The organism is Pseudoalteromonas sp. S8-8, assembly GCF_000497875.1.
Classification (GTDB): domain Bacteria; phylum Pseudomonadota; class Gammaproteobacteria; order Enterobacterales; family Alteromonadaceae; genus Pseudoalteromonas; species Pseudoalteromonas arctica.
This window is the reverse complement of record NZ_AUTR01000027.1, coordinates 57,672-115,342: the sequence shown is the minus strand read 5'-3', so window position 1 is coordinate 115,342 and position 57,671 is coordinate 57,672. Positions and strand designations below refer to the sequence as shown.

49 protein-coding genes, 1 tRNA gene and 1 pseudogene (1 of these 51 only partly in view) are annotated in these 57,671 nt (G+C 38.6%); 21 read left to right on the top strand and 30 right to left on the bottom strand.

Annotation, left to right across the window (positions count from 1 at the left end; all coding sequences use genetic code 11):
* The 3 genes in view from L659_RS0108775 to L659_RS0108765 are tightly spaced (at most 38 nt apart) and all read right to left on the bottom strand, a layout consistent with a single transcriptional unit that may run on beyond the window.
* On the bottom strand, nt 1–1,061 hold the 5' portion of the coding sequence (locus tag L659_RS0108775) for a sensor histidine kinase (protein ID WP_024590272.1). Its footprint begins 424 nt before the window's first position; the window shows 1,061 of its 1,485 coding nt (coding positions 1–1,061); the start codon lies at nt 1,059–1,061; the stop codon falls past the left edge of the window.
* A 38-nt stretch (nt 1,062–1,099) separates the two neighbouring features.
* The gene (locus tag L659_RS0108770) at nt 1,100–1,309 is read right to left on the bottom strand and encodes a histidine kinase dimerization/phospho-acceptor domain-containing protein (RefSeq protein WP_007581523.1); all 210 of its coding nucleotides are present in this window, start codon (nt 1,307–1,309) and stop codon (nt 1,100–1,102) included.
* 14 nt (nt 1,310–1,323) lie between these two features.
* A complete protein-coding gene (locus L659_RS0108765) occupies nt 1,324–2,664 on the bottom strand; it encodes a sigma-54-dependent transcriptional regulator (protein ID WP_024590271.1) in 1,341 nt (446 codons plus the stop codon).
* Nucleotides 2,665–2,896: 232 nt separating this feature from the next.
* On the opposite strand from L659_RS0108765, the gene L659_RS0108760 reads away from it, so the two are divergent.
* The 3 genes from L659_RS0108760 (at nt 2,897) to L659_RS0108750 (ending at nt 6,482) form a co-directional block, all read left to right on the top strand.
* A complete protein-coding gene (locus tag L659_RS0108760; RefSeq protein WP_024590270.1) occupies nt 2,897–3,412 on the top strand; it encodes an NUDIX hydrolase in 516 nt (171 codons plus the stop codon).
* A 218-nt stretch (nt 3,413–3,630) separates the two neighbouring features.
* Nucleotides 3,631–5,007, top strand: a complete 1,377-nt coding sequence (locus L659_RS0108755) for an NAD-dependent succinate-semialdehyde dehydrogenase (RefSeq protein WP_024590269.1) — start codon at nt 3,631–3,633, stop codon at nt 5,005–5,007.
* Nucleotides 5,008–5,816: 809 nt separating this feature from the next.
* Nucleotides 5,817–6,482, top strand: a complete 666-nt coding sequence (locus L659_RS0108750; RefSeq protein WP_024590268.1) for a hypothetical protein — start codon at nt 5,817–5,819, stop codon at nt 6,480–6,482.
* Between the two features lie 256 nt (nt 6,483–6,738).
* On the opposite strand, the gene L659_RS0108745 is transcribed toward L659_RS0108750, so the two are convergent.
* The 3 genes from L659_RS0108745 to L659_RS0108735 form a co-directional block, all read right to left on the bottom strand.
* On the bottom strand, nt 6,739–7,818 hold the full coding sequence (locus tag L659_RS0108745; protein WP_024590267.1) for an endonuclease/exonuclease/phosphatase family protein: 1,080 nt from the start codon (nt 7,816–7,818) through the stop codon (nt 6,739–6,741).
* 23 nt (nt 7,819–7,841) lie between these two features.
* Nucleotides 7,842–8,204 carry a hypothetical protein gene (locus L659_RS0108740; RefSeq protein ID WP_024590266.1) on the bottom strand — a complete coding sequence of 121 codons (363 nt, stop codon included), beginning with the start codon at nt 8,202–8,204 and terminating at the stop codon, nt 7,842–7,844.
* 76 nt (nt 8,205–8,280) lie between these two features.
* Nucleotides 8,281–8,529 (bottom strand): TIGR03643 family protein, encoded by a 249-nt coding sequence (locus L659_RS0108735; protein WP_007581511.1) that lies wholly within the window; start codon nt 8,527–8,529, stop codon nt 8,281–8,283.
* Between the two features lie 123 nt (nt 8,530–8,652).
* Between L659_RS0108735 and L659_RS0108730 the strand changes: the two genes are divergently transcribed.
* The 3 genes and pseudogenes from L659_RS0108730 (at nt 8,653) to L659_RS01000000122960 (ending at nt 12,168) form a co-directional block, all read left to right on the top strand.
* On the top strand, nt 8,653–9,342 hold the full coding sequence (locus L659_RS0108730; protein WP_024590265.1) for a substrate-binding periplasmic protein: 690 nt from the start codon (nt 8,653–8,655) through the stop codon (nt 9,340–9,342).
* A 29-nt stretch (nt 9,343–9,371) separates the two neighbouring features.
* Entirely contained in the window at nt 9,372–10,028 is a 657-nt protein-coding gene (locus L659_RS0108725; RefSeq protein WP_024590264.1) for a YoaK family protein, read from the top strand.
* Between the two features lie 74 nt (nt 10,029–10,102).
* A pseudogene (locus tag L659_RS01000000122960) lies at nt 10,103–12,168 on the top strand (TonB-dependent receptor).
* A gap of 36 nt (nt 12,169–12,204) precedes the next feature.
* On the opposite strand, the gene L659_RS0108715 reads toward L659_RS01000000122960, so the two are convergent.
* Nucleotides 12,205–12,996 carry an AraC family transcriptional regulator gene (locus tag L659_RS0108715; protein ID WP_024590263.1) on the bottom strand — a complete coding sequence of 264 codons (792 nt, stop codon included), beginning with the start codon at nt 12,994–12,996 and terminating at the stop codon, nt 12,205–12,207.
* Between the two features lie 106 nt (nt 12,997–13,102).
* Between L659_RS0108715 and L659_RS0108710 the strand changes: the two genes are divergently transcribed.
* Nucleotides 13,103–14,299, top strand: a complete 1,197-nt coding sequence (locus tag L659_RS0108710) for an MFS transporter (RefSeq protein WP_024590262.1) — start codon at nt 13,103–13,105, stop codon at nt 14,297–14,299.
* Here L659_RS0108710 and L659_RS0108705 read toward each other — a convergent pair.
* The 5 genes from L659_RS0108705 to L659_RS0108685 all read right to left on the bottom strand — a co-directional run bounded on the left by L659_RS0108705 (nt 14,288) and on the right by L659_RS0108685 (nt 18,563).
* A complete protein-coding gene (locus L659_RS0108705; RefSeq protein ID WP_024590261.1) occupies nt 14,288–14,509 on the bottom strand; it encodes a hypothetical protein in 222 nt (73 codons plus the stop codon). The two genes, L659_RS0108710 and L659_RS0108705, sit on opposite strands and share 12 nt — an antisense overlap.
* 101 nt (nt 14,510–14,610) lie before the next feature.
* Entirely contained in the window at nt 14,611–15,057 is a 447-nt protein-coding gene (locus L659_RS0108700; RefSeq protein WP_024590260.1) for a Rid family detoxifying hydrolase, read from the bottom strand.
* 13 nt (nt 15,058–15,070) lie between these two features.
* Nucleotides 15,071–15,484, bottom strand: a complete 414-nt coding sequence (locus L659_RS0108695; RefSeq protein ID WP_024590259.1) for a GFA family protein — start codon at nt 15,482–15,484, stop codon at nt 15,071–15,073.
* Nucleotides 15,485–15,885: 401 nt separating this feature from the next.
* Nucleotides 15,886–17,172: an amidohydrolase gene (locus L659_RS0108690; protein ID WP_024590258.1), complete on the bottom strand. Its 1,287-nt coding sequence runs from the start codon at nt 17,170–17,172 to the stop codon at nt 15,886–15,888.
* A gap of 401 nt (nt 17,173–17,573) precedes the next feature.
* On the bottom strand, nt 17,574–18,563 hold the full coding sequence (locus L659_RS0108685) for a fatty acid desaturase (RefSeq protein ID WP_024590257.1): 990 nt from the start codon (nt 18,561–18,563) through the stop codon (nt 17,574–17,576).
* 392 nt (nt 18,564–18,955) lie between these two features.
* Between L659_RS0108685 and L659_RS0108680 the strand changes: the two genes are divergently transcribed.
* Nucleotides 18,956–19,040, top strand: a tRNA-Leu gene (locus L659_RS0108680).
* A gap of 218 nt (nt 19,041–19,258) precedes the next feature.
* On the opposite strand, the gene L659_RS0108675 is transcribed toward L659_RS0108680, so the two are convergent.
* From L659_RS0108675 to L659_RS0108660, 4 genes are all read right to left on the bottom strand, one after another.
* Nucleotides 19,259–19,732 carry a VOC family protein gene (locus L659_RS0108675; RefSeq protein WP_024590256.1) on the bottom strand — a complete coding sequence of 158 codons (474 nt, stop codon included), beginning with the start codon at nt 19,730–19,732 and terminating at the stop codon, nt 19,259–19,261.
* 100 nt (nt 19,733–19,832) lie between these two features.
* Nucleotides 19,833–20,303: a GFA family protein gene (locus L659_RS0108670; RefSeq protein ID WP_024590255.1), complete on the bottom strand. Its 471-nt coding sequence runs from the start codon at nt 20,301–20,303 to the stop codon at nt 19,833–19,835.
* 102 nt (nt 20,304–20,405) lie between these two features.
* Nucleotides 20,406–22,472 (bottom strand): catalase, encoded by a 2,067-nt coding sequence (locus L659_RS0108665; RefSeq protein ID WP_024590254.1) that lies wholly within the window; start codon nt 22,470–22,472, stop codon nt 20,406–20,408.
* 247 nt (nt 22,473–22,719) lie between these two features.
* Entirely contained in the window at nt 22,720–23,553 is an 834-nt protein-coding gene (locus L659_RS0108660; RefSeq protein WP_024590253.1) for a mechanosensitive ion channel family protein, read from the bottom strand.
* 370 nt (nt 23,554–23,923) lie between these two features.
* Between L659_RS0108660 and L659_RS0108655 the strand changes: the two genes are divergently transcribed.
* The 6 genes from L659_RS0108655 (at nt 23,924) to L659_RS0108610 (ending at nt 33,234) form a co-directional block, all read left to right on the top strand.
* Nucleotides 23,924–24,310, top strand: a complete 387-nt coding sequence (locus tag L659_RS0108655; protein WP_024590252.1) for a hypothetical protein — start codon at nt 23,924–23,926, stop codon at nt 24,308–24,310.
* A 331-nt stretch (nt 24,311–24,641) separates the two neighbouring features.
* On the top strand, nt 24,642–26,510 hold the full coding sequence (gene gss / locus L659_RS0108650) for a bifunctional glutathionylspermidine amidase/synthase (RefSeq protein ID WP_024590251.1): 1,869 nt from the start codon (nt 24,642–24,644) through the stop codon (nt 26,508–26,510).
* 136 nt (nt 26,511–26,646) lie between these two features.
* Nucleotides 26,647–27,015: a DUF2237 family protein gene (locus L659_RS0108645; protein WP_007581464.1), complete on the top strand. Its 369-nt coding sequence runs from the start codon at nt 26,647–26,649 to the stop codon at nt 27,013–27,015.
* 235 nt (nt 27,016–27,250) lie between these two features.
* Nucleotides 27,251–27,775 (top strand): DNA starvation/stationary phase protection protein Dps, encoded by a 525-nt coding sequence (gene dps, locus L659_RS0108630; protein WP_010553097.1) that lies wholly within the window; start codon nt 27,251–27,253, stop codon nt 27,773–27,775.
* A 624-nt stretch (nt 27,776–28,399) separates the two neighbouring features.
* Entirely contained in the window at nt 28,400–31,339 is a 2,940-nt protein-coding gene (locus tag L659_RS0108615; protein WP_024590250.1) for a TonB-dependent receptor, read from the top strand.
* A 155-nt stretch (nt 31,340–31,494) separates the two neighbouring features.
* Nucleotides 31,495–33,234 (top strand): SulP family inorganic anion transporter, encoded by a 1,740-nt coding sequence (locus L659_RS0108610; RefSeq protein ID WP_024590249.1) that lies wholly within the window; start codon nt 31,495–31,497, stop codon nt 33,232–33,234.
* Nucleotides 33,235–33,287: 53 nt separating this feature from the next.
* On the opposite strand, the gene L659_RS0108605 is transcribed toward L659_RS0108610, so the two are convergent.
* Nucleotides 33,288–33,965 (bottom strand): glutathione S-transferase family protein, encoded by a 678-nt coding sequence (locus tag L659_RS0108605; RefSeq protein ID WP_024590248.1) that lies wholly within the window; start codon nt 33,963–33,965, stop codon nt 33,288–33,290.
* Between the two features lie 487 nt (nt 33,966–34,452).
* Here L659_RS0108605 and L659_RS0108600 point away from each other — a divergent pair, with 487 nt between their 5' ends.
* The 3 genes from L659_RS0108600 to L659_RS0108590 all read left to right on the top strand — a co-directional run bounded on the left by L659_RS0108600 (nt 34,453) and on the right by L659_RS0108590 (nt 39,753).
* Nucleotides 34,453–36,630, top strand: a complete 2,178-nt coding sequence (locus L659_RS0108600) for a GAF domain-containing hybrid sensor histidine kinase/response regulator (protein ID WP_024590247.1) — start codon at nt 34,453–34,455, stop codon at nt 36,628–36,630.
* Between the two features lie 284 nt (nt 36,631–36,914).
* Nucleotides 36,915–38,273, top strand: a complete 1,359-nt coding sequence (locus L659_RS0108595; RefSeq protein ID WP_024590246.1) for a serine hydrolase domain-containing protein — start codon at nt 36,915–36,917, stop codon at nt 38,271–38,273.
* Nucleotides 38,274–38,478: 205 nt separating this feature from the next.
* Nucleotides 38,479–39,753, top strand: a complete 1,275-nt coding sequence (locus L659_RS0108590; RefSeq protein ID WP_024590245.1) for an alpha/beta hydrolase — start codon at nt 38,479–38,481, stop codon at nt 39,751–39,753.
* A gap of 24 nt (nt 39,754–39,777) precedes the next feature.
* On the opposite strand, the gene L659_RS0108585 is transcribed toward L659_RS0108590, so the two are convergent.
* A complete protein-coding gene (locus L659_RS0108585; protein ID WP_024590244.1) occupies nt 39,778–40,599 on the bottom strand; it encodes an AraC family transcriptional regulator in 822 nt (273 codons plus the stop codon).
* 126 nt (nt 40,600–40,725) lie between these two features.
* Between L659_RS0108585 and L659_RS0108580 the strand changes: the two genes are divergently transcribed.
* Entirely contained in the window at nt 40,726–41,196 is a 471-nt protein-coding gene (locus tag L659_RS0108580) for a YHS domain-containing (seleno)protein (protein ID WP_008165251.1), read from the top strand.
* Nucleotides 41,197–41,307: 111 nt separating this feature from the next.
* Here the strand turns inward: L659_RS0108580 and L659_RS0108575 are convergent, their stop codons facing one another.
* From L659_RS0108575 to L659_RS0108545, 7 genes are all read right to left on the bottom strand, one after another.
* A complete protein-coding gene (locus L659_RS0108575; protein ID WP_024590243.1) occupies nt 41,308–41,649 on the bottom strand; it encodes a YajD family HNH nuclease in 342 nt (113 codons plus the stop codon).
* A 37-nt stretch (nt 41,650–41,686) separates the two neighbouring features.
* Nucleotides 41,687–42,622 carry a hypothetical protein gene (locus L659_RS0108570; RefSeq protein ID WP_024590242.1) on the bottom strand — a complete coding sequence of 312 codons (936 nt, stop codon included), beginning with the start codon at nt 42,620–42,622 and terminating at the stop codon, nt 41,687–41,689.
* An 85-nt stretch (nt 42,623–42,707) separates the two neighbouring features.
* Nucleotides 42,708–43,322 carry an acyl carrier protein phosphodiesterase gene (locus tag L659_RS0108565; protein ID WP_024590241.1) on the bottom strand — a complete coding sequence of 205 codons (615 nt, stop codon included), beginning with the start codon at nt 43,320–43,322 and terminating at the stop codon, nt 42,708–42,710.
* A 237-nt stretch (nt 43,323–43,559) separates the two neighbouring features.
* Nucleotides 43,560–43,793 carry a ChaB family protein gene (locus tag L659_RS0108560; protein WP_024590240.1) on the bottom strand — a complete coding sequence of 78 codons (234 nt, stop codon included), beginning with the start codon at nt 43,791–43,793 and terminating at the stop codon, nt 43,560–43,562.
* 16 nt (nt 43,794–43,809) lie between these two features.
* Complete coding sequence (gene sodC, locus L659_RS0108555) at nt 43,810–44,367, bottom strand: superoxide dismutase family protein (RefSeq protein ID WP_024590239.1); 558 nt, start codon at nt 44,365–44,367, stop codon at nt 43,810–43,812.
* Between the two features lie 665 nt (nt 44,368–45,032).
* Complete coding sequence (locus tag L659_RS0108550; RefSeq protein ID WP_024590238.1) at nt 45,033–45,527, bottom strand: hypothetical protein; 495 nt, start codon at nt 45,525–45,527, stop codon at nt 45,033–45,035.
* 227 nt (nt 45,528–45,754) lie between these two features.
* Nucleotides 45,755–46,987 (bottom strand): Vgb family protein, encoded by a 1,233-nt coding sequence (locus L659_RS0108545; RefSeq protein WP_024590237.1) that lies wholly within the window; start codon nt 46,985–46,987, stop codon nt 45,755–45,757.
* 337 nt (nt 46,988–47,324) lie between these two features.
* On the opposite strand from L659_RS0108545, the gene L659_RS0108540 reads away from it, so the two are divergent.
* From L659_RS0108540 to L659_RS0108530, 3 genes are all read left to right on the top strand, one after another.
* Nucleotides 47,325–47,570, top strand: a complete 246-nt coding sequence (locus tag L659_RS0108540) for a DUF4235 domain-containing protein (protein WP_002958040.1) — start codon at nt 47,325–47,327, stop codon at nt 47,568–47,570.
* Between the two features lie 257 nt (nt 47,571–47,827).
* A complete protein-coding gene (locus L659_RS0108535) occupies nt 47,828–48,136 on the top strand; it encodes a hypothetical protein (RefSeq protein ID WP_024590236.1) in 309 nt (102 codons plus the stop codon).
* A gap of 304 nt (nt 48,137–48,440) precedes the next feature.
* The gene (locus L659_RS0108530; RefSeq protein ID WP_024590235.1) at nt 48,441–49,589 is read left to right on the top strand and encodes a hypothetical protein; all 1,149 of its coding nucleotides are present in this window, start codon (nt 48,441–48,443) and stop codon (nt 49,587–49,589) included.
* A 228-nt stretch (nt 49,590–49,817) separates the two neighbouring features.
* On the opposite strand, the gene L659_RS0108525 is transcribed toward L659_RS0108530, so the two are convergent.
* From L659_RS0108525 to gcvP, 5 genes are all read right to left on the bottom strand, one after another.
* Nucleotides 49,818–50,204 carry a hypothetical protein gene (locus tag L659_RS0108525; RefSeq protein ID WP_024590234.1) on the bottom strand — a complete coding sequence of 129 codons (387 nt, stop codon included), beginning with the start codon at nt 50,202–50,204 and terminating at the stop codon, nt 49,818–49,820.
* A 769-nt stretch (nt 50,205–50,973) separates the two neighbouring features.
* Nucleotides 50,974–53,214: an ATP-binding protein gene (locus L659_RS1000000123200; RefSeq protein WP_024590233.1), complete on the bottom strand. Its 2,241-nt coding sequence runs from the start codon at nt 53,212–53,214 to the stop codon at nt 50,974–50,976.
* Nucleotides 53,215–53,402: 188 nt separating this feature from the next.
* Nucleotides 53,403–53,672: a hypothetical protein gene (locus L659_RS0108515; RefSeq protein ID WP_024590232.1), complete on the bottom strand. Its 270-nt coding sequence runs from the start codon at nt 53,670–53,672 to the stop codon at nt 53,403–53,405.
* A 436-nt stretch (nt 53,673–54,108) separates the two neighbouring features.
* On the bottom strand, nt 54,109–54,393 hold the full coding sequence (locus tag L659_RS0108510) for an addiction module antidote protein (protein WP_007579952.1): 285 nt from the start codon (nt 54,391–54,393) through the stop codon (nt 54,109–54,111).
* 335 nt (nt 54,394–54,728) lie between these two features.
* Nucleotides 54,729–57,620, bottom strand: a complete 2,892-nt coding sequence (gene gcvP / locus L659_RS0108505; RefSeq protein ID WP_007579948.1) for an aminomethyl-transferring glycine dehydrogenase — start codon at nt 57,618–57,620, stop codon at nt 54,729–54,731.
* Between the last annotated feature and the right edge of the window lie 51 nt (nt 57,621–57,671).

Below are 57,671 nucleotides of genomic sequence, written 5' to 3'. Positions count from 1 at the left end.
TCAACTTGTGTATTAGACTCACCTATCGCAATTTCTAAATCACTTAATATATCGGTTACTACTTCGTTTAAATTTGTATCATCAAAGTCTTTGCCGCGTGTTGTAATACGCGAGAACTCTAATAGGTCATTAATTAAGTTAGACATGCGTTGCGCTGCATTTTTCATGCGGCCAATGTAATCAATCCCTTTTTCACCCAGCTCATCTTTAAACATGGTTTCGAGGCGGTCACTAAAGGCTTGAATTTTTCTAAGCGGTTCTTGTAAATCATGGCTCGCTACAAAAGCAAATTCTTCAAGCTCTCGGTTACTTCGGCTCAGTTCGTCAGAATACAATGTTAATTCTTGCGTACGCTCAGACACTTTAGTTGCTAAAGTCTCGTTTTGTTTTTCAAGCTCAAAACGATACTTAGCTGCATTTCTTAAATTAAGACGTGTCATTACAAACATACCAATAATAAGTAATAAGCTTGTGATTGCTGTAATAGCAAACGTGATTTTAGCTTCATTTTTAATTTGCGCTAACTTTGAAAAATGGCTCACTTTAAAGAGTAATTCGCGGTCTTGAATTTCATTAACATACTCTCTAATTTGCTTATAAAGCTCCCGACCTTTATGTGTATTTAACACATAGATTGCACGTCGCTCTTTGTCATCCAATGCTAGGTTTACAGTTTGCTTCAGCTCTTTAATTTTGCTATCAACTAGTACTAACAACTGAGCAATACGCTCAGCTTGGCCGTCAATCTCAGAGTGTAGTGACTTAACATGATCTGTTTGAGCTTCAATTTGTCCAATAGCATCATAATAAGGCGTTAAATAGTCAGTCTCTTCTGTTAATAAATAACCGCGCTGACCCGACTCAGCCTGCACTATTGATAAATGCAGTTGCTCAATTGCCGTTGTCAGCATATTAGTGTTGTCTAAACTCTTTTGGGTTTGCGTTATACCTTGAATCGTATTCAATGCTAAAACTGCGTTACCTACAATAATACTTAACACAACAACTATAAAAGCTGCCCAAGTAACATTCGCTTTACCTTGCTGTTTTTGCTTGCTCATTTAGCTTCCCGAATTAGAGTTTGTACAACACTTACTATTTATTGAGAGTCAGTTATTTTTTGTAAACTTTCACTACACTGTTGGCAATTGTTAATAATTTTATCAAGTGCATCTAGCGCTTTTTCTTTTGGCATATCGTTTTCAAGTACCAACTTAATAAGCTCTGCATTCATCGATATACGATTAAGCGGCGCTCTTGCATCGTGTACTAATTTATTTAGTTGCTCTGTTTGGTTATCGGATGTCATGCCCTTCCTCAAATCTATTTATATTCGCCAATACCGCCATATGCATTAAGGCGGTTATAAAGTGTTTTAGTACTAATACCTAGCATTTGTGCAGCAAGCGTTTTATTACCTTGCACCTTGTCAAGCGTTGCATGAATAAGTTCTTTTTCGACTTCTTCAATGGTTTGTCCTGCTGATACTGGCTTTTCGGCAGTTTGATTATTAACGCGCGAAAAAGGCGACTCTAAGTTATCTGGTAGAATAATATCGCTAGTTTGCGGATCGCTCATAATAAATGCACGGTGTATAGCGTGGCGAATTTCGCGCACATTACCCGGCCACTCATAACTTTGTAGCTCTTTAAGCTGCGCGGGTGTCCAACTAAATGCGGTACCGTTTTCATCATTAAGCTGATCTAAAAATGCTTTAGCTAATAAAGGAATATCTTCTTTTCTATCGCGAAGTGGCGGTATATCAATAGGAAAAACAGCCAACCTAAAGTAAATATCTTCACGAATAATATTATTTTGTGCTAAATCAGTAAGCGAACGGTTCGTAGCTGAAATAACACGACAATTGGTTGGTATTTCTCTGTTACCACCTACGCGTGTTACCTTTTTAGTTTCAAGCACTCGCAGTAAATTTGGCTGCATATCAATTGGCATCTCGGTTACTTCATCTAAAAATAAAGTACCGTTATTAGATTGCTCAAACACACCTTCTTTGCGTGCAATTGCGCCTGTAAATGCGCCTTTTTCGTGGCCAAATAATTCACTGCCAATTAACTCTTTTGAAAGCCCACCACAGTTGCTCGCAACTAATGGGCCTTCGCATTGGCTTGCGTTATGAATAGCTTGAGCCACTACTTCTTTACCTGCACCACTTTCCCCCATAAGCATCACGTTAGCATTTGTTTTAGCAACGCGTTCAATCATGTTGTAAAGCTTTTGCATTGGCTCAGATTCACCAATTAACCCACCAAAGTGGCGTACAATACCGCTCGATTTTGCTTTTTTAACTGCTTTTTTAGGGCCATTCAAAACGAGTTCTAAATCTTCACGCTGTAATGGCTTTAATAAATGCCCTACATTTGGCTCACACATTTCAGCTAAAATGCCTTTAACTGAAGGATGACCCGATATAAGTGTAATTTTTGGAGATTGCCCAATCGTTTTTAAATGATCAAGTAAATGCAGGCCGCTACCATCAGGTAACATAAAATCAAGTAGCACATGGTCAAAGGTATTATTTTCAAACCATTGATGTGCTTCTTTTAAACTGGTGGCGGTGCTTATATTGTGGCCGAGGAATTCGACTATGTGGCAAACAACGTCACTAAATTCAACGTCATCGTCTACTAAAAGTATGTCTAACATGATAAATCCCTATGCTTTTTTTCTTATTCTACGCATCCTAAATATTAATTTAAAGGCACGCCTAGAATCTAATTACTTAAATAGCTAATTAATCCAATGCTATTTATTTTACCAACCTAATATTTACGTATGCTTAAAAAAACGATCACAAATTACGAAAAATAATTAAAATCGTTTCTATTTATAGAATGGTAGCAACTGTTATCATTAAAAGCTTAAAAAAGGAGACGAAATGCAGCAATTAAAAACCTTAATTCATTCAGGTATTAATATTGACCACGGTAGTCAGTTTACGCGTTTAACAGCTCGCGCCATTGTTATTAAAAATAATAAAATACTTTTAATGTATACAAGCCGCTATGAAGATTACAGTTTACCTGGTGGTGGAGTAGATGAAGGCGAAAGTATTGAACAAGGCTTAATTCGCGAACTAAGCGAGGAAACCGGTGCACAACAAATAAGTGTAGTTAAAGCTTATGGACTCTATGAAGAGTATCGCCCTTGGTATAAAGAAGACTTTGATATTATTCATATCAAATCGTATTGCTTTGTATGTAATATTGCCGACGAGTTTGGCAAAGCACAGTTAGAGCATTATGAGCAGCAAAATGGCATGACTGCTAAATGGGTTGATATTAACAATGCAATTGCTCATAACGAGCGCACACTTGCTAACAGTGAAAAACAAGGACTCTCCATTTTACGAGAAACCTACCTACTAAAGCGCATTGCTAAAGAACTTCTATAAGTTGAATAAGCATGAGCAGTCAACCTTGTAAATTTTGCATCAATCAGAACTTTTTACTGCTTTGGATAATATATTCATAGTAGTAAAAAGTTATTAGCAGAATAAAAAACCAAAAATAGATACTACATTTCAATAGCTTGAGATTAATTAATACTGTTTTTTTGATATTGGCTTTCGTTTTGCACCCTTATAGATAATTAATTTGTAAGGAGATAGAAATGAGTAACACAGTTAAAACGATTAATCCGGCAACTGAGCAAACCATTGAAACCTACACGCTACTTTCTCAAAAAGAAGCAGAACAGGTAATCGAAAAATCTCACGAAACATATTTAAAATGGCGCTTAACGTCGTTCACTGAACGTGCGAGATATCTTAATAAGTTAGCCTCACTTTTCGAAGAGCAAAAAGAATCTATCGCAAAACTCATGACCGAAGAAATGGGTAAAGTATACGAGCAAGGCTTTCAAGAAGTTGAACTATGTGCAGGAATTTGTCGTTACACAGCCGAACAAGGCCCACAAGTACTTGCTGACGAAGAACGTGATATGGACGGCGGCCGTGCAATTATCAGCTATCAACCAACAGGTGTACTGTTAGGTATTCAACCGTGGAACTTCCCGCTTTATCAGGTAATTCGCTACAGTGCTGCCAACATAATGGCGGGTAACACAACCGTATTAAAACATGCTGGTAACGTATTTGGCATGGCTGAAAAAATTGAAGAGCTATTTAAACAAGCTGGTTTCCCAGAGTACTGTTTCAGCAACTTACTCATCGACGGTAAAACCGCCAGCTCACTCATTGCGCACAAAGCAATTAGCGGCGTAACCTTTACGGGTAGCGATGCCACAGGTAAAAAAGTAGCTGAAGAAGCGGGTAAACACGCTAAAAAGACAGTGTTAGAGCTTGGTAGTAATGACGCTTACTTAGTACTCGATGACGCAGATTTAGAGCTTGCAGTTAAAACCTGTGTAACAGGTCGCATGATCAATAACGGCGAAACGTGTGTTTCAGCTAAACGTTATGTTGTTGTTGAGTCACTTTACGATGACTTTAAAGCACAAATTAAAGAGCAGTTCGAAGCCATGAAAATGGGCGACCCAATGGCAGATGACACAGACTTAGGTCCAATGGCCCGTGAAGATTTACGCGACGGTATTCACGACCAAGTAATGGAATCAGTTAAAGCAGGTGCAAACATAGTAACGGGTGGCGAAATACCATCGCAAACGGGCTATTACTACCCACCTACTCTACTAGATAACCTATCACCTGGCATGCCGGCCTACGACGACGAATTATTTGGCCCTGTCGCTTCGCTTATTAAAGCCAAAGATAACGACGATGCTATGCGCATCGCCAACGATTCTCGCTACGGTTTAGGCGGTGGTATTTTCTCAAAAGACGAGAAAAAAGCCATTGAGCTTGCTAAAAAGTACTTCGACACCGGCATGATCAACATTAACGGCTACGGTTTAGCACAACCTAACCTACCGTTTGGTGGTGTTAAAGGCAGCGGCTACGGCCGAGAACACGGCGGTTTTGGTATGCGCGAATTTGTTAATGTTAAAAGCATTATGATCGCCAGCTAATTTAGCTGCATAAATGAAATAAGTGTTTTAAATACAGATTCTTAATATGTGTTTAAAACACAAAAATTACTAAGCCTAAAAGTGGGTAACCACTTTTAGGCTTTTTTTTATAACTTTTAGAAGATTGCTTTTAGAAAGTAGTTTTCAGGAGGCAGTACTTAGTTTTTAGTAAGAGACAGTACCGAGCTTTTAGTAGGAGATAGTACCGAATTTTGGATATATTCGTAGGTGCGATTTTACATCGCGCTTTTAAGAATTAAATATCCTTCAAAATAAAAAGTTACAAGCTAACCAATGCTACGTCATTAAATTTTAATAATTTAAACTCACTTCACAATTTAGCTTATTAAATAAAAACGTAAGCACGTTGCTTTTATCGTTATTTTAAATTGCGCTTACAAACCTGTTAAGCAATGTATTTAAAGGCATAAACATAGTCAGGACTATTACAGCAAACATCACAAATATGATCCTTAAACAGAGCTAGACCAAGTACGATTAAACCCAGAGCTAGCTATTAATATGTAGAAGCTAATACCTGAAACCTGATAGACAAAAATGAGCGATAACCGGACATTGAGGTTGAATAAATATAATAGTTAATTGATTGGTCAAACTGCTCTTTGCTCGTATATTCATGAAAATGAGCGGCGCGCGCATATTATTGCATTAAACTTTACTTTAAAGTTTTAGAAAACTTAGTGATAGTAATACCTTAGGTTATTTGTTAAAAGTAGATAAATGGGCATTAAGTCGGTAGAAATATGCGCTATGAGCGCACTATTAATTTGTTATAAGTTTGAGGGAATATGACAACAATCAGTGAAATTTTAGTTCGTACAGAACAAACGTTAGAAACGGCAAAGCATGGCTTTGACGACCTAGTTTCATCAAACAAGACTCGACGTTTTACTGGTTTAAGGAACCTTATCGTATTTGGTCGCTCGGTAACTTTTGTGCTTCAAAACTTAAGGTCCGCTGTTGATAAAGAAAGGTTCGATGAATGGTATGAACCTCATCAAGAATTAATGAAGCAAGATGTAGTGATGAAATACTTCGTTAAACTCAGAAACGACCTTGAAAAACAAGGACGCTTACCAGTCTCGACGTCAGCCCATATCCATCATTTTTCTTCCGATATGGCCTCGCAATATAAGCAGCCACCGGGTACTGTTGGATTTTTCATCGGTGATCAGCTTGGTGGTAGTGGTTTTGAGGTTGAGCTTCCAGATGGCAGCAAGGAAAAATATTACGTTGAAATACCAACCAGTGTTGTGGAGGTAACGCAACATTTTAAAGAATTACCAGTGCCAGATGACGATGAACTAAAATCAAAGACTATAGAGCAACTTTCTGAACATTTTCTCAAGTTTTTAGAGGCCCTGCTGGATAACGCCAGAAAAGAGTTTCTTGACCAAGACACTCAAACCGTAAATGGACGCCGGTTGCCACCATACATGAGAGTAGTGAAATAAAACTTATAACAAATTGTTTAAAAGGGATTCTCAAGGCGTGGCATTTTCACCATGCATTGGTTTTAGTGTTTAAGGTTGTATGCGGCGGCTTCGGTATTGCGTTGATATCTCCTTAACAGGATGTTAAGCAATATCCGCTCATGGCACTTATGAGACTGTCAGGTTTGATTAAATATTATTAGTCAAACACCTGACAGTTAAGATCTGAGCTAGTGCAAGTTAATACTTATTGACGAATAGCTAGAACTAGCAGCTATCACTTCTTCTCAAACCTCGGCACCTTTCGCTTGTCAGCCTTATTCATAGCAAGCTCTTGAATTTCTTCTTGCTTGTGCTGCGCTGATTTAGTTTCTAATGATTGCTGATTAGCGTTTTCGTAAGAAAGCTCAGTGAGTAGCGCAAAGTGATCTGAGCCATATTTAGCTAAGCGCTTAATACGTTTTACTTTAAACCCTTCGCTGTGAAATAAGTGATCGAGCGGCCAACGCATAAAAAAGTAGCCTGCATGAAAGGTATTATAAAAACCACGGCCTTTTCGAGGGTCTAAAAAGCCACTTATTTGCATAAACAAACGGGTGCTACGCGACCATGCTACGTCGTTTAAATCACCGGCAACTATGGTGGGCCGTGTAGGGTTTTTAAGTGCTTTAGCCACCATTATTAGCTCTGAGTCGCGCGGACGCGATGAGTCTTCTTCGGTCGGGCTTGGCGGTGCGGGGTGAATAAAGTGCCCTTGCATTTGTAGGCCTTCATCGTTTTCAAACAAAATATGAATTGAGGGAATATCTTCCTCTATAAGCTCACATATTTGTGCATCGAGTATTTTAAACTTGCTGTATAAGTGCATGCCATAACGATTGTCTTTAGGGCATTCTATGTAGTACGGGTAATTTTTTTTAATGACTGATAATTTATTTTCCCACCAGCTATCGCTCTCAAGCGTAATAAGTAGGTCGGGTTGATGCTCATCAACAAGGCTAATTAACTGCTCACTTTTATGGTTCGACATAAGTACATTTGCCGACATAATCCTTATACTATGATCTATATGCTTAGGTGCGCTTTGCACTTCTTTTTTAGCAAGCCACGTATACGGGTAAATCCATTTACCTTGTAAAATCATTATAAGTAATGAGGTTAAGGCTATAAATACGTAACCCATTGCGCTACTTTGCCATAATAAAAACAACGAAGTAACGGCTGCAAAACTGGCAATATAAAATACCTGTAAGCGCACAAAATCGCAGCTACGCACTAAGTAATGCTGGCTGTACGACATAGGTAATAAGGTAACCAGTAAAAAAAAGCCAATAATTATAGCCAGCGCAATGAGCATTTTAATATCCTTATAACGTTAATTTAGCGACTTAAAATTGAAAGTATTTCTCGGGTATCGTGCACCATATGAATAACTGTACGGTCTATTTCAATACTCACTGTACCATTATCTCTAGAGCGTTCAATTACTCTACCTCGTTTGTATAAATCACGATCTAAAAAGTCACCTCGGTGATAGCTTTTACTTAGCCCTGGTGGCGTCCAACCTGCGCGAATTAACTGCTTAGCCTCTTTTTTAGAAAGGTAGTCATTGTCATTATGCTTATGTGAATGATGCTTTTTATGGCCGTGTTTATGACCATGTTTATCTTTATGCGGTTTTGCGTCTGCGCTTATTGAACATAAAGCTAATGCTATTAGTGTTGTGTATGTTAGTGCTCTCATAAATAATCTCTAGCGTAATTAATAGCTAAAGGTTAACAAACACGGCTGAACATCATATGAAACAACTTACACTTATTTAACGCTGTTTATATTGTGTTTTACAATGGCTTCGCATAATAGCGGGATCGCGTAATTTTAAATGTTTTGTTTTACGACCTGCATGGCGCTTACGCCACACTTTAAAACTGCCTTTTGAAACATTGTCTCGCATAAAAACCACCAGCTGCGGATACTTTAATCCGTATAGCTGCTCTATAGCCTCGTAGGGGGTTCTATCTTCCCACGCCATTTCGATAATGCGTGACTGCTGCTCTGCGTTAAACATGGTATATCTCACAAAATTTAACTTATACGCTAGGTAAAAATACTTAGATCAATGCAATTAAGCTCAGTAACTGTATAATTGGCGTTCAAGTTATGTACTTTAAAAGATATCGAATTTATATTTATGCGCGCAATATTTCTGTTTTTAGCTTTAACTTTACCTTCGTTATTACTTGCAGCGCCAAGTAAAACCCTGCGGTGCGTAACAACCCACTACCCGCCTTTTACTATATTTGATGAGAAAAGCGATACGTTCACGGGTTTAGATATTGAATATTTAACGTTTATTGAGCGTAATTTAAATCTTAAAATTGACGTAATTCATCTGCCATGGGCGCGCGTTAAAAAAGAAATGGCGCTGGGTTACTACGACTGCTATTTCTCTTTGGCCAATACAGAGGAACGTGCAAAGTATTTAGATTTTACAAGTGTGCCCTTGCATACTACTAAGTATGGTTTATTTACTTTAAACAAAGATAAGCTACTCACAAACAATTTATCAAATGCCCCAATAGCGATGCTGCGCGGCGTTGCTTTGCCTGAGGTTATTGCTACAAAGTATAACCTTGATGAGAGTAATCTACTTCGCTCACTTTCAACTAAAGACACTTTTGAGCTACTAGAAAAAAAACGTGTTGAATACGCAATAACTAACTATCAAGCGGGTTTGTGGTACTCAAAAGAATATAAAAATATATACGCTAGGCAGTTCAATGAGTTTACGCTTCCTACTTACATTGCTTTTAAGCGTGGCGTAATTGATACAAAATTAGTTGATGAGCAAATAAAACGTTTTAAAGCACAAACTCAATAATTAACACTGCACACGTTAAGAGATAACCAATGTTTACAAAACTACCAAAGTGGGTTGAATATGGCGCGTTTACGCTCGCATTTATAGCGGGCGTAGTAAACGCTGTAGGCTTATTAGGATTTGAGCACCAGGCTATTTCGCATGTATCTGGCTCTGTTACTTTACTTGGTATTAAAGTAATAACTAACCCCAGCACTGCCTTATTGCTACTTTCAATAATTATTAGCTTTATGTTGGGTTCGGCACTGTCGGGATTTTTACTCTCTGGTGGCTCATTAAAACTTGGTCGTCATTACGACACTTTGCTTTTTATTGAAGGATTGCTACTACTTGCGAGTGCTTATTTACTCAAAAACACATTCGTTTACGGCATTGTTTTAACGTCTGCTGCGTGTGGGCTACAAAATGCGCTAGCCACTAATTACAGTGGTGCTGTTATACGTACGACACATTTAACCGGTATTTTTACTGACCTTGGTTTAATGCTAGGTAAAGCTCTTAAAGGTGAGCAATTTGATACTCGTAAAGGGGTTATGTTTTTACTCATTATTGCAGGCTTTTTACTAGGCGGTATAACCGGTTTTGTTTTATTTGAGCATTACTTAGTGCTGGCTTTGGTGTTTCCTGCTGTGGCTTGTTTTGTTTTATCAATTACGTATCGGGTTTATAGGCTACGTACGCTTTAACGCAACAAGTTTAAATGCACATAAAAACCGCATATTATAGAAGCAATGCAATATAGATTACTTTCAAGGAATGTATGAAACCTTATTTTTTGCCGCTGTTATTACCCTTTAGCCACACTGCGTTTGCCGATAATCAAAACAACGATGCAATAGAAACCATAACAACTACGGCATCACGTATTGAAGCGCTATCTACCCCACTCCCTTTATCAATAAGTACACTAACGCAAGCGCAGCTAAATAGCATAGCGCCTACCCATATTGAAGAAGCTCTGCAACGTGTAGCGGGTGCTAATATTCAACGCGGAAATGGCCAAGAGTATTTACCCGCGCTTCGCTCACAAGTGCTTTCGGGCGCAGGCGCTTGTGGTGGCATATTAACCTTAGAAGATGGCATACCACTGAGAGCCGCTGGGTTTTGTAATATAAACGAGCTATTTGAGGCGCACAGCGAAATGGCGCAGCGCATTGAAGTATTAAAAGGCCCTGGCTCTGCACTTTATGGCTCAAATGCTGTGCATGGTGTTATTAATGTAATAACGCCCGACACTACTCAAGGCGGTGGTTTAGTTGGTTTAGATTATGGCTCNGCTCGTACGGTTATACTCGCTACAAATTACGTGCAGGACAAGATTACGGCAACAGCGGTATAGGCATTAACGCAAGTGTTACCGACGATAGCGGTTACCGCGACGACGAAAGCGTAGAACAACAAAAAGTTAATATTCGCCATCGCTATTCAAATAATAATTTATTACTTACCTCAGGCCTTACTTACACAAATCTTGATCAGCAAACGGCTGGATTTATTACAGGCTTTGAAAGCTATAAAAACGAAGACCTCTCGCAAAAAAACTTTGACCCAGACGCATTTAGAAAAGCACGTGCATTTAGAGCATGGAGCAATGCAACATGGCAATTAAATAACGATGATGTGCTCTCTACTACGTTATATTTTCGCGACCAAAGCATGGACTTTTTTAAGCACTTTTTACCCGGCACACCGCTTGAAAAAAACAGTCAAACTGGTTTTGGCATACAATCGCTTTATCAATATAATTTACAACGTAATATAAAAATAAACCTAGGGCTTGACGGCGAATACACGCAAGCCGACTTTACTCAAAGCCAAAACGAGCCCACTCAAGGTTCTGCTTTTTTAGTTGCTACAGTGCCACAAGGTAAGCATTACGATTACGATGTAAACGCCACGCTTTATGCCCCTTTTGCATCGCTTGATTGGCAATTAAATAAATGGTTACTTACCGCAGGTGTGCGCTACGAGCATATGCAGTACGACTACACCAATAATATGCTAGCAGGTAGAACAAAAGACGACGGCACAGAATGCGGCTTTGGTGGTTGCCGATATAGCCGCCCAGCGAGTGCTAAAAATAGTTTTAGTAATCTATCGCCAAAGCTTGGGGTTAGTTATCAGTACAATACAAATAACACGCTTTATGCAAACTTTTCTCGCGGTTACAGAGCGCCACAAGCGGCTGAGCTATACCAATTGCAACGCGAGCAAACCACTGCAAATTTAAGCGCCGAAATAGCCAATAACGCAGAACTAGGTATTAAAGGGATTTACGAAAAACTACGTTATGGCGTGTCGGTTTACGCTATGAGTAAACACAATACGATTTACCGCGATAGCGACTTTTTTACGGTAAATAATGGCAGCTCTCGCCATCGTGGTATTGAGCTTGAGCTTGACTACCAGCTGACTAAGTCGCTTGCGCTTAACTTTGCTGGCACTCACGCAAAGCATACTTACACTAACAACCAAATACTTAACGGTTTAAATATAAACGGCAACGACATAGATACCGCGCCGCGTAATATTGCTAATCTCGATTTAACATGGCAGGCATTAAACAACGCGCAATTTGCTTTGCAGTGGCACCGCGTTGGTAACTACTACACCGACCCAGAAAACTTAAATAAATACCAAGGGCATGATGTTTTAAGCCTACGCGCACAGTGGCAAGTTACTAATAACCTTGAAGTGCTTGCCCGCATTATTAATTTAACTAATGAGGCTTATGCAGAGCGCGCCGATTACACCAGCTTTACCGGCGACAGATACTTCCCTGGCAAACCACGTAACGCCATGCTTTCGGCAACTTACACGTGGTAATGCTTACTTAAAGGCTAAACTTATTTAAGAGCTAAGCTAATTTAACTGATTTAAGTCGCTCATGTATTTCATGGGCGACTTTTTCATTACCTTTTTAAACATAGTAATAAATGCACTCACCGACTCATACCCTAATAACTCCGACACCTGCTGCACACTTTGCTTATCAGAAAGCGCTTTTAAGGCTGTAATTATATGCAATTGCGTACGCCACTTTCCAAATGTCATACCTGTTTCTTTTTTAATTAACCGCGCTAATGTGCGCTCAGTTAATGCAAACTGCTTAGCCCATTGTGGTAGTGTTTTTCGATTGTTTGGCATGTTTATTAACTGATCGCTCATAGTTTGAATTACCTCATTTTTAGATAATACAAAATCGAGTGGTTGTACTGGCATTTCAATAAGTTGATCAAATAATACCTGCGCTAAACGTGCTGTTTTACTATTTAAAGTATAGTGCTGATTATGTGCAGCCAACTCGCACATTAGCTCTTTAACCAACGGCGTAATAGCTAACGTACAGGTATTTAGCGGCATACCGTTTTTACTACTATCAATAAATAAATGACAAAGCTGCGCGTTATCAGACGCCCTATTGCTATGCACCTTTTGTGCTGGGATCCAAATTGCACTGTGCGTGGGCACCATCCACATTTTGGCTGACACTTCACAGGTTACATAACCATGCAGGGCTAAAATTAACTGCCCCTTTGGATGAGTGTGTAGTGGTATTTCGTGACTTGCATGGGCATGCTCTATTTTGGCTATTATGGGCTGCGCCATAGTTTCAAAATTTTTAATGTCGTCCCAGCCAATTGCATCAAACATAGTTTTGTCTGTTTTTAGTTATTTAATGTCATTATCTCTAAATTATAGTTTTTGCTAAGCCTTTATACTAGCGCCCATTAAGTATTAGCTTTAATGGTCTTCCCTTTTGTTAAATAACACACCTAAATCACGCTTTGCTGGCATATTACTTGTGCTTGGCATATTACTTATTGCCGCAAATTTACGCGCCACATTTACAGGTATTGCACCTGTGCTTGAACAAATTATTAATCACTTTGGGCTTAGCGCATCGCAAGCTGGGTTTTTAACAACATTGCCACTCATTGCTTTTGCGGTTGTATCGCCAATGGCCGCAACTCTTGCTAAAAAGCAAGGTTTAGAGCGCACCTTGTTTGTGGCTTTGTTATTTATACTTGCAGGGGTTGCAGCGCGGGTAATAAATACCTCAGCCATGCTTTTTGTGGGCACCGCTATTATTGGTGTGGGTATTGCCATTGCAAACGTATTATTACCAAGTTTAATTAAGCGCGACTTTCCTGCAAAGGTTGCGTTAATGACCTCAGCCTACGTGCTTACTATGGGCGTGGTATCGGGTGGGTTTTCCACTTTGGTATTTCCGCTTAGTCAGTTAAACGGATTAGGATGGCAACTTGCGCTGGGCTCATCAGCTCTTATTACTCTGGCGAGTATTATTATATGGATCTCGCAATTAAGTAAGCACACAAAACCCGCGAGTATTACTCAACACGCTGACACGTCAAAAAGTGTATGGCGTTATTTACTAGCATGGCAAATTACCCTACTGCTGGGCTTAAACTCGTTTTTAAATTATATAATTATTACGTGGTTACCTAGTATATTAATCGAAACCGGCCAAAGTGCTACGCAAGCAGGTGCTTATCATGGGGCTTTTCAAATAGCGACTGCATTACCGGGTTTAATATTAATTCCGTTACTTGCCAAATTAAAAGATCAAAGCGCGCTTAGCTTTATTTTAGCCATGTTGAGTGCACTTAGTGCATTGGGGCTACTTTACATGCCTAACTTTGCTTTTGTTTGGACCCTAATGCTAGGTTTTTGCTCTGGAGCGTGTTTTATATTAGGGCTGTCGTTTATTAGTTTACGAACCGATGATTCGCAACAAGCAGCGTCGCTTTCAGGTATGTCGCAAAGCGTAGGTTATTTGCTCGCGGCTATTGGTCCTATGCTCGCTGGTGCATTACACACAACAACAGGCAGTTGGAGTGCGCCATTATGGCTGTGTGCTATTGCCGGAGTACTGTGTGCATTATGTGGTTTAGGCAGTGGTAAAAACACCACTTTAGCTAAATCAGCTAACTAGCTGCTGTAACCACGAAAATAAACCAGACGAAGTTTTGTTGCTCGTGTGTTTTTGCTCATAGCGTTTATTAGTTGCTTCACGCTGTTCACGGCGCTCTTGCGCTAAATTAGCCTTTGCAGCAAAACGTAAACGCTGTTCTTGAGTAAGCTCATCATTAAAACTAATGGCTGTTTTTTTAAATGCTCGGCTGCTTTTAGGTGAACTACACATAATATTTCCTCTGTTATGTAACTACTCAAATAGACAGCCTTTTTGTATATAAAATTTCAAAAGCAGTATTACTTTTTAGAAGTAATACTGCTGAGTATCAACTAAACAGCACCAATACATTCAACTTCTACCAAAGAATCAAGGGCTAACGCCTTAACTGCAAAGGCACTCCGTGCAGGATACGGCGCACTAAAATACTGAGTATAAATAGCATTAAATGCTTTAAAGTCGTTAATATTGGTAAGCATAACGGTGCACTTTACAATATTGCCCATACTGTAGTTATGTTGCTCTAAAGTGCGTTTAATATTTTCAAGTGTTTGTTTAGCCTCGCCTTCAAAACCGCCTGTAGCCAACTTACCTGTTGCAGGGTTAATCCCTATTTGCCCCGACATATAAAGCGTATTACCGGCTTTTACTATTTGCGAAAATGGCAAGTTAGGATTAGCTTTGCCTGCATTTAAAAAGTCTACATTACTCGAAGCTGCGAATGCACTGCCGGTAATTAATGTGCTTGCTAAAAAAGCGGTTTTTATCAGTGAGCTCATTACCTGGCTTACCTTATTTTTGTGGTGTGGTTTCAAATGAAGGCACTTGATGTAATTCGTTAAGCCAATTAAGCGTCGATTTAGACCAAATTTGTGCTGTTGGCGTAAACTGTTCACGCTGATCAACCGCACCAATACGCAAGCCATATACACGGTCAGCTTTAGCTTCGTTAGTTGCATATAGTGTTGTACCACATGTGCCACAAAAACCTTGCGCACGCTTGTTACCACTTTGAGCTGTTTTAACAAACTCTTTTGGCTCACCTTGGGTAAATACTACCGAGTTTGGCTCTGCAATTATAACGGCTCTAAATGGGCCGCTCGACATACGTTGGCAATCGCTACAATGACAAACAAGTGCATTGTTATTTTGAGACTTTGCCTGGTATTTAATTTCACCACAGTAACAGCTTCCAGTAATTTCCATTATTTAAATCCTTAATGCTTATGAAGATTGAATCGAGATATAAGACCGGCAATATCGATTCATTATTTTTAAAATATAAAAAATTGCTCGCCGGTTCATTTGTATGTTCGGCTAGATGTTTAATTCTTTAGAGTGATTTTCAAAGTTGAACAAGTGCTACAAACATGATCCGATGTTTTAAATAAAACAGCAATACCACGTTAAGCTAATAGCGTAACGTGGTGCGTCTAAATTATTTTTATACCAATTCGCTTAATTAAGTTGTCTATTTTGAGGTAAGAAAACCGTGTCGATAACAAGGCAAAAATTTCGTTATTTAGTTGTTCTATATGAGAAATTTTTAACGAAGTTAACGTGCGGTTTAATCCCTCAAATTGATTATGTATTATTGCGAGTTGGTATTAATGTGCGTTCAAATAATCAATGGCTAATAGACTAAGCGCCTTAGTGCCTACTTTAAACGATGATTCGTCGGCATAAAAATAAGGTGAGTGATTGCTAGACACTGTATTTAAATCTTGCTCACTGGGTGTACCGCCTAAAAATACAAATACACTCGGCACTTCTAATGCGTAAAACGAAAAGTCTTCTGCGCCGGTTATTTTTCCCATTTCCACTACGTTTCCATTACCTGCTGCTTTTTTAAGGCTAGGTAACATTTGCGCAGTAAGCTCAGGGTTATTAATCGTTACCGGATAACCTTCGTGAATGTGTACCTCTGCAGTTGCACCTGACGATTTAGCAATGTGCGTGGCTGTGGTTTTTATTTTTTCAAATATTTGTGCACGATTATCCATATCAAAGTTACGAATTGTACCCACCATTTCTACTTCTTCAGGAATAATATTATTGCGTACGCCTCCCGCTATTTTTCCAAACGAGACAATAGCGGGCTCTTTGGTAATGTTAATTTGGCGACTAACAATATGATTAACGCCAGTTACTATTTGCGCGGCAGCAGCAATAGGGTCAACCCCAGTCCACGGTGCAGAGCCGTGTGCCTGCTTGCCATGTACAATTATTTCAAATCGGTCTGCACTGGCCATTGCAGGGCCACTTCTATAACCAATTTTACCGCTGTGCAAACTAGATGTTATATGTAACCCAAAAGCAGCTTCTGGTTTGTATTGTTTAAATATGCCTTCTTTAAGCATTAGCTCAGCGCCACCCTCTTCCCCCTCTGGTGCGCCTTCTTCTGCAGGCTGAAATACAAACATAATATTACCGTGTAGCTCATCTTTCATGTTTGCAAGCACTTGTGCAGCGCCCATAAGCATGGCCACGTGCGTGTCGTGCCCACAAGCATGCATTATGCCTACATCTACACCACGGTAATTAGTGGTTTTAGTTGATTTAAAATCAACATCGGCTTTTTCAGTAACTGGCAGCGCGTCCATATCTGCACGTAGCATTACTGTTGGACCAGGCTTTGCGCCTTTTAATAACCCCACAACGCCTGTATAAGCAATCCCCGTTTGTACCTCCATACCCAGCGACTTTAAGTGCTTAGCTACGATACCTGCTGTGCGGGTTTCGCGATTTCCAAGCTCAGGGTTTTGATGAAAATCACGTCGCCAATCAATAACCTGTTGCTCTATCTTTTTAACTTGCTGATCAATGTTTGCATTGGCATTGAGCGCACTAAGGGCAGCAAAGCCCAGCGCTATTGAAATTAGTGATTTTTTCATCCTGTTTGTCCTTATTATATTTATTGGTTTTATAATATTGATGAGCACGAGCCCTTATGTATTATTGAGAACATAATTAGTTCGCTCTATAACCACTATTACTGAAGGCTCTACAATAATCAATCCCATTTAAGCTAGATGCCCAACTATAGGGGGCCACTTCACTTTTCACTGGTTTTATCTATTTTTAGTTTGAAGATTTAGCGCTAATTAAGCCTACCATTTTTGTTTTTATTGATTTAAAAATGGCATTGAATAGTCAACCAACGCACGTAAAGTGAGTTTTAATAAGCGCGGTGGTGGATAGAAGAAGTTAACGAGTAATAGGTTTGGTACATAATTGCTATTCAAACTATAAAATAAGAATAGCAATGTAGAACCTCCCCTTATGTTGGGGGTAATTATTTAAATGCGTTAGCATTTTTTATGCTGTCAAAATCGTTAAAGCGCACGTTGTGTTGCGCCATTACTTTAAGTATTTTTTCACTTAGCATTTGACGTAAATAAAACGGCTGATTTGGCACAAAATGGTGGATAGTATGCGTTTTACCAAAGTTAAAACAAAACAAGTGAAACGGCATAAATAAACGGCTCGTTAGTACATGAGTTTGCTCAAGCATGTTATTAACGCCGCCATAGTAATGCATGCTTGAGGTAACAAAATTAAGCGAGCTTGAGCGAATAATATTAGGAACAATGAGCACAACCATTAAAAACTCGAACACATTCATTGTACTTAACAACCAGCTAGGCGAATTTAGTGAAAGTGGTATAAATAAATCAACGATATGAAATAAAATAACGCTATATAAAACAGCAAAATACGCAGTAGTTACCGGAAATCCCGCATTAAAAACACTCGAAAAACTAAAGCCATTAATTTCTTTTCTAAAACGTTTAGTAGAAATAACTAACCCTAATAACCCATCTACAATAACTAGCGCACGTAAAAATGGATTTTTAATACCGTTACCCACCAAGCGTTCTTCTAGGTCTTGTTGTGTGCCTGAGGTTTTGTGATGGTGTAAATGCATTTTACGTCGGTACCATGGGCTAATAGTATTTGGCCGCATTAACCATACTGTTAGCATCATAAAATCATGCATGAACGGCTGATTACTAAAGTATTGTTTATGTATGAGGTCGTGCTCTAACTCATGGGAAATAGACGCTGCAATAGCCGCAAGTACTATACATACCCAAGCAGGTATGATGGCTAAATAATATAAAACACCAACACCAATTAATGCGCTAAGCGATAGCAATAAAATAATTAACCCTAAGGTATTTTGATGTGCAAGTAATGGGTACTTTTGACGAAGTGATGCTTCCTCTGCCTTAATTGCTTTCACAATCGATTGAATGTTCTGTTTGGCACTTAATTGAGTCATATATAATGTCTTAAAAACCTTGTTGTACAAATAATACCTGAATTAAGCGCAACATCGGGATAAAGCAGGAATATTTATTGTAGTACGATTAACTATTACCAATAGTTCAATTGCTTATTTATTCAATCGCATAACAAGTTTAATAGCACTCATAACCCAAAATATTCGCTTTATATATCAGCCCAAAAAGACTTAAAAAATTTACCTGTGGAGTATCCTTGCTATAAACGATTAATTATCAACCAGTTGTTTATGTAAATAAAAGAAAAGGCTTGCCGCCCCCTCTTTTGTTTGTATAATGCGGATACAGAATAAGAGGTATATAAGTATCCTTTTTATTTTAAGTGGTTTTTCTTTATCTTTTTATGCTTAAAAGATTAAAGAAAAATTATGCCAGCGTGATGAAATTGGTAGACATGGGGGATTCAAAATCCCCTTCCGAAAGGAGTGCCGGTTCGAGTCCGGCCGCTGGTACCACTTTTTGAACCTCAGCTAATTATTGGCTGAGGTTTTTTTATGCCTAAAATTTAACTAGTAATTTATACCAATTCGCTTAATTAAGTGAGCTATTTTGAGGTAAGAAAACGGTTTCGATAACAAGATAAAACCTAGTTAAGCTGAAGCAAAAGCTACAAGCCTTCCATTAAAGCCGTCAACGTAATTAGGAAGGTACATAAATCTAATAAGCATGCTAGTTATGCGTCTTGCTCTTGATTTGTTATATCCCCTATTCGAATATTTAACTCTTCGTCACTAACATCTTCTTTGTGTGTACCAATGATCCATATATGACCAAATGGGTCTTGTATCGTGCCGGTCCTATCACCATAAAATTGGTCATGTACGGGTCTTATTAGTGTTGCACCAAGCTCAATTGCTTTTTTAAATACGGTATCAACATCTTCAACATAAAGCATAAGGCTTAGCGCTGTACCACCTAGTTCTTTTGGGCTTTTTAAATGTTCTTCAGAACCAATATCTGAAAGCATAATATGCGAATCACCAATTATTATTTCTGCATGGGCTATTCCACCATCAGGTAAAGGCATCTGCATTACATGTTCAGCACTAAATGCATCACAATAAAAATCTATCGCTTTTTGTGCGTCATTCATAATTAAATATGGTGTAACTGAATGAAACCCTTTTGGTATTGCTGGGACTGCCATAATATTCTCCTTTACTTACGCGGTGATTTTTAATATTTAATTAACTAAATATGCGTTTAATTGCCCCTAAATTTAAGCTTAGCTCATACAAAAAATTGCGTTACTTTTCGAGGCTTAAACGCTTATGCCAAGCAGCGATACTTTCATCAGGATATTCTTCAAATTGCTTGTCACCTTCATTAATGGGTGCATTTACCCAATTTGCTTTACTACCAAGCATTAAATGAGTGCGCTCTGGCGGTATGGGTAACTCACTATCTATTGCACCTGCAAAGGGGTGAACTTGCTCAGGCCAACGTGCATCGTATAACCACAAGTTAGCACTACAATGCTTACAAAAATGACGCTCTGCAGGGCTGATTTTATCGCCTATTTTTGCATGATAAATAGTTATGTGTTCACGCCCTGTAACCTCAAGCGTGCTGTATTGTGCGTTCAAATTAATAACAAACCCGCCGCCCCCTGCGGTTTTACGACATACAGAGCAATAGCATAAATTATAAGGATAAGGGTGTTTTGAGTTGACCGTAAATACCACTTTGCCACAGTGACAAGCGCCATTAAGCTTCATAATATATCCAATTTTATTGTTGGCTTGAACTAATACCTTAACTAGGTGAGCTTAAAAAAACCACAACAATTACATGCTGTGGTTTTTTAATTATTGAGCTTACTAACGTTTCCAATATCTTAAATTACGCAATGTATTTATAAATTTATCGGCTGAATGTGCCTCTAAATCTACCCAACCATCATCTGCTTTGTCATCGAGCCCTGCTGCTTTAAATAATGGCTTAGCCTCACTTGTAAAACCTATGTATTTCATATGTGCATACGCATCACTTACAAAGTCTTTAGCTTCTGCAATAGCTGCTAGTTTTTCAGCTCCCTCTTCAGTGGTGAGTACAAGTACCGCATCGTATAAAACCGATGGACCACCATTAATAACTTGATCAGCTTTAAAGTGCTTACCTTTACTGCATTTAGCACCGCCGACTTGTGGGGCAATAATTTCAAAGTTTGCACCTTCACTTTTAAGTGTATTGGTAACCGATTCAAAAATTTCTGCATTAAAGCCATCACTCACTAAAATACCTAATTTGCGGCCTTTAAATGTATTCGGGGGATTTTTTAAAATACTTAATGCATCAGATACAGGTAAGTCTTTACGTGTTGGCATAGCAGCTTCAGCTGGATCTGGCATTTCTTGCAAGCCAAGTCCTTCGGCAACTTTATTTGCGAGGGTTTCGTCAATATTTAATAAATGCGATACCAAACGCTCTCGTATTGGTACATGCTCGACTTTAGAAAGCTCAAACACGTACGCAGATTGTATATGCGCTTGCTCTACCTCTGTTTGGCTTAAGTAAAACTGACGAGCTTGACTGTAATGATCGCTGAATGTGTCTGAACGATAACGTAGCTTATCCCCACTCATTTGCTCTGATGAACTTTTAAACCCGTGCACAGGGCATTCACGAGGATTATTTTCGCCTGCGCTCCATGAGTTAGGTTCGTAGTTAACACGTCCTTTAGGATTTTGCATCGCCATGTGCCCATCTTGCTGAAAATGCCTCATTGGGCACTTAGGCGCATTTACCGGAATTTGCGTAAAGTTAGGTCCACCAAGGCGTTTTGTTTGAGTATCAAGGTATGAAAAATTACGCCCTTGTAGTAATGGATCTGGGGTGAAATCGAGTCCTGGTACAATGTTTTGTGTACAAAATGCAACTTGCTCTGTTTCTGCAAAAAAGTTGTCGACAACACGGTCAAGCACCATGCGGCCAACAATTTGTACTGGTACTTGTTCCTCTGGTATAAGTTTAGTGGCATCGAATACATCAAATTCAAACTCATCAGCAAATTGCTGATCAAATACTTGTACCCCTAACTCCCACTCAGGGAAGTCGCCGTTGCCAATAGATTCCCACATGTCTCTGCGATGAAAATCAGGGTCCGCGCCGTTTAGCTTAAGTGCTTCGTTCCATACTACTGATTGCATGCCGCCTTTTGGTTTCCAATGAAATTTAACAAATTTCTCATCACCTTTGGCATTAATAAATTTAAATGTATGAACGCCAAAGCCTTCCATAAAGCGTAAAGAGCGCGGAATAGCTCTATCAGACATTGCCCACATAACCATGTGCATTGACTCAGGCGACAAGCTCACAAAGTCCCAAAAGTTATCATGTGCTGTTTGCGCTTGGGGGAAACCACGGTCTGGCTCGGCTTTAGCTGAATGAACTAAGTCAGGAAACTTCATCGCATCTTGAATAAAGAATACCGGTATATTGTTTCCCACTAAATCCCAGTTTCCTTCTTGGGTATAAAATTTTACCGCAAAACCACGTACATCACGTGCTAAATCTGGAGACCCTTTATTACCTGCAACCGTAGAGAAACGAGTAAATACTGGGGTTTTTTCACCTTTTCGCTGAAAAATATCTGCACAGGTTAAATCTTCAAGCGTGTCGTAAGTTTCAAAGTACCCATGTGCCCCGTAACCTCGTGCATGCACTACTCGCTCAGGAATACGCTCGTGGTCAAAATGGAAAAGCTTTTCGCGCAGCACCTGATCTTCCATCAAACCTGGACCGCGTTCGCCTACTTTTAACGAATTCTGATCGTCGCTCACAGGGCAACCTTGCGCTGTGGTCATTGTTGGGTAGCCGTCTGATGCACTTTGGCGCAGCTCGCCGCCATTTCCTTTTTTACCTGCGTATTTAAATGATTCAGCCATGTCTAATCCTTCATTACAATTTAAGTGATTGGGGTAGTTTTTAAAGTTTGCTTAACAGCAAAAGCAACAGAGCTAAATGCAAAATAAAGACCAAACAATAAGAGCAATGAAAGCGCGGGGTACAGATTAAAAGAGGAGTTTTAAGCGTTATTAAAAATAGAAAAACTTACAGAGCCCTGTAAGTTTTTCAAGATCAAAAAAAGGGTACTTTAAAAGTGCCCTTGAGTTTAAATCGGTTTAAATTTAGTTAATCTTTGCTTTCGTTAACTAAAATAACTTTACGATGCGGGAAAGGTATTTCGATGTTGTTTTCATCTAGTGCTTTTTTAATTAACTCTGGCACAGTGTAAAGAATATCGAAGTAATGCTCGCCCTTACAAAAAGGTCTTACTAAAAAGTCTACTGAGCTGTTGTTAAGTGTTTCTACTTCAACAAAAGGAGCTGGATCTTTTAGTATGTGTGGGTGCGCTGCAAGTACGGCATCTATAACTTTACGTACAGCCGTTGTATCTTCACCGTATGCAACACCAAAATGCATATCCACACCACGAATTGGATGATGTGAATGGTTTATAATTTGCGCGCCCCAAATTTGACTATTTGGAATAATAACCTGTTGGTTATCGAACGTTTGTAAAATAGTAGTAAACATATCTACTTCTGTTACTTTACCAAAACGCCCTGCAGCCTCAATAAAGTCATTCACTTTATAAGGTCTAAATATTAGCAACATAACGCCCGCGGCAAGGTTCGACATTGCACCTTGTAACGCCAAGCCTATAGCAAGTCCCGCAGCACCTAGCAAAGCAATAATAGAGGCTGTTTGTACACCAAAGCGATTTAATACAGCAATAATAACGAACGCTAATATGATGTAGCGAGCCATGCTGCCTAAAAAGCGAAAAAGCGTATCATCAAGATGAGTGTATTTATGGCATAAGCCAATAATTAAATTGCGTACTTTGCCTGCCAACCATAAGCCCGCAAGTAAAATTGCAATCGCCAGTAATATGTTGGTTGCCCACGTAATTGCAGCGGGTAAATATTGATTAATATCAATGTTGTTTATTATGTCTTCCATTGTTTTTCCTGTTTTAAAAACTTTTAACTGACTTCAATCCATACTAATCGCAATAGTTTAACAAAAAATTAACTAAAGTACGGCTATAGGAGTAATTTAAAACATAAAGAAAGAGCGTTCCCTCAAAACATGTCATCGCTCACGTAAATCTTTCAACACATAATTTTGCTTTAACCCTTGGTTTATAGCTTAAATAATTAAACTTTAACTAGTTCATAAATAAAGCTAATACCCGAGATAAATCTCAGTTAACTCTTTTAATTTTCTAATTATTGCTGGCACTCATCTATAAATTTACCGATAATCTCACCTAAGCGCGCATATATTGGCGAGACAACACAATTGGATGAAATTAAAACAAAGGATTATTATGAAAAAGTACTCAATTTTACTTACAGCGGCAGCACTTACTGTACTTGCTGGTTGTTCAACATCTGTTGCAGTAAGAGACTTTGAACAAAACCCTATTCCGCAAACATCAACAATTACCAACAGTGAAGCTGACGTAGAAAAAGGTATTCTAAAGGCATGTATTCAGCTTGGTTGGAAGTGTACGCCTATGAGTGAAGGTAAAATAAAAGGTGTACTGGATATTCGCACACACCAATTAACTGTCGATATTGCATATGAAAAAACGGCATACTCAATCAACTATAAAGACTCTATTAACTTAAACTACAACGGCAAAAAAATTCACCGCCAATATGTTAATTGGGTATCAAACCTAATACGCCATATAGATGCTGAAATGATTTAGCAGCGCGTTAACCTGCTTTACATATTATAAAAATCACTAAATATGAATAATAAAAGTGGAGAAGTTACCTATAGCTTCTCCATTTTTTAGTTGAGATTTAAACAGTAATAATCACTTCAAAAGTATCAATAACTTTCAAACAGTTACAAGTCAAAAAAGCACCAAACCTAACACTATTAGTAAAAGTACTCTCCCGTATTTTCACTCTTTAATGAATGAGTAATTTTTTACTTATCCCCCTTCGTAAAAACATATTTTATATCTTGCTATAACGCAGTTTCGCTCATATAGTCAGCAAATTATCACACCTTTATTTTGAACATCTTTGTTTATGAAATCTTCTGCTCCTGCTAGTGATTTTGGTACCTTATTAGGTTATGCACCTGGTAATGTTGCTGTGTATTCATCTGATTATGATACGGCTGACGAAAGCATTTATCCTAATCGTAGCGCCTATCGTAGTTACCTTGATGGCATTTACATGGGCTATAAATGGCAATGCGTTGAGTTTGCACGTCGATGGATGTATCTCAACCATAGCTATATTTTTGAGGATATTGCTATGGCTTACGATATTTTTGAGCTGCGTTCAGTGCGCGATGTAAATAGCCAAAACAGATTGCCACTAAACGCGTTTAAAAATGGTGCTAAACACCATCCTCAAGTAGGTAGTTTACTTATTTGGGAGGAAGGCGGCGAGTTTGAAGAAACAGGCCATGTTGCTGTCGTTGTTGAAGTATATGAAGATAAAATACGCCTTGCTGAGCAAAATGTAGGACATCAAATATGGCCAAAAGATCAAAGCTGGTGTCGTGAACTAAAAGCAAAAGTAACCAAAGATGACGACTATTGGATTGAGTGCTCTTACAGCGACGCCACTATTTTAGGTTGGATGACACAAACTGATGAAACAGAATATGCTGAGCCAACGTCTGAGCTAAACACTGATCTATTTACTATAGAAGCACATAAAGCAGCAGATACAGGGCAAGCAAACAAGTCATGGTTAAATATTGCGAATGACGATGAAGCTGCTTACGTAGAAATGATGCAAGGTCATAAACTTACATCAGTCGCTGAGGATCAGCATAATTACTTTGCGATATCTCAAACGGCGCAGCAAAGCATTGAGCATGCAACAAATGAGCTGCATGGCTTATTTATGCATGCAACCGACTATGTACTGCAGCACCCTGAGTTATTAAAAAAGTTTAATTTACCCGATGTTGTGATTAATAAAATTCGCCAATCGTGGGATAACCGCTTAAACCAATTAATTACCAGTCGGTTTGACTTTGCTTTAACAGCAGCAGGTTTAAAAGTTTACGAATACAATTGCGATTCGGCATCGTGTTATATGGAGAGCGGCAAAGTTCAGGGTAAATGGGCAAAACACTTTGGTGTTAAAACAGGTGTAGATGCAGGCCAAAATTTATTTAAAGATCTCGTAAAAGCATGGCGTAAAAGTGAAGTAAAAGGTCTTGTTCATATTCTGCAAGATGATGAACCAGAAGAGCATTATCACGCATTATTTATGAAAGAAGCCATTGAAGCCGCGGGCTTTGAGTGTAAGTTAGTAATTGGCTTAAGCACACTTCGCTGGAATGAATCAGGCAACATAGTAGATGCAGATGGCGCACAACTGAGTTACGTGTGGAAAACGTGGTCGTGGGAAACCGCACTTGATCAAATTCGTGAAGAATGTGAAGCCGACCAATCATTAGGTGATAACTTTGAACCACAATTCAAAATTGGTGAAACGCCACGCTTAGTCGATGTACTGCTGCGTAAAAACGTGATGGTATTTGAACCGCTGTGGACATTGATCCCAAGTAACAAGGCTATTTTACCAATACTGTGGAGTTTATTCCCTAATCATAAATATTTACTTAATACCGCGTTTGAGCTTAACGACGAGTTATTACAAACCGGTTATGTAGTTAAACCAATAGTAGGACGTTGTGGTGCTAATATTCAACTTGTTGATGAACAGCAGCAAGTTATAGAAAAAACAATGGGGCACTTTGCCGAGCAAGACCAAATATACCAACAACTATTTGCACTGCCTAAAGTAGATGACTACTTTGTACAAATATGTAGTTTTACAGCCGCCGGAAAATACTCTGGTGGTGGCGTACGTGTTGATAAAAGCATGATCATAAACGGCCATAGCGATTGTATGGCACTGCGTATTAAATAAATAATACTAAGCCCGCAATTTTGCTGCGGGCTTAAGTTTGTGTAGACCCCCTTCCCTCTTTTAAGTTTTATAGCTATCTCAAGCGAGTTACTCCTGATAGAGTAAATTTATTAAACACCACAAACTAAGGTATTTCATGGCGAATCAATTTAATGTACTTGGCACACGTTTAAAACTATGTTGCGGTAATGGTGGCTACACACGTGAAGGATTTTGTTATGTACCAGAATCAGATCTTGGCAATCACAGTGTGTGTGCAATTATGACTGACGAGTTTTTACAATTTTCAAAATCACAAGGTAACGACTTAATAAGCCCAAACCCTCTTTACGATTTTGAAGGTTTAAAAGCCGGTGATAAATGGTGCTTGTGTGCAGTAAGATGGCTTCATGCTATTTCAGCAAACGTTGCGCCACCAGTGGTACTTGAAGCCACAAATAAAAAATCATTAGAAATAGTGCCGCTCGATGTTTTAAAAGCGCACGAATATATAGCCAAAGTTTAAATACACTTAAGCGTTATTAAATTAAAGTCTGCAGATTTTACAAATGTATGCAGGCTTTTCAAAAATCCAATCCCCCCTCCAGCCTCTGAAATCTTAAATAAAAACATAACCACATGTTTTTAAATCACTTTTAAAAACAATCAGCTTACGGCATAACAGTTGCTTCACTAAGTTTAAGTCATGCTCATAACGCAACATATTATATGAGCAACACATTACTTAAGTAGGAGAAATTATGAGTAACAATAACGAATCAAACAAAACAACTAAATTTACCGCGCCAGGTATGAGTGACGAATCAGCTCAAAAAACAATAGCTACGCTAGATAACCGCATGGTTGCATTGATAGATTTACAGCTTACTTTAAAGCATATTCACTGGAACGTAGTGGGACCTAACTTTATTGGCGTACACGAAATGATAGACCCACAAGTAGACATTGTGCGCGAAATGACAGATACAATTGCAGAGCGAATTGCGACTCTTGGTGGAGTGCCTGTTGGTACGCCTAAATCAATTGTAGATCGTCGTACATGGAACGAATACTCAGTAGGTAAAGGGTTAGTAACCGAGCATTTAGCCGCACTTGATAAAGTATACAACGGCGTTAATGGCGATCACCGCAAAGCAATTGAGACTCTTTCTGAATTAGATCCGGTGTCTGAAGATATGATCACCAGCCAACTAGCTGACCTAGAGCAATTTCAGTGGTTTATTAGAGCCCATTTAGAATCATCTACAGGCGAGTTAAAAAGCTAATATATTTAATCTAAAAAAGCCCAGCATTAATATGCTGGGCTTTTTTTTGCGTAAAAATCACTCTATTTATAATCATATATAGATATGTATCAGTAAGCTCTAATACAAAACCCATATAAAAAAAATAGAAAATTGGTATTACCAAAACAAATAACCAAAATAAAATTGAATGATTTTATACTCCTTACTATTTCGCAAATTTATAAGCCATACCCAACCTTTTATGAACATCTTATTATTTTAACATCACTTAAAAAACAAACTAAATACGTATAAAAGTGCGGCATAAAATTTAAAAACAGCACTAAAAAGTGTATTTAATAGTACAAATAATATAAAAAAACGTCTTTGGTAAACATACTTCAATAAAATTCATTCAAAATATAAAAAATAAAAACACATCATAAGCCGTTAAATTTATTAAATATAAGCAAAACAAAAGAGCACTTTGTAATACACTTTGTGAATTTTTGGTAAACAAAGGTTGTAATAAAAGCTGAATTGGACTAATTTCAACCACACCACCTGTATGACACGCTACAGGGAAACAGCAGTTAAATTGGTTAACCAAACCAAGTAACAACACACACAATGACGTAAGTCGTACCCAAACGGGAGAGATACATGAAACTCAATCAAATTACTTCAACATTAATTAATAAACATAAAAGAAGTAGCTCTACAACAATCAGTGCAGCAGCCCTTTTATTAATGGCTTCTTCTACTATTGCAGCGCAAGAGGCTCCGGCAGCTTCAGAAACGGCAGCTGCAGATATTGAAGTTATTGAAGTAAAAGGCATGCTAGGTAGTATGAAAGCCGCCGCTATGCTTAAGCGTACTGACGGACGTATTGTAGATGCGATTGTTGCTGAAGACATTGGTAAGTTACCTGATAATAATATTGCAGAAGCACTGCAACGTATTACAGGTGTATCTATTAATACCGATTTTGGTGTGGGTGACAGTGTTTCGATTCGTGGCTTACCTCAAAACCGTGTTGAATTAAACGGTCGCTCTACTATTGGCGACTCTCGTGACGGTATTAGCTTACAAGATTACCCATCAAGCTTCTTAAAAACAGTAGAAGTCGTTAAGTCTCCTACTGCCGATATGATTGAAGGTGCATTAGGCGGAACAGTTAGCTTAAAAACAGTTCGCCCATTAGAGTTAGATAAACTAACTGGCGCAGTTTCATTAGATGGTGAATACGCAGATAAAACAGAAAAAGTAGCGCCTATTTTTAGCGGTTCACTTGGTAACAACTGGGACTTTGACGAAATGGGTACCTTTGGTGCCATTGCTATGTTTTCGTATCAAGATCGTGAAATTCGTCAAGATGAAACGTCTAGCCGTGTTAAACCTCAAGACATTGATATTAATGGCCAAGAAGGTAATACACCAAGTGGCAACGCTATCGTACGAGACGAGCACAGTGTTGAACAATATGTAGAACAACGTAAACGTACTGCTGTAAATTTATCACTTCAATGGGCACCGCAATCTGGTAATGGCATGGTGTATCTAGATTTAAGTGGCACTAAACGCTCTGGTGAGCAAAGTGGTAACTCTATATTAGGTGTTGCGGGTTCGTTATCAACAGATGCAAATACAACTCAAGATGCTAACGGCGTAAATAATTACACGCTAACAAACGAATTTGGTATCCCTAAAACATACAGTGACTTTCGTGAAACTGACTCGTTTTCAAATGCACTTGGTGCAGAGTGGAACCTTACTGACAGTATAAAAATCTCTGGTGAAATTGCAGTAGCATCATCAGAAAGCGTAAGACCTGATTCTGAATTTACACTTCGCCCAATCGAAAAATCAACATTTGAAGCAAGTGGCGGAACTCAGCTAACAAATCATTTATATGATGGTGCATTTTCTCAAGACGGTAATAAATTACCAAGCATCATTCATTCAGATCCAAATGCATTTACTGACCCACAAAACTTAGCACTACGTACGTTCAAAAGTGAAGATAGAAGAACAGACAATGACGAAACAGCTATTCGTTTTGACGTTGAAATGTTTGAACCTCTCAGCAGCTTAAGCTGGGTATCTAAAGTAAAAGCAGGTGTACGTGTTACTAACCGCGATTACGAATATGAGCAATACAAAGTAGAAATTAAAGACATTTACAAAAATGCATTTAACGACTCAGATGGTTCATTAGCTGCTTTATGGGTTGATGACTACAACGCTGCTTTTTCAAATAGCTTCACAACAGTTAGACACGACAACTCTTTTGACCAATTAGGTCATTCGGGACAAAATGACCTACTAACGTTTTTAAGCTACAACGGTTTATCTAACCCTGCAAATACTTACGCTCAACTTCAGCAGTTACTTGCAGGTACTAACCTAGCGTCAACGGGGAGTCTTTCAGATAACCAAGAGTTCCAAGAAAGCGCATACCGTAACGTAGTTGAAGATACAGCTGCTGTGTACATATCAGCGTACTTAGACTTTGATAACATCACTGCGATTGTGGGTGGTCGTTATGTGACTACAGATTTAGAATCAAGCGTATTTCTTAATGGCGAAAAAGTAACTGGTGACAATGACTACAGCGACTTTTTACCAAGCTTAAACGTTACGTATAACTACTCAGACGAAACATTATTCCGCTTTGCTGCTGCAAAAGTTATGCGCCGCGCTGACTTTAGCGAGCTAAGCCCTGCATTTGACGTTAATAACGACATTACAGGTGCAACGCAAGGCTCTATTGATTTAGAACCATACCGTGCAACGCAATACGACTTATCTGTAGAGCATTACTTTGATGAAGGTAACGTACTATCTTTCGCAGTATTTTATAAAGATGTTGAGTCTTTCTTAAGTAACGAAAGTAGCTGTGTAGCAGCATCAAGCACTTCAACAGGTCAAAACGTAACTCAGTGGAACCAAGTATGTCAGCTTGACGTTGCAGGTGTATCTCAAGACAACCTAGTTTACTCAGATGCGACTGACTACCCTGTAGATATAGATGGCTTTAACCATGTTGCAGGCTTGCGTGACGCAGGACTAACGGGTATTGATACAGTTAAAAATGTAAACGGTGAAAACGGCTCAGTACAAGGTTTTGAAGTTGGTTACCAACAGTTCTTCACAAGCTTACCGGGTGCATTTTCTGGCTTAGGTGTTAATGCAAACTACACGTATGCAGACAGCGAACAACCAAACGGCAACCCATTATTAGATATTTCTAAAAATACGTACAACTTACAAGTATTTTGGGAATACGAAGGGTTCTCTACTCGTATAGCTTATAACTACCGTGACAGTTTCTTAGATACTGAAAACGAGAAACGCGTAGAAAATATTAACTCAGACGGCAGTATTTCAGCAGAAGGCACTGTTTACGGTAATAACTACCGTGACGACAGAGGCCAGTTAGATTTCTCTGCAAGCTGGGATATTAACGAAAACATTACGCTAGTAGGTAATGCGACCAACTTAACGGGTGAGCCTTCAATCTACCTATCTGAACTAGGTGGTGCTTGGAAGTACACTGAAGCGGATCGCCGTTACAGCTTTGGTATTCGCGCTAAATTTTAATTTTCCCTGGAAACTAAAGCCTGCTTTTATGCAGGCTTTTTTACGTCTATAAAAAAGTGGCTTTATATTACGTAAAAAACACTCCCTCCTAGCTATACTTATTTGAATATTAAATTTACTATCAAAACGTTGTAACTATTAGCAAGGATACTGAAGTGCTGTCGCGTTTATATAATTTTATGCCGGGTTTAGATACATTGCTGCACTACGAGCGACAATGGTTTGCTGATGATGTAAGAGCGGCGCTATCGGTAGCTGCCGTAGCTTTACCTGTTGCTATTGCTTACGCACAACTAACCGGTGTTAACGCCGCCGTAGGGTTATATTCTTGCATACTGCCAATGATGCTATATGCTCTTTTTGGCACTTCTAAACAATTAATAGTCGGCCCTGATGCCGCAACCTGCGCCGTTATTGCAGCAGTAGTAACACCTCTTGCTGCAGGTGACAGCTTTAAGCATTGGCAACTTGTTGTCACCATGACCGCTATGACCGGCTTTTGGTGCTTTATAGCCAGTAAATTTAAGTTAGGTGTATTAGCCGACTTTTTATCTAAACCTATTTTAATGGGCTTATTAAACGGCGTAGCCATCACTATTATTGTTGGTCAATTTTCTAAAGTATTCGGTTTTACCTTTGATGAGCGCTACCTACTTGAACGCCTAGGTGGTGTACCCACATACTTAGCGCAAACACATGTTCCCACCTTACTAATGGCCTTGTTCACACTAGCGGTTTACTTTGCCATGAAGCGCATAAGACCCACGTGGCCTGCGTCTATGTTCGCCATAGCTTTTGGTGCGCTTTTGGTATGGATTTTTGAATTAAAACAACTTGATATAAAAACTATTGGCACCGTAACTGGCGGGCTTCCCGTTTTTAATACCCCTGTTTTTGATTTAGGGATTATTCGTGAGCTAGTGGTACCCGCACTTAACTTAGCCATCGTGAGCTTTGTTAGTATGATGCTAACTGCCCGCAGCTTTGCCGCTAAAAATGGCTACGACATAGACGCCGATAAAGAATTTAGAGCGTTAGGTATTGCCAATATAGCGTCAGCTCTTTCGCAAGGTTTTGCAGTCAGTGGCGCCGACTCACGCACCGCTGTTAACGATGCAACAGGTGGTAAAACGCAGTTAGTATCAATAATAGCAGCGGCCATTATTGCGGTCATAGCCGTATTTTTAACAGCGCCACTTGAATTTATTCCAAGCGCAGCGCTAGGTGTTGTACTTATTATTGCCTCTGTTCATTTACTCGATTTAAAAGCTGTTTGGCAACTAAAACGAAAAGACAAACAGGCATTTTATCTCGCCTCAGCCACCTTACTTGCGGTGTTATTTATTGGCGTTATACCAGGGATCACACTTGCTGTATTACTGGGGTTATTTCAGTTTATTCGCACTGTAATGCGCCCAACCGACAATATACTCGGCGTAGATGTTAACGGTGTAGTAAGAAGTTTAGACGCCACAGATAAAGCAAAAGCAGTGCAAGGCGTGTTTATCTACCGCTTTAATTCACCTTTAACTTACTTTAATGCCAGCTACTTTAAACGCAGATTACTTGAGCAATACGCAAGGCAAAAAGACGACACCCACTGTGTAATAATTGATGCTGTGCCCTGCTTTACTCATTTAGATTTAAGCGTAATGGCAATGCTTGCCGATCTAGATGTTATATTTAAAAAGCGCGATATAAGGCTTGAGCTTGCAGGTAGAAAACGCCAACTACTTTCGTGGTTTGAAATTGCAGGAATGAAGTCGGGAAAAGAAGGTATATATATTCACTCAGACCTATACATCGCCCTAAAAAGAAATAGCGTAAGCCAGCACACAGAGGAAGTTAATTTATTCGTGGCAGATGAAAATAAAGAGGTGCTAACACAGCCATGAAATACTAAACAGCAGATCAGCTAGCTGATCTGCTGTTTAGAATTAAGTACTTTTTATACTTTAGGGTAATTTGAAGGGAAAAACGCTTTTTTAGCGTCTTCATCAAACTCTTTTTTAAAGGCTACATCAGTACCAATTACGCGTGCACGTGCAACCGCTGGGCGGCTATCAATGCTTTCAAACCAACGCTTAAGATTTGGATACGGTGCTAAGCCCTCTTCACCTAATACAACCGGTGCTTTATCAATCCAGCCCCATGCAGATACATCAGCAATGGTATACGTATCACCCACAATAAAGTCACGACCTTCAAGGTGAGTATCAAGTACTTCGTAATGGCGCTGCGCTTCACGTAAATAGCGATTAACCGCGTAATCAAGCCCTTCTGGCGCCATGTGTCTAAAGTGTACACTTTGCCCTGAATACGGACCTAAACCAGATGCGATAAACATTAACCATGACAGCATTTCAGCGCGGTCATCGCTCTTGCCTTCTAGCTTTCCATATTTTTCAGAAAGGTACATTAAAATAGCATTCGAATCGAACACACGAGTTTCACCATCAACAATTGCTGGCGCCTTAGCGTTTGGATTAATTGCTTTAAATTCAGGTGTATGTTGCTCACCTTTTAAAGTATCAAGAGGAACAAGTTCAAACGGTAAGCCTGTTTCTTCTAAAAAGAGTGCAACCTTCATTGGGTTAGGAGTATGGTGAAAATAAAATTTAATCATGTAAAGTTCCTCAATAATTGAGACATGATTAAAGCACAACTTGAGCGGGTGTTCAAATTAAGTTTTAACTAAGTAAAATATACAGTTAAAACGTGATTTAATTGTAAGCATAAGTGATACTTCATTAGTGAATATCACTTATGCCAAGGAAAATATCAGCCTTTTCGAGCCATCACATGCTTTTAGAAATTTATGATTCACAAGGTTGCAGAATTTGCCCACCAGCAGAGCTGCTGAGTTTCAAAATTTACAGATGATGTAAAACTATAGACTGGTTTAATCCCTATTAATTCCGATGTTAATTACTGAGAGTGTTCAGTATGGAAAGATCCTTTTTACTTTCGCTGGTTTTATAAAAAACACTTCAAAAAAATAATAAGAGAGTAACAAAATACAGAATCTATTTATTAGCCTGATTTACATGTTAAAGTTGTCATTATCACTAAATTACTCTTATAGTGAATCTATATAAATATTGAGCAATACTATGATAAAAGCACAAATACCAGTAGACGAAGAATTTAGATTAAAAGCCCTGTATGAGTATGAAATATTAGATACTGAAGCCGAAAAAGTATTTGATGATTTAACTCAACTTGCTTCTGATATTTGTGAAGCCCCCATATCACTTATAAGCTTAGTTGATCCACAAAGGCAGTGGTTTAAATCAAAGTATGGTATCGATGTAGACTCCACCGAAAGAGATATCGCATTTTGCTCTCATACAATACTGCAAGACCAAGTATTTGAAATACAAAACGCTCTACTTGATGAACGTTTTTATGATAACCCTCTAGTAACCAGCGATCCAAACATTCGGTTTTATGCGGGCACACCGCTAGTTACACCTAGTGGCAGCACAATTGGTACATTATGTGTTATCAGCGACCAGCCAAAAAAGCTAACTCAAACACAAATTAACGCACTGAAAATACTTGGCAAAGAAGTTATCGCACAACTTGAGCTCAGGTTAAACAACAGAAAGCTGGCCACTGCATTAAAACAACAACAAATACATAATAAAAATCTTGAAGAACTAAAAAAAGAAGCTGATACAGCTAACACTCTAAAAGGTCGATTTTTAGCAAATATGTCACACGAGCTAAGAACTCCGCTGCACGGTATTTTAAATTTAGCTGAGTTTGGACTGGCAGAGACTTCAAATATAGAAAAAGATAACGCCTTAAAAAGTATTTTAAGCTCCGCGAATATACTATCAAATATTGTAAATGACATTTTAGACTTTTCAAAAATTGAAGCGGGTAAATTAAATATTGAGAATATTAACTTTAACCTGAGCGAAGTCATTAACAATGTAATTAATCCACTAATGAAACAAGCCACAGATAAAGGAATAAAATTTATTCCATCTATAGATAAAAATATCGCTACAACCTTAAAAGGCGATCCTGTCAGAATTTCACAAATTTTAAATAACTTATGCTCAAATGCGATTAAATTTACACAACAAGGCCAGGTAGAGTTTAAAGTCACTGTAAAAGAGAACTCCTTAAACACGCAAAATATTGTATTTGAAATAATCGATACAGGTATTGGTATTAGTAAAGCTGCACAGCAAAATTTATTTAAAGAGTTTCATCAGGCTGATTCATCTACATCTAGAAAGTACGGGGGCACGGGCCTTGGCCTCTCCATTTGCACCAAGCTAAGTGATTTAATGAATGGCAAAATCAACTTCACGAGTAAAGAAGATAAAGGTTCTGTATTTACTTACCAACAAAGCTTTGAAACATCAGAACTCGATGAATTATTAAAACCAAATAAAGAAATAACCGATTTACAAGGGTGTACTATTTTGGTTGCCGAAGACAATAAAGTAAATCAAGTTGTCGTAAGTAAAATGCTACAAGCCCATAATGCGAAAGTAATATTTACCGAAAATGGCAAAGAATGCGTTGATTACTTTTTTGCCAACCATGTTGATTTGATTTTTATGGACATTCAAATGCCAGTGATGGATGGAGTGCAAGCCACTAAAATAATTAGAGCGCAACAAACAGGTAAAACAACGCCAATTATTGCCATGACAGCCAACACCATGAAACAAGATATTGAACACTATTTAGATATTGGTATGGATGGCTATTTAACGAAGCCATTTAATAAAGAGCATTTAAATAGCTTGCTCAATGTCTATAATCCAAAAAACTCAAATCTCAAAAATTTAGCAGTTAAAGTTAGTAACCCAAACATTACGAGTGAACGTAAGCTAAAACAGATATGCAATGAGCTAAAAAAGTTAATTCCAAATGCCGACAGAGTCAGTCTCTGGTTATTTAATCACGACTATACTGCCATTAATAGCTTAATTTGCCTTGATGAAAAAAATGAAATAGTAAGTAATGCAGTTTTAAAAGCTGAAGACTTTCCTGCATACTTTGACTATATTTTAGATCATAAAGTATTAGACGCATCAGATGCGAGAAACCACGAAATCACTAAAAACTTCACCAAAGTTTATTTTGAACCATCAAACATTTACTCCTTGCTTGATTACATCTACTTTATTGATAACAAGCCACTAGGTGTTATTTGTTGTGAAAGTGTTGGCTCAAAAATTTCATGGAGCCATGCAGATAAACTGTCACTAATTAAAGTAGCTGATGTAACAACCTTGTTTTTATCCAAGCGGCTGAAATCATAGTAGCTACTTAATATATATAAAATGGGAGGAGTGCCTAATTACTTAAACTATTTAACTAAGCGGCATATGCCACCAAGGTTATGCGCGTTTATTGATTTAACAAAAAGTTTGAATGTATATGGGTAACTAAAGCGAAGCGTTGAGTTTACTTTTTAGCTGTGCAATATTAACTGGCTATAAACTAAAAATAATACTTATAAATTAAAGTAAATAACCGCTTAAATGAAGCACAGGGATCGCTAAGCCTATCTACAGGTTTGGTATAAAAACTAAAAAGGATGAATATGATTAAGCCATTTTACGCTAGCTGTTTGTTAGCCCTCTCGCTATTAACACCCTGCCTTGTAAAAGCAAATCCGACAGCCTCGCAATATCAGGAAATTCTTAACGATAACCTTACTGAAAACGAGCCTGGGGTATCGGTAATTATAAGTAAAAATGGCAAAGTACTTTTTAAAGGAACGCGCGGGCTTGCCAACCTTGAGCATAACATTCCACTTAATGAGCAAAGCGTTTTGCGTTTAGGTTCTATTTCAAAACAATTTACTGCAGCTGCAATTATGATGTTGCAAGAGCAAGGTAAGCTAGCGGTTACCGATGATATTCATAAGTATGTTGCAAGCTTTCCAACAGAGGGCAACCTCGTCACAATCGAAAACTTATTAACCCACACCTCAGGCATCGCCAACTACACAGATGACGACGATCTCTTTGATAAAGAAATACAAGTCCCCACCAGCGTTGACGATGCACTAGCGCGATTTGCCAAACACCCAATGGTGTTTAAACCCGGCGAAGCGATGGCTTATTCAAATACCGGTTATTCACTGCTTGGTAAAATAATTGAAGTAGCAAGTGGCCAGTCTTACAAAGACTTTATTGAACAACACATATTTAAAAAGCTAAAAATGAACCAGAGTAGTTATGAAGGGCAAGAACTTGTTACCCATCGCGCATCTGGCTATGAGCAAACAGAGCAAGGATTTATCAACACCAGCTACATTAATATGGATTGGCCATATGCCGCAGGTGCGCTTATATCTACTCCAACCGACTTAAACATTTGGTTTAGTGCGTTATCGTCTGGCAAGCTTATTAGTAAAGCAGGTTATGAGAAGATGGTAAGCCCTTTTAAACTCAACGACGGCAGCTTTTCATCCTATGGTTACGGATTAATTATTAAGCCCTTGAATGAATACACCGTAATTAAACACACTGGCGGAATAAATGGCTTTTTAGCACATGCACGCTATATTCCAGAGCAAAAGCTATATGTTGCAGTACTGGCTAATTCAAACCACATAAACCCTATTTTTATCAACGAAAAATTCACAGCCAGAGCACTAGGTATTGCACTACCCGAGTTTAAAAAAGCAGAGGTAACAGAGCAGCAATTAGCGCCCGTATTGGGTGATTACCGTATTGATGAAAACACCTTACGCAGCCTAATTTTTGAAAATGACGTTTTGTATTCAAAGCGCACTGGTGGCGATAAAACAAAACTTATTACCATGTCTAAAAATAGCTTTTACTACCCTAATTCAAACAATTACTTAGTAATAGAAAAAAACAGCCAAGGCCAATTAGTAATGAAGTATTTTAGTGGATTATCAACAACGCCTACTGAGGCGATTAAGATTTAGCTTTATAAGCCTCCCAAAAAACAATGCCCGCAGCTTTCTCTACTTATAAGCTCGGGTATTTTTATTTTGAATCCTCGTTAACGCAACAATAAATTATAAAATTAGTATGTGATGTGTAAAAGGTAATAAATATGTTACTTTTTATATGCTAATTTTATACTTAACCTCTTTAAAATAATTTACAAACCGAAAATAAGGAATAAGCATGCTTTTTCACCCTCACGGTAAATCCTATATTTTCGCCCCTTTGCTCATTATTTTGCTATCTGCTTGTACTTCAAACCCAGCTTTAATGCCTACACCCAATTTATATGTAAGTACGCCTTATTCAGAAGCCCAAGTACCTAAAAACCTACATACTACAAGTATGGAATTACTCTATGTTACAGACCGAGCAGTTTCTGAAAAAGAGGGGGTTATGTATAACGCAAGTCGCTCGCCATCAATTGCGTACGGTGTAGCAAAAATAAATTTTGGCGATAAATCTTTGCAGTGGAGTGAGCTATTAAAGCAAAGTAGCCTTAAAAATCGCTCCGGAAATTTGACTTACGTAATGGAAAAAGCGGATGAATTAGGTCGCTTCCCTTTATCGCCTTATAAATTTAGACGCGTAAAAAACAAACTCCAAATTGACGAAGATATTTTAGAACGCAAAATTTTTCACGAAACCCAGTTAAACAAAAACATTAATCAGCGTTTAAAAAACAGTAATAATAAAGACGTTATTTTGTTTGTGCATGGCTTTAATAATACCTTTAACGAATCAGTATTTACCCTTGCCGGTATATGGCATTTTTTGAACCGACAAGGCGTACCTATTGTTTACTCTTGGCCTGCCGCCGCCACAGGATTAACCGGCTATTTTGAAGATAAAGAGTCTGGTCAATTTACTATTTTTCATTTAAAAGAAACTTTGCGACTGCTTTTCAAAAATCCTGAAATAGAAAACATTCATATTATTGCGCATAGCCGTGGCACCGATGTAGTAACCACAACACTTAGAGAGCTTATAATTGAGAACAGAGCCAGTGGCGGAAATCCCCGCGAAGACCTGCGTATTGAAAACTTAATTTTAGCAGCCCCTGATCTCGATTTTGGTATTATTAAACAAAGGCTAATGGCAGAGCAATTTGGGCCTGCATTTGGACAAATTACCATTTACACCTCTCAAGAAGATAGCGCATTGGGTATTTCACAGTGGCTAACAAACAGCTTGAGCTTTGGTCGGCTAAACACCAAAGATGTAAACATAAACGAGCAAGACATATTCACTTCTGTAGGTAACGTAAGCCTAATTAAAGTACCTAAATCTGGCAGCTTAATTGGTCATGATTACTTTCATAGTGATCCTGCAGTAAGTTCTGATCTTATTAATTTGATATTACATAAAGCATCGCCAGGCTCTAAAAAACGACCTCTACAAAAGCTCGAAAACAACTTTTGGTCGCTCAATTCAAATTACTTAATTAAAAACGAATAGTAGCTAACTTACAAAATTAAACGTTTACTGCTGGCTCAATAACCACTCTTTTGGCGCTTGCCCTGTTTTTTTTCTAAATACACGGGCAAGTGCAGAGCCATTTTCGTACCCAACCTGATTAGCTACTAAATCCATATTTTGATTTTTTAAAATAAGCTTTTTAGCAACCGATAAACGCCAATCAGCCAAATAGTCAGCCGGTGTTTGCTCAATTACTCGCTTAAAGGTATCGGCAAATTTAGAGCGCGACATACCACATTCCTCAGCCATAGCGCTAAGCGACCAGCTTTGCTCTGGGGTTTGGTGTATTTTTATTAATACCTTAGCCAATTGAGGATGAGTAAGCCCTGCCATCATCCCGGTTTTAATGGCACCCTCTTCTAATACCTTGCGCAAAACACTAATTAAAAATACATCGCATAAGCGATCTATCATTAAATGCTTACCGCTGGCGTCTTTAAATGCCTCTTCAAAAATCCAAAAAGCGCTCTGCGCTAATAATCCATCACCCGTTAATTCGTAATTTAAGCAAAAAGGCAGCGCCTGCAATAAAGGGCTATGCCCTCCACTTTGATAGCTAATTTGTGCACACACTAAATCAGCACCGTCACCCTTATCCGAAAATAAACAGTGCCCTGTAGAGTGAGGAAAAAATATAACCGAAGGCGTAGATAAAACAACTTCAAAGCCACTATTACTGCGCACTTTTAACGTACCTGAGCGTAATAAATGTAAATGCCCAACACCTTGATCGTCACTAAAGTCACTCGTACCGCACATGTTCCCACTAAAAAACACATTGGCATTAAGCGAAAAGTGACTCAATACACTCGAAAGTACATCCATAAACGCCTCCTTGGATTATTGGTATGAAAATACAGACTAATAGACGCATATTAACCAAACAATAACGATAAAGTACAGTTGAGTTTTAAACAAACATACTAATTAAATTACCCTTTGGAGATACACATGAAATTTTCGACACTCACTAAATCAGCTTTTTTTGCAGCATCAGTCCTTGCAAGTTCACTAAGCTTTGCAGCAGACATAGACGCAAATGCCGACGTTAACGACATTGCAATTAGTGGTTACGATACCGTTGCTTACTTTACCCAAAACAAGGCGGTAACAGGCAGTTCTGAATATACTGCAACGCATAAAAATGCCATTTATAAGTTCAGCTCAGCTAAGCACCGCGACTTATTTAGAGCGAATCCAGAAAAATACGCACCACAATTTGGTGGCTTTTGTGCGTTTGGTGTATCAATGGAGAAAAAGTTTGACGTAGATCCAGAGGCTTTCAAAATTGTTGAAAACAAACTTTATTTAAATCTTGATAAATCGGTTCAAAAACAATGGCTAAAAGACGTACCTGGCTTTATTACTTCAGCCGATTCAAACTGGTTTGACATAAAAGACAAAACAGCTAAAGAGCTTTAATAAAACCAATTTAAAGTTAATTTTTGAGGTTGCTTCGGTTTATAACCGTTCATCCTCAAAAGCCATTTAAATTAATAAAATTTTAGGTTTAAGCTCTTAATTTAACTAATATTACTTTGATTTATTAAGCATCGCTTTTAAATCGGCAAATGGAGAATGCGTCGCAGCCTCCACTTTGCGATCTGTAGTCGACCCGCCATACATAATATGCTCGTGGTATTTATTGTGCTCATTATCGTGGCAATAAATACACAATAACTCCCAGTTACTACCGTCTTCAGGATTATTACTGTGGTTATGATCAACATGGTGCACCGTTAACTCACGTAAATTTGAGTATTCAAACTCACGAGCACAACGCCCGCATGCCCAAGGGTATAATCTTAAGGCTTTTATTCTATAACCTTCCTCTTGCTTAACATAAGCCTGAGGTACATCGTTATTCTTACTCATAATATTCCTGGTAAATTCACTATTTCGGTGCTCAATACTAAAAAAACTTAATTACTGACAAATCACCAAAAGAAGTATCTATATGCCGGCCTGTTTGCTCCCATGCACGTAGTACAACCATAAGTTTTTTATTGTCGGAAGTCCAAGAAATTCCACCGCCGTATGCTTCAACTTTTTCGCCGCCCGAATCTTTTAACCCCAGTCCAGGGTCTGTATTTCGAATATTTCCCTTACCTACTTTGTATTCAGCAAATACGTGAACATTATGCGGTAACGAAAATGATAAAAGCGAGCCAATACTCGCCCCGTACGAATTAGAAATTAACTTAGTGACCTGTGGTGCAGACGAATTTAAAAAATCAGCCTGAAATACAATATTATCTTTATTCTCAAGAGATACATGCTTAAAAGACCACGCGCCAACAACACTTAAAGACAAATCAAATTTGCTGCTTAGCTTTGGTCTATTAAGAAAAAAATGCTCAAACAAAGACTCTTTATTATTAAAGGTATAAAAGTTGTGTTGGCCAGATAGCTCAAACTTGGTTGAACGTGTATTTTGCGAGAAAATTTGATCCGTTTGATTGCCGCTTAAATTGCTAGCCGTGCTTTGCAGCCCTTCAAGCGTTTGATAGTTAAATGTGATTTTAGAATTTTTAAATTTTCTATACGAAAGTAGTATATCTTGTGTTTTTGTTTCAACATCATCTTCGAAAATATCGGCTGAATAACCAATTTCAATGTCGTTAATATCAAAAAACACACCCACACGTTGATTGTTTATGGGCTCTAACGAAAACAGTGTTTTTTGATTACTCCCAGCCAAGTCGTCGTATATTAACGCGTGACTAGTGTTAGGGTTTGAAATAGTGGTTCGTACCGACTTTAAGTCAAAGTCGAAAGCCAATACAGCACCAGATTGAAATGCCGCTAAAACAGCAAAGCTCACAATAACCAAGTAATTGCGATTCATTAAAAACACTCAAAAATTAATTTGTATTAGAGTAGCGTTTTTTTCACCTTAAATTATCACAAAAGGTTAACAATTGATGAAAACTTTAAATAATGCGCTTTATGTCATTTTTTGGGGTGCTTTCAAGGTCAAACTCACTTACATGCTTAATTAGCTCCGGGAAGAACGCTAAAAACACGGCTTCTAATTCGTCGTAGTTACGCGTTATATCATCAGCCGCCCCCGCAAAGTTATTAGTAAAACGGATGCGGTTAGCAATATTATCAAGTGCTACTCCTATTCCCTCAACGGTTTCGTACTCTTTAAACCAATCGTTTTTAGTCATACTTGTTACAACATGCTGCATGCGCGGCGGCATAACAGGTATGCGATTATTCAAAAGCTGATAGCTGGTGTACTTAAAATCACTTAAAGGTTGCTTGCTAAATCGCTGCCAATGCACAATTAAAAAATGATCAAACACCACATCAATAGCCACACCAGCAAAACGTTTACGCTCAGGTGAAAAGTACTGTTTAGCGTGTTTAACTGCGCGGTGGGAGTCGGTAAATTTATCGACTAAATAGTGGTTATCGAGCCCGTTTTTAACCGTATTTGGTAAGTACTCTACATGCCTTTTACCACCAAAGTCGCCCAATAAGTTCCCAAAGTGAGAATCGGCTGTGGGCTGCGCTAAATAAAGATGAGCTAAATAATTCAAAGTGTTCTCGGGCTTGGCTAATACAAACAAATAATAACGTAAATTTAAACTAAACTCACATTCGTGTTTAAAGCAGTACTTATGGTTTTGCTTCTCAATTTTACTCAAACATGCCGTAAAGTATTGTTTAAAAAGGTAAATAGAAAAACGATTAATCACTGGGCTCTATAAAAAAGCCACTACAATAAGCTGTAGCGGCTTTTTAATACTTCAGCCTTGTTGTTAGTTTGATCAAAACTAATTACTCGACTTTACCCAATTTCCATTGTCATTTTTGCTATAACTGTTTTTAACCGCAGACCAAGCCACTTTGTGCGCAGTGGTTTCGCGGTCGTCGTCGTTTTTTCTATCGCTCGGGTCCTTGTAGGTATCCCATGCACTATTAAACGCCTCTTGATATATGTCTTGAGCATGTTTAGGTAAGTTACTTTTTACCGACTCAGGTAGTTCGTCACGGTTTTTATATGGCATAACTTTCTCCTTATATTTACTTAATTACGCCACAAGCAACACGGCTACCACCGCCACCTAATGGCTTTGGCTCATCTGCATAGTTATCACTTCCTTCGTGGATCATCACAGCATGTTGTTTAAGTTTTTCAAGCGTGAGCCTTGGCGCTAAAACAGGCGATTTAGCTTGGCCACTTTCATTTACATACAACGCCGGTAAATCGCCTAAATGGCCGTTGGCCCAAGGAGCATCATGATGCTCGCTAGCTTTTGGATCGAAATGCCCACCTGGCACTACCTTATCGCCTTTTTTCTTGGGTTCACAACTAGCAAATTGATGAACATGAAAGCCGTGCTGCCCCGGCGTTAAACCTTTTAAGTTTGGTGAAAAAACAACGCCGTGATCATTTTCTGTTAGTGTAATAGTGCCTAGTAATTGCCCCTGGCCCGACTTAGTAACTTGGTGCATTTCAACGTTTACATTAGCCAGTGCACTATTTTGTAGTAACACGCTGGTAAATAATATTGCAAAAGCAGGTTTTAAAACGCGGTTTAAACTTCTTTTAGTTTTTGAATCAAACTGCAAACAATTCATCATCATCTCCTGGTTTAGTATCAAATTAATAAAACAATATCGCTAAATTAAGCGGCTATTAAACAAGTAGTTTCAATGTCTATACCAGTCCTATGTGTAAACGTAAATTTATGTTTTTCTAGTCGTAATCTATTGATTAGAGGTCATTTTAACTAAACATCCATTTAATTAATGAGCTAACTTTTACTCAAAGATTAAGTAAAAACCGAGGCATATTTACAAAGAAAATGGCAACTTTACAAAGCTCTTGAGAAAAGATTACCAACGTCCCTACCAAAAAAGACAACCCAAGTGAAAAAGAGGATCTTAAAGAGGCTGTTATTACTTAGGCGGTAGTCTCGAGGGTTGGTGTTGGTTGAATGGCCGTACGTTATGAAATAAAGAAGCGCCAATCTAAATAAGTCTTCTAAGATACTCTTCACGCGTTATATCTATAAGGGGTATTTATTTTTATAATCAAAGTATGTTTAAAACCAACCCGCTTATAAATGGGTCCATTTAATGACAAAAATTACGTTATTTAGTTGTTCTATATCAGAAGTTTTTAACGCAGTTAGCGTAAGATTTAATCCCTCAAATTGATTAAGTATTATTGCTTGGCACTAAAAGGCGAGCACAAAAAAAGGTGAAACCAAGTTTCACCTTTTTTAATTAATTAGCTAGCATTACGCTGTAGATACGTTACTTGCGCCTGCATTGTTAAGTATTTCTTCAATAGCGTTTTTGTTGTCACTATCGTACTTAATACCAATTAATATAGAGCCTTTTTCAATGGCATCTTCATAATACTTAATTTCGTGCTCGGGGATAAACGCACCAATTGCGGCACCTAAAGTACCACCTACTGCAGCGCCTGCGCCACCAGCAGCAAATGCAGCGACTAATGGTCCGGCAACTAATAAGCCAGTACCACCTGTTGCTACAGTCCCTACGGCAGTGAATCCGCCAATAATTGCAGCAAGAATACCACCCGAAGCCGCGCCAATAAGGCCACCTTCAGAAGCTTTAGTACCTTCGTCTACAGCAAAATCTTCCTTTGCGTATGAGTCGTTGGCTACAATACTAATATCAGCTTCATTAATACCTAAAGCTTCTAATCTATAAATTGCGAGTGTTGCTTGTGATGCACTTTCGAATAACCCAGTAATAACGGTACTCATAATAACTCCTTTATTTATTTAAGAAAATACACTTACTACCAAGCAAAACTCAAACCAAATAAATTATCATTTAAAATCAATGGTATAAAATAAAAACCTGCACTAACACTCTTATTATTAGAGTAAAAATTGCCAAATTTTGTAAAAAACTCCTACCCACATAAACAAACTTACTAACAAGCGGTATGCCATTTTTAATATAAATATATTTACAAAAGGAAAATTTATTACTCAGACCATGTAATTTCAGCTAATTGGTTAGTCGCTGTTTGGTGAATAATCAGCCCATTATTCCCCATGCGCATATGCCTAATTAAGCCAGAGTAAACACCCTCTTTGCTCGGAATTTGCCAGCTTTGCATGGTTTCGGTATTAAGGTCGAACCTTACTAAGGTTTCAGGGCGTTTAGCTGACTCGTTAAACCAAATGGCGTTATCGGCATATTCAATTGCATACGGGTGGCTGTTTTCACCGCTGGGATTATCCCACTGGGTGATCTTCTTGGTTTTTGGGTTATAGCGGCCAAGTTTACCCATGCCAGAGTTCACATAAAAAACCATATCGTCAGGCGTAATGGCAAGTCGCCTTGCATGCGTTTTAGCGCCAGGGAGTTTAATTTCGCTAAGCTCCATGGAGTTCTTATCAACTTTAATCAAACAGTTACTACCATTACACGAAACCCATGGCGTGCCGTTTGAATCAAGCTTAATACCATATGGCCGTGAGCCTTTAGTGGGTAAAGTAGCGAGTTTAATATCGCCAGTTGTAGGGTCTAGCTTGCCAATCATATTACTGTGCTGGAGGGTAAACCAAAATATACCGGCTTTATCAAATACACCGGTATGCGGGTCGCGGGCGTTTTTATCGGGCATTTTATACACTTTAAATTTTTCGGTTTTTAAATCTAAATATCCAACCGTGCCATTTTTATTCCCTAAAAACCAAGGAGTTTGATTTTTATCAAGCGACACACTGTGCGCATAGGTACCACTTGGCAGTGTGTACTCTTTCATATCGCCGGTTTTAGGGTCTAACCTGCCTAAAATATTACCCCACTGGCCAACCCACCAAATAAGTCCGTTTTTACCTTGTACCGGATCGCGAGCGCGCTGCCCAAGCGTAGGCACTTGCCAGTATTTAAAGCTAAGCTTTAAATCGCCCGCAACAACCTTAGATTCGCGCTTGGTATTAACAGGATAATGCTCAGCTAAATAAGCGCTTATATCTTTATTAAGCGCAGTATCTGCGCCCGTATCAACCATATAGCTTATTAATGTTTGCCAGTCCTGCTGGCTATAACCCGCACTGCGCTCAAGATTAGTTAAACTATGGCAACTAGCACAAAGCTGCTCAACTAGCGGCCCCTTATCGTTGCTCAGCACTGGTAGCGGTGCAGCCAAAGTGCCCGACACAGCCATTACCGCAACGTATTTATTAAATAAAAATCTATTTTTACTCATAACGCCCTCCCTTGTTTTTAATATTAAAGCATAGGATAAAAGTGTTTACTATCTGTACAACAATGAGTGCGATAAGCCGGCTAGAAGGTAAGTTAAATTGCAGGATTAATATCTAAAAAAATATTTCAAGCAGAGTTGTGCACGCTCTACATTGGTTATTTAGCTTGTGTGTAAGTGTGGTGTGAGCGTGGTTTTAAACGACTAATTTGCACAAATACAAAACGCCCTAATTTAAAAGCTCCTCAACCTATCGGTATGTAAATTGCTGGTACTACTGTTCTTACTTAAAGAGTTACATATTAATAACTCACGCTACAACTAAATAATCGAGGGTAATATGAGTAATAAACAGCTAATTACGACGATAGGTATAGGTCTGGCCGCTGCATCAGCAGGTATGTTAACAAGGAAAACTTTACAAAAATCGTGGGAAAAGGTTACCAACGAACCAGCCCCAAAAGATAGACCAAGCGAAGAAACCGATCTTAAAGAGGCCGTTACATGGGCAGTAGTCTCAGGTATTGGTGCGGGTGTTGCAAGAATGGCCGTACGTTATGTGCTAGACAAGCGCCGCTCCAAGTAAACCGACCCGATTGATACCTCTTATAAGTATTAATCGTAATACGGTGAGGCTCTAAAGACCGCTTGCGACAGCTACTCCTTAGTTGTTGCAAGCAACCTGGCAAAACCCTAGGGCGCCTTCCGACATACACTCCAGATTTTAAGCTGATACACTCTATTAAACATTAACTCCCTTTCAAAGTTGTTGCCTGCCTACAAGCTTGCGTATAATGGCCGCATTCCGGCTGCATTTTTTAGCCGCTAACTTGGATTTTAATAATGAAAAAACTCTCTGCAGTGCAAATAAAGCAGCAAGCACTTGTACTTAACACAGCTGAAAAATTAGAAGAACAAGGCCGCGCTGAGCTCCCAGGCATGCTGCAATGCTGGTTTGATGTGGAATACCACTTATTTCCAAGTACACTACTGCTGTGCTTTCAGTTTGAAAACGAGCAAGCCTTAGCGGCCGCAGAGCCTGACTTATTAAAGTGGCAAAAACGCTTAAGCGGCACAATGCTTAAAAAAGGCGTTATTTTAAAAGATATGCGTAAACATTTAGTGTTTACCTTAAAAGGACCTGATGATTAAAACGAGGTTTTTAAAGGACTATAAAGCCTTTCGCTCGTATCGTCGAAGCGCATAAAAACATAATGAAAAGCCGTTGCATTGCTGTAACGGCTTTTTACTTTTATTAGAGCTTAAAGTAGTACCTATAAAGATCAATTTTTGACTCAGGGATTTTTATTAGCCGATGATACTAATTGGCCGTTAAACAATACTAATGCACGGCAAAAGCAAATATCAGTCGATTCAACGTTAATTGGTTGCCCTAAGTTAGCAATAGTAGGATAGTAAATTACACATAAAACAATAGCTTTATCTTAGGAGTATTATGATCAAAGTATTATTAGCGACCAGCTTAATTGCCTCTTCATTCGCTGCTTTAAGTAATCCTTTAACTGTTGAAGAACAGCGTATCAACAAAGCACAATCAGCAATGCCAAATGTTTTAAATGCATTTACCCCACAAGTATCAAATTTTGAACAACAATTTAAAGAATTAAACGACTTTAAAAGTGCAAAAACATTAGTACAAAGCTTCAGCTTTGAACTGTGGGAAAACGCAAAACAACGCATACTAAAAACCAATAACTACGACGACCGAGAGCTTTACTGGGCACGCCTGCTTTCAAGCAAAGTAATACGCACAACGTCACCTAAATTTTCAATTACGCAGGCTCAACTAAATACTTTACTAACCATGCTTGAGGACGGCAGCAGAGGCCGTACCGATCTTGCTTTTTCATCAGGCAGCACTAAAAAAATATTACTTACAGGCTTTGACCCATTCTTACTCGATAAAAACATAAACCAAAGTAACCCCTCTGGTGTTGCAGCGTTATTACTCGACGGCCAAGTTATTAATTACAACGGCATCAACGCAGAAATTAACACCGTTATGGTGCCTGTACGCTACGAAGACTTTGATCAAGGAATAATAGAATCGCTACTTGCCCCCTACTACGCACTTAATAATGTAGACATGGTAGTAACCGTAAGTATGGGCAGAACAGAATTTGATTTAGAGCGTTTCCCAGGTAAACGCCGCAGTGTAACCGCCCCAGATAATGCCAATATTGTGTATGGTGGAACGCAAACAAGCCCAGTAATACCAAAACTCAATGGCCGACCACTCCCAGGCAACGAGTTTGTAAAATTTAGCTTGCCTGTAAATTACATGCAACAAGCCAAAGGCCCTTATAAAGTTATCGACAATCATGAAGTCACCACGCTTGAAAAAACCTATAAAGCGGGTTCGTACGGCGAGCTTAAAAATAGTATTGCGGTAAATGGCGGCGGCGGTGGTTACCTGTCTAACGAAATATCGTACCGAAGTATTCGCCTGCGCGATGCGCTTAATTCAAGTATACCTACAGGGCATATTCATACTCCACGTATACAACAATTCGAACCTGAAACAGAAGCTAAAATAGTAAAACAAATAAAAGCAATGCTAGAGCAAAGCTTAGTAGCGCTATAGTTTATAACAACTAGTTTAAGCGCGTAAAAAAGGGCAATATTATTGCCCTTTATTTTCTCACGCCCTCTTCCACGGTTAATCACATGGTAAACGAATTCTTAAACTCTACTCGTCGTGGTCTCGACAGAGTAATTAACTCGATGAGCAATAAACTAAAAAGCTAGGTATTTGATGTCTAGTCAAAATTTAGTGCCTTTGGTTTCAATAATGCCTTGGATAAGGTTTTTATTAATAGAAGCTTGATTCAACTTCTTTTAGAGCTTCTTCGTCTGACAATTTTGAAGTCTCACAACGAACATAACCTTTTACCCTCGAAATTATATACTTTGCGGCTCCAGCAGTTTCAACATGCTCAAACTCATCTTCTGCTGATTTGATTACGTTATAATTGCCAGCACATAACTCTTTAGCTCTTCGGTTAAACGTTTCATTGGCTGCATCAAAGTTAGTCCATGGTGTAAAATTTGTTTGAGCAGTGATTTTATAGACACCATCAGCAATAATACGATCTTTAAAGCCTCCACCTAATGAGCTTTCACCGTCTTCATTTATATTGTGATAACTAGAGCACCCTGTAAATATGAATAAACTTAAAACAGTCAGTGTTCTTTTCATTATTAAAACCTATTTTATTAATATAATTATTTAAACTTCTGCATTTTAGAGGAAGTTAGATAAAAAAACACTATGACTATTACTAGCCCTCATATATCTGTCTAGTTGCGATGTTCAGCAAAGCTGAATCTGAAATAAAAGATATGTTCTAACGCCTTCTTTCACGGTTCATAACATGGTGAACGCATTTTCATACTCTCTTCGAAGCGGCCTAGACATAACAATAAACTCAATGAGAAATAAATTATAAATCTAGACCATTGATATGTAGTCAAGATTTTGCGCCTTTGGTTCCACTAAAAAGTCGACTTGCTGCACAAATGTTATGAGACTTTGGGGAGCTGCATGAAGGCTAAAACCCTTTTATCATGCTATAGAAATAATTAACCCCTCGCAGGGCGCTGAGCTTACGGGTAGCGGGAGGGGTGTTGTTAAGGGCAATAATAGAGATTATAAGTATAATTTCAAGGCATTTGTTGGTTGGGCTGATACTGGCGCTAAACGATAACTGAGGCGAAAGCCAAGAGCCTTAATTAATCATCAATAATGCTTAATTAAACTGCCTAAATTCATATAGCGTTCTTTATTCAAGCCACGGTGAATATTCACACCAATCGACGTCATTACTCGTTGTATAAGGTACAGTGCGTAGTCATATTTAAATTGAGTTTAAATAATAAGAACACTTGGTTTTTGAATAAAAAGATCAAGAAATCACAGCGGCCTCCTTGACCGGAGCTTTCTAATGGGTGTCCCCTTTGATTTTCAATCAAGTTTTTTCAAAAAGATCCTCTATTTCATTAAACTCAATTTCTGGTGAGGCTGTTTTAGTTTTCTCGTTATCAGCTTCATAGTCATAATCATCTCTAAACTGTTGTCTTATGGAATCAAAATCTACATGTTCCATAAGGTCTATCGCTGAAAAATCCATTTCAATTTTATACTCTTCAATCATTTCATCAGCAAGCTTTATAGCATCACTATCTAAACTTTCAAAATCAGTTACATGATCAGATACATAGTCACTTATATTGTCCACACAGTATTCCCATACACACTCCTGAAAAACTGTTATTATTTCTTCACAATCAATCTCATGCCTGTCAGTAAACTCTTCAATCAACTCAGAAATTACTTTGAGAGTATCACTTGACGGAAAGTAGTCTAAAACGCCTTGAATTAAACCTAACCAATCCAAACTTTCTATAGTTAAGTCGTCATATTCAATTAAATATTTTAATAGCAAAATAGTTTCACCATCAACTTCTTCAAGGATACCTTCAGTCTTAATAATTTTAATTAACGCATTTATAGATGATGCTTTAATATCATCATGTATGTCATTTAAAACGACATCTTCAAAAACTAGAACGAACAGATAGAAATGCGATGAAAAAGCCTGTTCGTCATTAATTTTTTCTAGAAGCTTTAACTTGACTCTGTTATCAGGTCTTGGTGAATTACTAAGAAATGAAAATACATGAGACGATTTATAACTTTTATATGCTTTTAAAGAGTTTAGTTGAAATAAAATATCGACTATTAAATCCACATCATTTTTACAAATAGAAACAACATAATCATTAATTGATGGGTTAAATAGTTCAAAGACTATAGATTCCCCACCAATAACTCTCGTAATTAATGAACCTGATAACGTTTGAATTGCTTTATCAAATTGAATGTTGGTAGTAAGTATATTCTTACTTTTAAAGTATTTATTTACTGTAGTTTTAAGCACTTCTTCTTCTATTTTATTACCAAAATAAACAATAATAAATATGATTATTCTTTCATACTCTTTTAATTGATTATGAAAAACATGTTCCCAGATATCTTTAGGATTATTAATACTTTCTTCAACCTTGTCCCAATACTCTGCCGAACTTATTAGATCAAAACGCTGCACATCAGTTATAAACTCGATTAATCTAGGGTTAAAGTTTTTGTGGTTAATAATTTCGAGATATCTTTTCTCAATGTAGAGTTGTTCGATATAACTTTCGTTGAGTTGCGAGAAATATATATGGTTATAGAGAATTCTTGCTTTATCAATATCCTCAAGTTCTGTTACATCTAGAACATATTCGCGTTGTTCTAAATTTTTATTTTTAAATATTGCTGAAATATTTCTGCCTTGATTAAGTATCGAAGATCTTGATGTTAGAATAAATCTTTTGTTATCATCACATTTGATAGCTTCAATGAATTTCATGATCTTGGAATCTTCTTTATTCTCTATTCCTTCTAGGTAGTTACTACCTAAAAAATCATCAAAATAAAAAATTTGCTTACCCATTTTATTAAATACATTTTTGGCATCTTTAATGTCATCTTCTATAATAACTAGTTCAAACCCATCAAGAACATATTCAAGGCATAATTGCTCTGCTAGAGTAGTTTTTCCTGCTCCTGGTTCACCTGAAATAATTACACTATGAACTTTTTCTAGTAAGTCCTTTGCCTCATCATGATTACTCGTTTTAGCATAGTATTTACTAAATTTTTTAATTTTTTCTAATCCCCACTCACTATCTAAATAGGTACTTTGGTTTAATAAAATTTGTAATGTATTTGTACTTGTTAACCATAATTTATAATGGTTTCGTTCAATATCAGGGAAAACTTTTAAGTAATCATTTAAGTCTTCTTTTCCATAAACATTACTTTCTTTGAGGTATGGGGAAAATGCGTCTGCTAGCTCTTTCTTTTGCTTGCGACTTAGTGATTCAGAGCACACAAAAATATAATCAGATGGGCTAAGCTTTTTTACCTTAGCTGCTTCAGTATTTTGACAATGACGTAATAACTTATTATAACCAGATTTAAAATAATGCTTTGACTGAATAATAACCTCATTATCTGAGCTTTGATAAAACCGCCCATCAACACCACTATCTTTACCAGATTTAAATCGTTCAACTTTAATATTTTTTACTCTGGAAATTACATCATTTGCAAGTTCTTCAAACTCTTTATCATGAAGAGTTTCAAAATTATAATCTGGCATTTAATTTATGTTTTTATATGAAAAATATACTATATATTACTCCCCTTAACATCAAAAGCCCTAGCGTAAACTATTAGATTTAACTCCTAAGATACTTTAACCGTACTTTTTTATTACAAAAAACTACCATAGTGTCACCATTCACTGAGGCTAGATCAATTTAGCAATTTCCTTATACCTCATTCACTTTAAAAATAACTAAAGAACAAGAATCTGGTTTTGAATGTATATTCCCAATTCCAGAGAGGGATAAGCGACAGGCCCCCTTTAGCTGCTGTCATCAGCGCGACTGAACCTTGAATAAGGTTTCTAACGTAGGTCGCGGACTTATCCCGGCAAAAGTTAGCAGTAGGAATCATCAGCCAAGGTGATACAACTTTTTGGGCTAAAGCCAGCTTCATAACAAAATTGCTAAGGATCAGGTTTTGTTTCTTGCCAAGACCAAACAACAATCTCACGTTTAACACCCTCCCCCGTCATCAAGCCCTGAAAATAAGCAATTGATGAGTAATATCGCGCATGGATGCACGGTAAGGCGAAACTAGGCCATGGATGGCCTATCTTCGCCGTTTACGTTCACATCAATTGTGTTTTGAAGGATTAAGCGTGATGCTCGGGTGGCGCTGGGAGAGTCCAGAGAGGGGGCAGCGGCAGCCCCTCTTTGGCTGCTGTCGCCAGCGCGACAAAACCTTGAATAAGGTTTCTAATTTCTAGAAGTACCAAACGTATTCGCGTTATCTGTAATAGTAACCTCAAACACCCATTCAAATACTTATTCGGGCTACCGCCCGCGCGTAAGCAAGCTAAACGCCTACAATAAGTAACACATACTCTTGGTTTTTGAGCGAGTAAGTATATTTGTGATTCGTTGGGTTTCGTTTCACTCTACCTAGCCTATGCAACTTGTGTTGTAAGGCGAAAGTTAAGTGCTTTCATCACTTTAAAAATAGTTTCCCAACGAGGCTTGGTTTTACCGTTAACTGCTTTATATAAGCTTTCACGGTTTAATCCCGTTGCTTTAGCAATATCACTCACGCCATGCTTTTTAACTAATAAGCCAAGTGCTTCAATAAAGGTATTTGGATCATCATCAGCTAAACACTCTTCTAAAAATGTATTAATTTCTTGCTGTGTTTCCATATAATCAAACGGATTAAAATCTGATGTTTGTAGCGCCATAATAATTACTCCAATTTATTCAACTTGCTAAACAAATGTAGCCTAAAGGCTACGAGTGCACAATGTTATTTATAACTTTTGGGCTGGCGCCCGCGCGCCAGCAAGCTAAACGCCTACGATAAATAACATATACTCCTGCCTTTTGAGCGAGTAAGTATATTTGGGATTTGCTGGGTTTCGTTTCACTCTTCCCAACCTACGTTCATATGATTAATGGCGAATCACCACACACAAAAAAGCCGTTGCATCGCTGCAACGGCTTTTATAATTTTGATAAATTCCCGGACTATAATGGAACTTACTACCCATTAAAGTTCAAAAATCAGTCTCTGCTCTTAGTCGCGATAAGTCTCAACCGCTGGGCATGAACATACTAAGTTACGGTCGCCGTATACGTCATCAATACGTGTAACGGTTGGCCAGAACTTGTTTTTAGCCACTGCAGGCACTGGGAATGCAGCGTAAAAACGGTCGTACGCGCGGTCCCATTCGTTACCTAATACGTCGCCTTGTGTATGCGGTGCAAACACTAGCGGATTGTTTTCGATTGACCATTCGCCAGAGATTACTTTTTCAATTTCGCCTTTAATTGACACCATTGCTTCGATAAAGCGGTCAATCTCACCTTTTGATTCAGACTCAGTTGGCTCAATCATTAATGTGCCAGCTACTGGGAACGACATAGTTGGTGAATGGAAGCCGTAATCTTGCAGGCGCTTAGCTACGTCCATTTCAGTAATGCCTGATAGCTCTTTAAGTGGGCGTAAGTCAACAATACATTCGTGAGCAACACGGTTGTTACGACCACGGTATAAAATTGGGAAGTGCTTGCTTAGCTCATGCGTTAAGTAGTTAGCATTAACAATTGCCATTTCAGTCGCTTGTTTTAAGCCCTCTGAACCCATCATGGTGATGTAAGCCCATGAAATAGGTAAAATAGCGGCTGAGCCGTAAGGCGCTGCCGATACCGCACCGTTACCAATGTTAGTACCTGGTACGTTAATTACGCTATGGTTTGGCATAAATGGCGCAAGGTGCGATTTAACACCAATTGGGCCAACACCTGGACCACCGCCACCGTGTGGAATACAAAATGTTTTATGCAAGTTTAAGTGCGATACGTCTGAGCCAATAAAGCCTGGGCTTGTTACGCCAACTTGCGCGTTCATGTTTGCGCCGTCCATGTAAACTTGGCCGCCGTGCTCATGAATAATGTCACAAATTTCGCGAATTGTTTCTTCGTATACGCCGTGCGTAGACGGGTATGTAATCATGATGCACGATAAGTTTTCAGACACTTCCTCAGCTTTCGCTTTAAGGTCAACCATGTCTACGTTACCGTTTTTGTCGCAGTTAACTACCACAATTTTCATGCTCGCCATTTGCGCTGATGCAGGGTTAGTACCGTGCGCAGAGCTTGGGATTAAACATACATTACGGTGTGCATCGCCGCGTGACTCGTGGTATTTACGAATCGCGATTAAGCCTGCGTATTCACCTTGTGCGCCAGAGTTTGGCTGTAGTGATACTGCATCGTAACCGGTAATGTTTACTAGCCAGTCGTGTAGCTCGCCAATCATTATTTGGTAACCTTCTGCTTGGTCTAGCGGGCAGAATGGGTGAAGGTTTGCAAACTCAGGCCACGTAATTGGGATCATCTCGGCGGTCGCGTTTAGTTTCATGGTACATGAGCCTAACGAGATCATTGAGTGATTAAGCGATAAGTCTTTGCTTTCTAGTCGCTTAATGTAGCGAAGCATGTCTGTTTCGCTATGGTAGCTGTTAAAGTTTGGATGCGTTAGTACTTCGTCGTCACGTACTAAACTTGCAGGAATTGACTCGCTGCCATTTGCTTCAACGTCGGCTGCAATAGCGTCAACACTTAGGCCATGGCCTTCGCCTAAAATAATATCGAATAACTCAGCTACATCGGCACGTGTTGTTGTCTCTGATACCGAAATTGAGTACTCGCCTTCGTGGTTTGTAGCAAAGTTTACGCCTTTTGCAATTGCACGTGCTGTTACGTCGTTTTTGCTGTCGCTTACTACTGTTAGCGTATCAAACCACGTGCTGTGCTTAAGTGCGATGCCTTTAGCTTTAAGACCACTTGCTAAAATATCAGCAAAGCGATGTATACGCTGCGCGATAGTTTTTAAGCCTTGTGGGCCGTGGTACACCGCGTAAAACGCTGCCATGTTGGCAAGTAATACCTGCGCTGTACAAATGTTTGAGTTGGCTTTGTCGCGGCGAATATGTTGTTCGCGCGTTTGCATTGCCATACGTAGTGCGTCGTTACCTAAACGGTCTTTAGATACACCAATAATACGACCTGGTAATGAACGTTTGTATGCGTCACGTGTTGCAAAAAATGCAGCGTGTGGACCGCCGTAACCCATAGGTACGCCAAAACGTTGAGCCGAACCAAGTACTACGTCTGCGCCTAGTTTACCCGGTGCTTTTAATAGTAATAAACTCATTATGTCGGCAGCAACACAGGCAATGGCCTTTTTGCTTTGTACGCCAGCAATTAGGTCAGTTATATCTACCACTTCGCCTGATGTAGTTGGGTATTGGAACAATGCGCCAAAAATGTCGTGATTTACGGCATCTTCTGCTTTACCTACAATTATTTCAAAACCAAACTGCTCGGCACGCGTTGTTACTACGTCGATTGTTTGTGTGTGTACGTCGTCGGCAATAAAAAAGGCATTGGCTTTTTTAGCTTTTGATACGCGTTTTGCAAGGCCCATAGCCTCTGCAGCGGCTGTTGATTCGTCAAGTAGTGATGCACTTGCTAAATCAAGACCAGTTAAATCTAGGGTCATAGTTTGGAAGTTTAATAATGATTCTAAACGCCCTTGAGCAATCTCTGGCTGATACGGTGTGTACGCTGTATACCAACCTGGATTTTCTAGTACGTTACGTAAAATTACGTGCGGTACGTTAGTTGGGTGGTAGCCTTGGCCAATGTACGATTTGAAAACTTTATTTTTGCTGGCTACTGATTTTAGGTAGCTTAGTGTTTCAACTTCAGTACGGCTTTCGCCAACTGTTAGCGGTTGTTCTAGACGAATGCTAGCCGGTACAGTTTGGTCAATGAGCTCTTGCACACTCGATACTTCTAAAGCACTTAGCATATCGCTTACTTGTGCTGGGCTTGGCCCAATATGGCGGCGAATAAAATCTTGCTTTTGCTCTAGTTCTTCAAGAGATTTGGCGTTTGACATGAATCCAGATTCCTATGATCCTAAATGCTAATGGGTAACTAGCATTAATTA

Coding starts and splice junctions, on each gene's coding strand:
- L659_RS0108770 (WP_007581523.1), bottom strand. CDS start 1,309: ATGACATCCGATAACCAAACAGAGCAACTAAATAAATTAGTACACGAT.
- L659_RS0108765 (WP_024590271.1), bottom strand. CDS start 2,664: ATGTTAGACATACTTTTAGTAGACGATGACGTTGAATTTAGTGACGTT.
- L659_RS0108760 (WP_024590270.1), top strand. CDS start 2,897: ATGCAGCAATTAAAAACCTTAATTCATTCAGGTATTAATATTGACCAC.
- L659_RS0108755 (WP_024590269.1), top strand. CDS start 3,631: ATGAGTAACACAGTTAAAACGATTAATCCGGCAACTGAGCAAACCATT.
- L659_RS0108750 (WP_024590268.1), top strand. CDS start 5,817: ATGACAACAATCAGTGAAATTTTAGTTCGTACAGAACAAACGTTAGAA.
- L659_RS0108745 (WP_024590267.1), bottom strand. CDS start 7,818: ATGCTCATTGCGCTGGCTATAATTATTGGCTTTTTTTTACTGGTTACC.
- L659_RS0108740 (WP_024590266.1), bottom strand. CDS start 8,204: ATGAGAGCACTAACATACACAACACTAATAGCATTAGCTTTATGTTCA.
- L659_RS0108735 (WP_007581511.1), bottom strand. CDS start 8,529: ATGTTTAACGCAGAGCAGCAGTCACGCATTATCGAAATGGCGTGGGAA.
- L659_RS0108730 (WP_024590265.1), top strand. CDS start 8,653: ATGCGCGCAATATTTCTGTTTTTAGCTTTAACTTTACCTTCGTTATTA.
- L659_RS0108725 (WP_024590264.1), top strand. CDS start 9,372: ATGTTTACAAAACTACCAAAGTGGGTTGAATATGGCGCGTTTACGCTC.
- L659_RS0108715 (WP_024590263.1), bottom strand. CDS start 12,996: ATGTTTGATGCAATTGGCTGGGACGACATTAAAAATTTTGAAACTATG.
- L659_RS0108705 (WP_024590261.1), bottom strand. CDS start 14,509: ATGTGTAGTTCACCTAAAAGCAGCCGAGCATTTAAAAAAACAGCCATT.
- L659_RS0108700 (WP_024590260.1), bottom strand. CDS start 15,057: ATGAGCTCACTGATAAAAACCGCTTTTTTAGCAAGCACATTAATTACC.
- L659_RS0108695 (WP_024590259.1), bottom strand. CDS start 15,484: ATGGAAATTACTGGAAGCTGTTACTGTGGTGAAATTAAATACCAGGCA.
- L659_RS0108690 (WP_024590258.1), bottom strand. CDS start 17,172: ATGAAAAAATCACTAATTTCAATAGCGCTGGGCTTTGCTGCCCTTAGT.
- L659_RS0108685 (WP_024590257.1), bottom strand. CDS start 18,563: ATGACTCAATTAAGTGCCAAACAGAACATTCAATCGATTGTGAAAGCA.
- L659_RS0108675 (WP_024590256.1), bottom strand. CDS start 19,732: ATGGCAGTCCCAGCAATACCAAAAGGGTTTCATTCAGTTACACCATAT.
- L659_RS0108670 (WP_024590255.1), bottom strand. CDS start 20,303: ATGAAGCTTAATGGCGCTTGTCACTGTGGCAAAGTGGTATTTACGGTC.
- L659_RS0108665 (WP_024590254.1), bottom strand. CDS start 22,472: ATGGCTGAATCATTTAAATACGCAGGTAAAAAAGGAAATGGCGGCGAG.
- L659_RS0108660 (WP_024590253.1), bottom strand. CDS start 23,553: ATGGAAGACATAATAAACAACATTGATATTAATCAATATTTACCCGCT.
- L659_RS0108655 (WP_024590252.1), top strand. CDS start 23,924: ATGAAAAAGTACTCAATTTTACTTACAGCGGCAGCACTTACTGTACTT.
- gss (WP_024590251.1), top strand. CDS start 24,642: ATGAAATCTTCTGCTCCTGCTAGTGATTTTGGTACCTTATTAGGTTAT.
- L659_RS0108645 (WP_007581464.1), top strand. CDS start 26,647: ATGGCGAATCAATTTAATGTACTTGGCACACGTTTAAAACTATGTTGC.
- dps (WP_010553097.1), top strand. CDS start 27,251: ATGAGTAACAATAACGAATCAAACAAAACAACTAAATTTACCGCGCCA.
- L659_RS0108615 (WP_024590250.1), top strand. CDS start 28,400: ATGAAACTCAATCAAATTACTTCAACATTAATTAATAAACATAAAAGA.
- L659_RS0108605 (WP_024590248.1), bottom strand. CDS start 33,965: ATGATTAAATTTTATTTTCACCATACTCCTAACCCAATGAAGGTTGCA.
- L659_RS0108600 (WP_024590247.1), top strand. CDS start 34,453: ATGATAAAAGCACAAATACCAGTAGACGAAGAATTTAGATTAAAAGCC.
- L659_RS0108595 (WP_024590246.1), top strand. CDS start 36,915: ATGATTAAGCCATTTTACGCTAGCTGTTTGTTAGCCCTCTCGCTATTA.
- L659_RS0108590 (WP_024590245.1), top strand. CDS start 38,479: ATGCTTTTTCACCCTCACGGTAAATCCTATATTTTCGCCCCTTTGCTC.
- L659_RS0108585 (WP_024590244.1), bottom strand. CDS start 40,599: ATGGATGTACTTTCGAGTGTATTGAGTCACTTTTCGCTTAATGCCAAT.
- L659_RS0108580 (WP_008165251.1), top strand. CDS start 40,726: ATGAAATTTTCGACACTCACTAAATCAGCTTTTTTTGCAGCATCAGTC.
- L659_RS0108575 (WP_024590243.1), bottom strand. CDS start 41,649: ATGAGTAAGAATAACGATGTACCTCAGGCTTATGTTAAGCAAGAGGAA.
- L659_RS0108570 (WP_024590242.1), bottom strand. CDS start 42,622: ATGAATCGCAATTACTTGGTTATTGTGAGCTTTGCTGTTTTAGCGGCA.
- L659_RS0108560 (WP_024590240.1), bottom strand. CDS start 43,793: ATGCCATATAAAAACCGTGACGAACTACCTGAGTCGGTAAAAAGTAAC.
- sodC (WP_024590239.1), bottom strand. CDS start 44,367: ATGAATTGTTTGCAGTTTGATTCAAAAACTAAAAGAAGTTTAAACCGC.
- L659_RS0108550 (WP_024590238.1), bottom strand. CDS start 45,527: ATGAGTACCGTTATTACTGGGTTATTCGAAAGTGCATCACAAGCAACA.
- L659_RS0108545 (WP_024590237.1), bottom strand. CDS start 46,987: ATGAGTAAAAATAGATTTTTATTTAATAAATACGTTGCGGTAATGGCT.
- L659_RS0108540 (WP_002958040.1), top strand. CDS start 47,325: ATGAGTAATAAACAGCTAATTACGACGATAGGTATAGGTCTGGCCGCT.
- L659_RS0108535 (WP_024590236.1), top strand. CDS start 47,828: ATGAAAAAACTCTCTGCAGTGCAAATAAAGCAGCAAGCACTTGTACTT.
- L659_RS0108530 (WP_024590235.1), top strand. CDS start 48,441: ATGATCAAAGTATTATTAGCGACCAGCTTAATTGCCTCTTCATTCGCT.
- L659_RS0108525 (WP_024590234.1), bottom strand. CDS start 50,204: ATGAAAAGAACACTGACTGTTTTAAGTTTATTCATATTTACAGGGTGC.
- L659_RS1000000123200 (WP_024590233.1), bottom strand. CDS start 53,214: ATGCCAGATTATAATTTTGAAACTCTTCATGATAAAGAGTTTGAAGAA.
- L659_RS0108510 (WP_007579952.1), bottom strand. CDS start 54,393: ATGGCGCTACAAACATCAGATTTTAATCCGTTTGATTATATGGAAACA.
- gcvP (WP_007579948.1), bottom strand. CDS start 57,620: ATGTCAAACGCCAAATCTCTTGAAGAACTAGAGCAAAAGCAAGATTTT.